At 64.4% G+C, this 57,671-nt stretch carries 45 protein-coding genes and 2 pseudogenes (2 of these 47 cut by a window edge); 25 read left to right on the top strand and 22 right to left on the bottom strand.

Annotated features, from left to right (window positions below; translation table 11 throughout):
* From EBN1_RS17900 to EBN1_RS17910, 3 genes are all read left to right on the top strand, one after another.
* A protein-coding gene (locus EBN1_RS17900) for a hypothetical protein (protein ID WP_157866651.1) crosses the window boundary here: on the top strand, positions 1-34 show its final stretch. Its footprint begins 335 nt before the window's first position; only the last 34 of its 369 coding nucleotides appear in the window; its start codon lies beyond the left edge, outside the window; the stop codon is at positions 32-34.
* A 116-nt stretch (positions 35-150) separates the two neighbouring features.
* Entirely contained in the window at positions 151-603 is a 453-nt protein-coding gene (locus tag EBN1_RS17905) for a YaiI/YqxD family protein (RefSeq protein WP_011239391.1), read from the top strand.
* Between the two features lie 228 nt (positions 604-831).
* Positions 832-2,643, top strand: a complete 1,812-nt coding sequence (locus EBN1_RS17910; RefSeq protein ID WP_011239392.1) for a M61 family metallopeptidase — start codon at positions 832-834, stop codon at positions 2,641-2,643.
* 4 nt (positions 2,644-2,647) lie between these two features.
* Here EBN1_RS17910 and EBN1_RS17915 read toward each other — a convergent pair whose 3' ends face one another.
* Positions 2,648-4,039: an MATE family efflux transporter gene (locus tag EBN1_RS17915; RefSeq protein ID WP_011239393.1), complete on the bottom strand. Its 1,392-nt coding sequence runs from the start codon at positions 4,037-4,039 to the stop codon at positions 2,648-2,650.
* Positions 4,040-4,179: 140 nt separating this feature from the next.
* Positions 4,180-5,271: a DNA-binding protein gene (locus EBN1_RS17920; RefSeq protein WP_011239394.1), complete on the bottom strand. Its 1,092-nt coding sequence runs from the start codon at positions 5,269-5,271 to the stop codon at positions 4,180-4,182.
* Between the two features lie 132 nt (positions 5,272-5,403).
* Between EBN1_RS17920 and EBN1_RS17925 the strand changes: the two genes are divergently transcribed.
* A complete protein-coding gene (locus tag EBN1_RS17925) occupies positions 5,404-6,486 on the top strand; it encodes a site-specific integrase (protein ID WP_197531827.1) in 1,083 nt (360 codons plus the stop codon).
* A gap of 191 nt (positions 6,487-6,677) precedes the next feature.
* Here EBN1_RS17925 and EBN1_RS17930 read toward each other — a convergent pair whose 3' ends face one another.
* Both EBN1_RS17930 and EBN1_RS17935 read right to left on the bottom strand, forming a co-directional pair.
* Entirely contained in the window at positions 6,678-9,401 is a 2,724-nt protein-coding gene (locus EBN1_RS17930) for a PhnD/SsuA/transferrin family substrate-binding protein (RefSeq protein ID WP_068881133.1), read from the bottom strand.
* Between the two features lie 4 nt (positions 9,402-9,405).
* Positions 9,406-10,431 carry an ABC transporter substrate-binding protein gene (locus EBN1_RS17935; protein WP_011239397.1) on the bottom strand — a complete coding sequence of 342 codons (1,026 nt, stop codon included), beginning with the start codon at positions 10,429-10,431 and terminating at the stop codon, positions 9,406-9,408.
* Between the two features lie 456 nt (positions 10,432-10,887).
* Between EBN1_RS17935 and EBN1_RS17940 the strand changes: the two genes are divergently transcribed.
* The 3 genes from EBN1_RS17940 to EBN1_RS17950 all read left to right on the top strand — a co-directional run bounded on the left by EBN1_RS17940 (position 10,888) and on the right by EBN1_RS17950 (position 15,851).
* Entirely contained in the window at positions 10,888-14,628 is a 3,741-nt protein-coding gene (locus tag EBN1_RS17940) for an EAL domain-containing protein (protein WP_011239398.1), read from the top strand.
* 390 nt (positions 14,629-15,018) lie between these two features.
* Positions 15,019-15,546: a cytochrome c oxidase subunit 3 gene (locus tag EBN1_RS17945; RefSeq protein WP_041647624.1), complete on the top strand. Its 528-nt coding sequence runs from the start codon at positions 15,019-15,021 to the stop codon at positions 15,544-15,546.
* A gap of 14 nt (positions 15,547-15,560) precedes the next feature.
* The gene (locus EBN1_RS17950; protein WP_011239400.1) at positions 15,561-15,851 is read left to right on the top strand and encodes a cytochrome C oxidase subunit IV family protein; all 291 of its coding nucleotides are present in this window, start codon (positions 15,561-15,563) and stop codon (positions 15,849-15,851) included.
* Between the two features lie 54 nt (positions 15,852-15,905).
* Here the strand turns inward: EBN1_RS17950 and EBN1_RS17955 are convergent, their stop codons facing one another.
* Positions 15,906-16,115 carry a hypothetical protein gene (locus EBN1_RS17955; RefSeq protein WP_041646568.1) on the bottom strand — a complete coding sequence of 70 codons (210 nt, stop codon included), beginning with the start codon at positions 16,113-16,115 and terminating at the stop codon, positions 15,906-15,908.
* Positions 16,116-16,385: 270 nt separating this feature from the next.
* On the opposite strand from EBN1_RS17955, the gene EBN1_RS17960 reads away from it, so the two are divergent.
* Entirely contained in the window at positions 16,386-17,924 is a 1,539-nt protein-coding gene (locus tag EBN1_RS17960) for an IS1096 element passenger TnpR family protein (protein WP_157866652.1), read from the top strand.
* 150 nt (positions 17,925-18,074) lie between these two features.
* Here EBN1_RS17960 and EBN1_RS17965 read toward each other — a convergent pair whose 3' ends face one another.
* From EBN1_RS17965 to EBN1_RS17975, 3 genes are all read right to left on the bottom strand, one after another.
* Complete coding sequence (locus EBN1_RS17965; protein WP_049780312.1) at positions 18,075-18,536, bottom strand: putative toxin-antitoxin system toxin component, PIN family; 462 nt, start codon at positions 18,534-18,536, stop codon at positions 18,075-18,077.
* 2 nt (positions 18,537-18,538) lie between these two features.
* Positions 18,539-18,772, bottom strand: coding sequence for an AbrB/MazE/SpoVT family DNA-binding domain-containing protein (locus tag EBN1_RS17970; RefSeq protein ID WP_241762763.1), 234 nt, complete (start codon positions 18,770-18,772; stop codon positions 18,539-18,541).
* A gap of 187 nt (positions 18,773-18,959) precedes the next feature.
* On the bottom strand, positions 18,960-19,433 hold the full coding sequence (locus EBN1_RS17975) for a very short patch repair endonuclease (RefSeq protein ID WP_011239404.1): 474 nt from the start codon (positions 19,431-19,433) through the stop codon (positions 18,960-18,962).
* Positions 19,434-19,451: 18 nt separating this feature from the next.
* Between EBN1_RS17975 and EBN1_RS17980 the strand changes: the two genes are divergently transcribed.
* The 6 genes and pseudogenes from EBN1_RS17980 to istB (EBN1_RS18005) all read left to right on the top strand — a co-directional run bounded on the left by EBN1_RS17980 (position 19,452) and on the right by istB (EBN1_RS18005) (position 25,835).
* A complete protein-coding gene (locus EBN1_RS17980) occupies positions 19,452-21,068 on the top strand; it encodes a DNA cytosine methyltransferase (protein WP_011239405.1) in 1,617 nt (538 codons plus the stop codon).
* A 341-nt stretch (positions 21,069-21,409) separates the two neighbouring features.
* Positions 21,410-22,621, top strand: a pseudogene (gene istA, locus EBN1_RS17985) (IS21-like element ISAzo4 family transposase); the annotation flags it as partial.
* Positions 22,622-22,708: 87 nt separating this feature from the next.
* A complete protein-coding gene (istA, locus tag EBN1_RS17990; protein WP_011236249.1) occupies positions 22,709-23,797 on the top strand; it encodes an IS21-like element ISAzo17 family transposase in 1,089 nt (362 codons plus the stop codon).
* Positions 23,794-24,573 (top strand): IS21-like element ISAzo17 family helper ATPase IstB, encoded by a 780-nt coding sequence (istB, locus tag EBN1_RS17995; protein WP_011236051.1) that lies wholly within the window; start codon positions 23,794-23,796, stop codon positions 24,571-24,573. The genes istA (EBN1_RS17990) and istB (EBN1_RS17995) overlap by 4 nt, the downstream gene beginning before the upstream one ends.
* Before the next feature lie 142 nt (positions 24,574-24,715).
* A pseudogene (locus EBN1_RS18000) lies at positions 24,716-25,078 on the top strand (IS21 family transposase); the annotation flags it as partial.
* 22 nt (positions 25,079-25,100) lie between these two features.
* Positions 25,101-25,835, top strand: coding sequence for an IS21-like element ISAzo4 family helper ATPase IstB (gene istB / locus EBN1_RS18005; protein ID WP_011235973.1), 735 nt, complete (start codon positions 25,101-25,103; stop codon positions 25,833-25,835).
* A gap of 185 nt (positions 25,836-26,020) precedes the next feature.
* Here the strand turns inward: istB (EBN1_RS18005) and EBN1_RS18010 are convergent, their stop codons facing one another.
* The 3 genes from EBN1_RS18010 to EBN1_RS18020 are packed head-to-tail and all read right to left on the bottom strand — an operon-like array spanning position 26,021 to position 31,660.
* Positions 26,021-28,120, bottom strand: coding sequence for an AIPR family protein (locus tag EBN1_RS18010; protein ID WP_011239408.1), 2,100 nt, complete (start codon positions 28,118-28,120; stop codon positions 26,021-26,023).
* On the bottom strand, positions 28,117-29,091 hold the full coding sequence (locus EBN1_RS18015; protein WP_041646571.1) for a PD-(D/E)XK motif protein: 975 nt from the start codon (positions 29,089-29,091) through the stop codon (positions 28,117-28,119). Before EBN1_RS18015 ends, EBN1_RS18010 begins: the two co-directional genes overlap by 4 nt.
* Positions 29,078-31,660, bottom strand: coding sequence for a Z1 domain-containing protein (locus EBN1_RS18020; protein WP_011239410.1), 2,583 nt, complete (start codon positions 31,658-31,660; stop codon positions 29,078-29,080). Before EBN1_RS18020 ends, EBN1_RS18015 begins: the two co-directional genes overlap by 14 nt.
* A 156-nt stretch (positions 31,661-31,816) precedes the next feature.
* Between EBN1_RS18020 and EBN1_RS18025 the strand changes: the two genes are divergently transcribed.
* The gene (locus EBN1_RS18025; protein WP_083782911.1) at positions 31,817-33,160 is read left to right on the top strand and encodes an IS4-like element ISAzo5 family transposase; all 1,344 of its coding nucleotides are present in this window, start codon (positions 31,817-31,819) and stop codon (positions 33,158-33,160) included.
* Between the two features lie 148 nt (positions 33,161-33,308).
* On the opposite strand, the gene EBN1_RS18030 is transcribed toward EBN1_RS18025, so the two are convergent.
* Positions 33,309-34,823: an ATP-binding protein gene (locus EBN1_RS18030; protein WP_197531828.1), complete on the bottom strand. Its 1,515-nt coding sequence runs from the start codon at positions 34,821-34,823 to the stop codon at positions 33,309-33,311.
* Between the two features lie 226 nt (positions 34,824-35,049).
* Positions 35,050-36,045 (bottom strand): restriction endonuclease, encoded by a 996-nt coding sequence (locus EBN1_RS18035; RefSeq protein WP_011239412.1) that lies wholly within the window; start codon positions 36,043-36,045, stop codon positions 35,050-35,052.
* Between the two features lie 249 nt (positions 36,046-36,294).
* Between EBN1_RS18035 and EBN1_RS18040 the strand changes: the two genes are divergently transcribed.
* Positions 36,295-36,507 (top strand): DUF3079 domain-containing protein, encoded by a 213-nt coding sequence (locus EBN1_RS18040; RefSeq protein WP_041646572.1) that lies wholly within the window; start codon positions 36,295-36,297, stop codon positions 36,505-36,507.
* A gap of 137 nt (positions 36,508-36,644) precedes the next feature.
* Here the strand turns inward: EBN1_RS18040 and EBN1_RS18045 are convergent, their stop codons facing one another.
* The 3 genes from EBN1_RS18045 to EBN1_RS18055 all read right to left on the bottom strand — a co-directional run bounded on the left by EBN1_RS18045 (position 36,645) and on the right by EBN1_RS18055 (position 39,332).
* Positions 36,645-37,772 (bottom strand): aminotransferase class V-fold PLP-dependent enzyme, encoded by a 1,128-nt coding sequence (locus EBN1_RS18045; protein WP_041646573.1) that lies wholly within the window; start codon positions 37,770-37,772, stop codon positions 36,645-36,647.
* A gap of 140 nt (positions 37,773-37,912) precedes the next feature.
* Positions 37,913-38,053: an iron-sulfur cluster assembly scaffold protein gene (locus tag EBN1_RS18050; protein ID WP_011239416.1), complete on the bottom strand. Its 141-nt coding sequence runs from the start codon at positions 38,051-38,053 to the stop codon at positions 37,913-37,915.
* Positions 38,046-39,332 carry a cysteine desulfurase gene (locus EBN1_RS18055; RefSeq protein ID WP_011239417.1) on the bottom strand — a complete coding sequence of 429 codons (1,287 nt, stop codon included), beginning with the start codon at positions 39,330-39,332 and terminating at the stop codon, positions 38,046-38,048. Before EBN1_RS18055 ends, EBN1_RS18050 begins: the two co-directional genes overlap by 8 nt.
* Before the next feature lie 374 nt (positions 39,333-39,706).
* Between EBN1_RS18055 and EBN1_RS18060 the strand changes: the two genes are divergently transcribed.
* Together EBN1_RS18060 and EBN1_RS18065 are read left to right on the top strand one after the other, a co-directional pair.
* Positions 39,707-40,180, top strand: a complete 474-nt coding sequence (locus EBN1_RS18060; protein ID WP_011239419.1) for a YbhB/YbcL family Raf kinase inhibitor-like protein — start codon at positions 39,707-39,709, stop codon at positions 40,178-40,180.
* Between the two features lie 211 nt (positions 40,181-40,391).
* A complete protein-coding gene (locus EBN1_RS18065; RefSeq protein WP_011239420.1) occupies positions 40,392-40,808 on the top strand; it encodes a peptidase associated/transthyretin-like domain-containing protein in 417 nt (138 codons plus the stop codon).
* A 42-nt stretch (positions 40,809-40,850) separates the two neighbouring features.
* Here EBN1_RS18065 and EBN1_RS18070 read toward each other — a convergent pair whose 3' ends face one another.
* Entirely contained in the window at positions 40,851-41,588 is a 738-nt protein-coding gene (locus tag EBN1_RS18070) for an S-methyl-5'-thioinosine phosphorylase (RefSeq protein ID WP_011239421.1), read from the bottom strand.
* A 151-nt stretch (positions 41,589-41,739) separates the two neighbouring features.
* Between EBN1_RS18070 and typA the strand changes: the two genes are divergently transcribed.
* Positions 41,740-43,557 carry a translational GTPase TypA gene (typA, locus tag EBN1_RS18075; RefSeq protein ID WP_011239422.1) on the top strand — a complete coding sequence of 606 codons (1,818 nt, stop codon included), beginning with the start codon at positions 41,740-41,742 and terminating at the stop codon, positions 43,555-43,557.
* A gap of 120 nt (positions 43,558-43,677) precedes the next feature.
* Here typA and galU read toward each other — a convergent pair whose 3' ends face one another.
* The 4 genes from galU to smc all read right to left on the bottom strand — a co-directional run bounded on the left by galU (position 43,678) and on the right by smc (position 51,459).
* Positions 43,678-44,550, bottom strand: coding sequence for a UTP--glucose-1-phosphate uridylyltransferase GalU (gene galU, locus EBN1_RS18080; RefSeq protein WP_011239423.1), 873 nt, complete (start codon positions 44,548-44,550; stop codon positions 43,678-43,680).
* Positions 44,551-44,596: 46 nt separating this feature from the next.
* A complete protein-coding gene (ligA, locus tag EBN1_RS18085) occupies positions 44,597-46,642 on the bottom strand; it encodes an NAD-dependent DNA ligase LigA (protein ID WP_011239424.1) in 2,046 nt (681 codons plus the stop codon).
* Entirely contained in the window at positions 46,642-47,751 is a 1,110-nt protein-coding gene (locus EBN1_RS18090) for a cell division protein ZipA (protein WP_011239425.1), read from the bottom strand. Before EBN1_RS18090 ends, ligA begins: the two co-directional genes overlap by 1 nt.
* 120 nt (positions 47,752-47,871) lie before the next feature.
* A complete protein-coding gene (gene smc, locus EBN1_RS18095; protein ID WP_041646574.1) occupies positions 47,872-51,459 on the bottom strand; it encodes a chromosome segregation protein SMC in 3,588 nt (1,195 codons plus the stop codon).
* A gap of 54 nt (positions 51,460-51,513) precedes the next feature.
* On the opposite strand from smc, the gene dapC reads away from it, so the two are divergent.
* From dapC to EBN1_RS18125, 6 genes are all read left to right on the top strand, one after another.
* Complete coding sequence (gene dapC, locus EBN1_RS18100) at positions 51,514-52,710, top strand: succinyldiaminopimelate transaminase (protein WP_011239427.1); 1,197 nt, start codon at positions 51,514-51,516, stop codon at positions 52,708-52,710.
* A gap of 13 nt (positions 52,711-52,723) precedes the next feature.
* Positions 52,724-53,545 (top strand): 2,3,4,5-tetrahydropyridine-2,6-dicarboxylate N-succinyltransferase, encoded by an 822-nt coding sequence (dapD, locus tag EBN1_RS18105; RefSeq protein WP_011239428.1) that lies wholly within the window; start codon positions 52,724-52,726, stop codon positions 53,543-53,545.
* A 96-nt stretch (positions 53,546-53,641) separates the two neighbouring features.
* A complete protein-coding gene (locus EBN1_RS18110) occupies positions 53,642-54,826 on the top strand; it encodes a PilT/PilU family type 4a pilus ATPase (protein ID WP_011239429.1) in 1,185 nt (394 codons plus the stop codon).
* 25 nt (positions 54,827-54,851) lie between these two features.
* Positions 54,852-56,006 (top strand): succinyl-diaminopimelate desuccinylase, encoded by a 1,155-nt coding sequence (gene dapE, locus EBN1_RS18115; protein ID WP_011239430.1) that lies wholly within the window; start codon positions 54,852-54,854, stop codon positions 56,004-56,006.
* A gap of 2 nt (positions 56,007-56,008) precedes the next feature.
* Positions 56,009-56,944: a 50S ribosomal protein L3 N(5)-glutamine methyltransferase gene (gene prmB, locus EBN1_RS18120; RefSeq protein WP_011239431.1), complete on the top strand. Its 936-nt coding sequence runs from the start codon at positions 56,009-56,011 to the stop codon at positions 56,942-56,944.
* Positions 56,945-56,947: 3 nt separating this feature from the next.
* The gene (locus tag EBN1_RS18125; protein ID WP_011239432.1) at positions 56,948-57,406 is read left to right on the top strand and encodes a response regulator; all 459 of its coding nucleotides are present in this window, start codon (positions 56,948-56,950) and stop codon (positions 57,404-57,406) included.
* A gap of 97 nt (positions 57,407-57,503) precedes the next feature.
* Here the strand turns inward: EBN1_RS18125 and EBN1_RS18130 are convergent, their stop codons facing one another.
* On the bottom strand, positions 57,504-57,671 hold the 3' portion of the coding sequence (locus tag EBN1_RS18130) for a glutathione peroxidase (RefSeq protein WP_011239433.1). Its footprint extends 321 nt past the window's final position; the window shows 168 of its 489 coding nt (coding positions 322-489); its start codon lies off the right edge, out of view; its stop codon occupies positions 57,504-57,506.

A 57,671-nucleotide genomic window follows, 5' to 3' on the forward strand; every position in this document is an offset into this window, starting at 1 on the left:
CTTCCCCGACACGTGGATCAGCTCCGGATTCTGATTCCTCCCGGAAACAGGGAGATGGCGGGGTCAAGCTCTGACGCAGCGGGTCTGCGCACGCTCGCTGCCCAATGCAATGTATCGTGACGCCCTGGCAGTCCTGACGGGAGTACGCACATGCAGATCTGGGTCGACGCCGATGCTTGTCCGAAAGTGATCAAGGAAATCCTCTACCGTGCGGCGGAACGGACCGGCGTGCTGTTGACGCTGGTCGCCAACCAGCCGCTGTTTCCGCCACGCTCGCTGTGGATCAAGACCCTGCAGGTGCCACCCGGCTTCGACGTCGCGGACAATGAAATCGTCAGGCGGCTCGCCACGGGCGACCTCGTGGTCACTGCGGACATTCCGCTGGCGGCCGAAGTCATCGCGTGCGGCGGCCATGCGCTGAACCCGCGGGGCGAGTTCTATTCGACGGAGAACATCCGCGAGCTGCTGAACCTGCGCGATTTCATGGATACCTTGCGTTCGTCGGGCGTACAGACCGGCGGCCCGGCAGCGCTGACGCAGGCTGACCGGCAGGTGTTCGCGAACCGTCTCGACCAGTTTCTCGCCCGGATCGTGTCGGACTGAGCGAGGGGGCTGCGGGCCGCTTTCCCGGCCGTCCCTTATCCCCATGCGCCGTGGGCAGGTATGTGGACAACTTGTGGGGATGCCGGGCAGGCCGTTGAACACAAAGGAAATGTTGCGTCTGCACAAAAATGAGGCATTCGCGCCACAATTCACTCGGGAGAGCGAGGCAGGCGGTCCGGGCGCATTCCCGCGCTAGAATCCCGGGCCACCTTTTTCGCGGAATTGCACATGACCGGTCTGCCGCCCATCCGTTACACCATCGCGCCGATCCGGCCTGCCTCGCATCTGTTCGAAGTCACGTGCACGGTCAGCGATCCGGCCCCCGGCGGGCAGGTGTTCCGCCTGCCGGCGTGGATTCCGGGCAGCTACATGATCCGGGAATTTGCCCGCAACATTGTCACGTTGCGGGCCGAATGCGAGGGCAGGGCGGTTGCGGTCGACAAGCTCGACAAACACACCTGGCGCGCAGCGCACGTTGCGCCCGGTCGTGCGCTGACGCTGGTGTACGACGTCTATGCGTGGGATCTGTCGGTGCGGGCCGCGCACCTCGACCCGACCCACGGATTCTTCAATGGCACGAGCGTGTTCCTCGCCGTCGAAGGGCATGCTGACCGGCGCTGCCTCGTCGAGATCCTTCCGCCGCCCGCCACAACTTTCCGAGGCTGGAAAGTGGCGACGACGCTGCCGCGGGCGGTCGGCGAGATCGGTGTCGCGATGCCGATGGGGTTCGGATGCTACCGTGCCGACAGCTACGACGAACTCGTCGATCATCCGGTCGAGATGGGAACCTTCACCCACGAGGTGTTCGAGGCGGCAGGGGTGCCGCACGAGATCGCGCTCACCGGCCGCCACGACTGCGACACCCGACGTCTGTGCGCGGACCTCGCGCGCATCTGCGCCTGGCAGATCGAGCTCTTCGGCCTGCCGGCGCCGGTCGATCGCTACCTGTTCCTGACGATGCTCGTCGGCGACGGCTACGGCGGTCTCGAACACCGCGCCTCGACCGCGTTGCTGGCGAGCCGCAACGACCTGCCATACGTCGGCATGAGCGGTCTGCCCGACGGCTACAAGGCTTTTCTCGGGCTATGCAGCCACGAGTATTTCCACACCTGGAACGTGAAGCGGATCAGGCCTGCCGCCTTCACGCCGTATGACCTGCAGAGCGAGAACTACACGCGCCTGCTGTGGGCTTTCGAAGGCTTCACGTCGTATTACGACGACCTCGCGCTCGTCCGTTCGGGCGTGATCCCGATCGAGGACTATCTCGGCCTGCTGGGCAAGACAGTCTCGAACGTGCTGCGCGGCAGTGGCCGGCTCAAGCAGAGCGTCGCCGAGTCGTCGTTCGATGCGTGGATCAAGTACTACCGGCAGGACGAGAACGCCCCGAACGCGATCGTCAGCTATTACGCCAAAGGCGCTTTGATCGCGCTGGCGCTGGACCTGCAGCTGCGAGCCGCGAGCGCCGGCAGCGCGAGCCTCGACGACGTGATGCGCCTGCTGTGGCAGCGACACGGACGGACAGGCGTCGGGGTCGAGGAGGACGGGCTGTTCGCGCTCGTCGAGGAAGTCGGCGAACGCGGCGGGAAAGGTGCAGGGCGGCGACTCGCACGCTGGCTCGCGAAAGTCGTCCACGGCACTGACGACCTGCCGCTCGCCCGCCTGCTGAAGCCTTTCGGTGTCGCGTGCCAGGTCGAAGCGGCATCGAAAGGCCCGACGCTTGGCGCGAAGCTCGCCCCGAATTCGGGCGAGGCGAAGCTCGCCAGCGTCTACGACGACGGGCCGGCGCAGGCGGCAGGACTGTCGGCCGGCGACGTGCTCGTCGCGATGGATGGTTTGAAAGTGACGGGAAGCTCACTCGAAGCGCAGCTGGCGCGACGCAAGGCGGGCGACCGTGTCGAGATCCACGCGTTTCGCCGCGACGAGCTGATGAGCTTCGATGTCGAACTGACTGCGCCGCCGGCGGACACGATAAAGCTCACGCTCGCTGCCAGACCCGTGGCGGTGGTGCTCGCGCTGCGCAAAGGCTGGCTGGGCGGCTGACCGTTCAGGTCTGCACGTTTTGCGGGCGTCGCATCACGACGCGCAGCAGCCAGCCGAACAGCACCGACGCGAGGATCGTCGCGACGACGCTCGCTTCCCAGAAGCCGGCCACGGTCGGCGACTGCTCGCGCCCGGGCGCGTGGAACGCGAGCCAGTAGCCTCCGGCCAGCGCGATCCCCCAGAAACACAACGCGTGCAGCAGCATCGGCATGAACGTCACCTTGTAGCCCCGCAGCGCGTGGGCCGCGACCGTCTGCACGGCGTCGAAGATCTGGTAGATGCAGATATAGAACACCAGCCCGAGCGCCACTGCGCGCACCGCCGGGTCTGCGGAAAACAGCGCGACGACCGGCTCGCGTCCGACCCATAGCAGCACACCGATCAGTGCGACGAGGCCGACCGTCAGGCCCATCCCCACGCGGACCGTCGCTCGCGCGCGCGCGGGCTCACGCGCGCCTGCAGCCTGCCCGACGAGCACCAGGATCGCGATCGATATCGCCAGCGGAAGCATGTAGATCAGCGCGGCGAGGTTTGCGACGACGCGGTGTCCCGCCACCGCCTCGGCACCGAGCCGGGCGGCGAACAGCGCGATCAGCGTGAACGACGACACTTCGATGAACGTCGACAGCCCCATCGGGATGCCCAGTTTCAGCAGGGCAAGGAGGTCGCGCCGGCGGGGCGGCTGCCAGTTGGCAAACAGCCGGTAGGGACGGTAATCGCGGTTGTGGGCGAGGTAGCCCGCGCCGCACGCGAACGCGATCCAGTTCACGATTGCAGTCGAGATGCCGCAGCCGATCGCGCCCAGGGGGGGCAGGCCGAAGGCGCCGTGCACCAGTGCCCAGGCGAGCGGAATATGGGTCGAGGTGACGATGAAGCTGATCATCATCAGGGCGCGGGGGCGGCCCAGCGCGTTGTTGAAGGCGTAGAAAGTGCGGTACAGCAGGACCGCGGGCAGGCCGAACGCGGTCGCGAGCAGATAATCTCGGGTCTTCCCGGCCACGTCGGCAGGCACGCTGCTGAGTTCGAGCAGGAAACCGGGGAACGCGAGCAGCGCGATGCCGGGTAGCGCGAGCATCAGCGCCAGCCAGAATCCCTGCTGCAGCGCCGGGCCGATGGCGTCGACCCGGCGCGCGCCGAAATGATGGGCGACAGTCGGAGCGACCGCCTGCAGCACGCCGACGAGCAGCATCACGATCGAAATGTAGACGCCGCTGCCGACCGCAACTGCGGCCAGGTCGAGCGTGCCGTAGCGTCCGGTGATGACGGTGTCGGCAATCAGCATGCTCATCGACAACAGCTGGGCGACGAGCACCGGCCAGGCGTGATGAAACAGGCGACCGGCGATGGTGAACGATGACTCGGGAGCGCTCAATGGAAAAAGGATCGGGGCGGACATCGAGCGGGAGTTCCCGACTGGTTGCGGAAGAACGCGGAGTTTAGCCAAAAAAACCAGGAACATACCAACTGCTCCGGCGGTTCCGGTTCCGGGTGCAGCGCGCGGGCCTCGGCGGGGCGCCGGGCCGGGAGACTCTGCGCTTACCGCATCGGGATTCCCCGCTTTCTTTTGGTGGTGCGGCCACGAGGGTCAAGTCCTGCCGGGGAGCCTTTTTTCGATTGCTCCAAGGAACGCAGAGCCTGAACGATTTCACCTTGGCTGTTGGCAAGGAGGAGGGCGAGCTCACTAGCGCGTGAGCGCTCGGCATCGAGCGCAGCCTGCAGGGTCGCCTGAACCTCCTCGGCTTGCCTGAGTTCGGTCTCGAGGATTTGCACCTTGCTTTTGACTTCCAGAGCCTCAGCCTTTTCGGCTGCAACAGCGTTCTCCAGCGAGACATTTGCCTGAATGGCGGTTTTCCGGCCGGCCTCGGCCGCTGCGAGCTGCTTCGTCAGGGAAGCGAGGGCGGCGTCCTGCGCAGACGCATGCTGGCGAAGTTCCGCCAGCGCGTTCTGTGCAACTCGGGCTTCGCTACGCGCCTGATCGAAGCGAAGGAGCGCCTCCTTGATGTCGCGGTCGCAACCCGACTTGACGGCGCTGAGCTCGTTTTGCATGGCGACCAGCTTTTCGTCGGCTGCCCCGAGCCTGTCTTCAAGCGTTGCCCGCTCGGCATGGAGTTGCGCAATCTGGCGTTCATGGCTTGCCATCAGCGCCACGCGTTCGGTAGCGGCAGCGCTGAGGCTTGCTCTGGCATCCTCCACTTGCGTCTTCAGCGTGTCGATAAGCGTCTGCTGTGTTTGGGCTGCATCGGCCAGGCGAATCCGTTGGCCAGCCAAATCGGCGCGTTCCTTCTCGATGCCGGCGGCTTCCTGCGCAAGGGCTTCGCGATCCTGAGTCAGCTCATCCGTGCATGCCTCGCGTGCCGCGGTCAACGCTGCCTCCCAGAACGTCCGGGCGGCCTGGCTGACCGCGTCGGGCGCCTCCGACGAGGCACAAAACGCCGAAGGATCCTGGATTCGGCTGCCGAGCGCCTTGAACCAGGAATCCAGATGCGGCCCGACGGTGTTCGGGGAACCTCGTCCGATCTGGGCACGGATGCGTTCGACAGTCGGCCGGAATCCCTTCAGCAACAGCGTATCCGCTGCCTCCCAAACGTCCCGTTCGCCGACACCGCCGCGCTTCCCGATCTCGAGCATTTCGCTTGACCTCCCCTCTTTCTTCCATTAGTTATTACATTCGATAATCGAAAGTTATCGGATGTAATAACTAGGTTAGTGTAAAATACACTACACAATACAGCATACAAATACGACATGAACCTTGACGATATGCTGCCGGCCTTGGCAAGCAACGTTGCAGTAATGGATCCGGATGCTTTGGACCCGCTGACGCAACAGGCGGTCGATGAAATCCTCGCCGAAGGAACATCGGCCAACACCGACGTCAGCTACCGGACCGCACTGCGCTATTGGGCGGCGTGGTTTGCGTTGCGCTATCGAAAGCCGCTCAAGTTTCCGGTGCCGGTACCTGCGGTGATCCAGTTCATCGTGGATCATGCGCAGCGATCGACGCCCGGCGGGCTGCGCTGCGATCTGCCCGATTCGCTCGACGAGGTCCTGGTGGAAAAGGGATACAAGGCAAAACTCGGCCCGATGGCGCTATCCACGCTCAATCACCGCGTGTCGGTCCTGTCATCGCTGCACAAGCGCAGTCCCGAACTCGAGAATCCGTGCCGAAGCCCTGCGGTGCGCGATCTCATCGCCCGCACCCGGCGTTCCTACGCAAAACGGGGTGAACGTCCCAAAGGCAAGGCTGCCCTGACCCGGGAGTTGCTCGAGCAGCTGGTCGGGACGTGCGACGACTCGCTCAAGGGCTTGCGGGATCGGGCGATCCTGCTGCTGGGATGGGCTTCCGGCGGGCGCCGCCGCTCCGAAATCGTGAGCCTTCGGGTGGAAGACTTGAAAAGGGTCGGCCCTGATGAATTCATCTTTGAACTCGGCGCATCGAAAACGAACCAGTCGGGAACCGTCAAGGCAGACGACCTCAAGCCTGTCGTCGGCGCCGCCGGCAGCGCCTTGGCGGACTGGCTTGCGGCGACGGGCCTGGCCTCCGGGCCGTTGTTCCGCCAGATCGACAAGAGTGGGAGCTTGCGCGGGGCTCTGTCCGCTTCGGCAGTGCGCACGATCGTCCGCGAGCGGTGCCTGCTTGCCGGCCTCGACGGGGATTTCAGCGCTCACTCCCTGCGCTCCGGGTTCGTGACAGAGGCTGCGAAACAGCTGATTCCCCTGGGAGAAACCATGGCGCTGACCGGACACCGCAGCATCCCGTCGGTGATGCGCTATTTCCGCGCGGGGTCCGTCACCACAAGCAAGGCGGCCAAGCTTTTCGACGAAGGCGACAAGACGGAGTAGCTGCGAGGCACTTCACGAGGACGTCTTCGCTGCGAACGTTGCAAAGCGCATTGCCGATGGCGCGCAGGTGACATCTAGGTGGCGCGGCTTCGCTTGATTCCCGTTCATCCGCCCAGCAGCGACGCCGTGGCGCACTGGCTGATGCCCGACATGGCGAACGAGATCGAGCGCCGGACCCCAGCGCTGGATGTTCAGTCGCGAAGTGCAGTGGAGGAACTTGTCGTGTTGCTGCGCGCCGCTCGAGAGGAGTCCGGAGGGGACGGCCGGTCGAAGAACCGGTAAGTGTTCTTGCCCGCCCTCTTCGCCCGGTACATCGCCGTGTCGGCGTGGCGTACAAGCTCGTCCGCATCGACCTTGTCGTGCGGGAAAAGCGTCACCCCGACGCTGGCGGAAACGCCCAGCATGAGCGTGCCGACTGGAACCGGCGCAGCCGCTGCGTGGATCAGACGCTCGAGCACCGGCTCGCAGTCCGCAGGATTGTTGAGGTCGACGAGCACTGCGGCGAATTCGTCCCCGCCGAGGCGCGCCAGCGTGTCGCCTTCGCGCAGCACTTCCCGCAGGCGCAGCGCGATGCTGACCAGCAGCTGATCGCCGACGTGATGGCCGTGGTTGTCGTTCACCGCCTTGAAGCCATCGAGGTCGATATACGCTATTGCCACGTGCTGGCCGCGCCGGCTGCACTGGGACATCGCCTGTTGCAGGCGATCGGCGTACAGCGCGCGGTTGGGAAGGTTCGTCAGCGGGTCATGGTAGGCGATGCGCTCCAGCTGCTTCTGGTGGTCTTTCAGCGGCGTGATGTCGGTAAATAGCGCGACGTAGTTCTGGGTTCGCCCGCGGGAATCGCGGACTGCGCTGATGTCCAGCATTTCCGCATACACCTCGCCATTCTTGCGCCGGTTCCACATCTCGCCGTGCCAGTGGCCGCTGTCGAGGAGCGCACGCCATATCGCTTTGTAATACTCGTCCGGATGGAGTCCGGACTGGAGGACCTGCAGCGACTGGCCTGACACCTCGTCGCGTCGATAGCCCGTGACGGCGGTGAAGGCGTCGTTGACTTCGATGATCCTGGCCTGGGCGTCGGTGATGACGATCCCCTCCCGGGCATGCGTGAACACGCTTGCGGCGAGGCGCAGGCGGGCTTCGGTATTGCGCTTGTCGGTGACGTCGATGTGCGCGACGACCACTCCGTAAAGCGGGTGTTCCAGCGGCGTTGCGCTGACGCGCAGCCAGGTGCTGCTGCCGGGCGTGCGCACTTCCATGCTGCTGTAATGAATCGGGCGCTGCTCGGCGAGCGCGCGCGCACCGGCATACTCGGCCGGCGCCATCGGGTTGCCGTCCGCGCCGAAAACGTCCCATTCGGCGTCGCCGACAGACTGCGTGAGCAATTGCGACTTGCCGATTCCGAGCATTCGTTCGGAGGCGGAGTTGCACTCGACGATCCGCCCCTCGCGATCGGTCAGCAGGATGCCGACGGGCATGATCTCGAAGATCGTGTGCAGCCGCTCCTTGTCGTCGGCGACGAGCGCTGCGGCCTTTTTCTGCGCGGTGATGTCCTGGCGCGTTCCCGACATCCGGCGCGGCTGGCCGTCGTGCGTCCACTCCACTACGCGGCCTCGATCGAGTACCCAGACCCAGCTGCCGTTCTTGTGGCGGGTGCGGATTTCGCACTCGTAGGTTTTGCTTTCACGCCTGAAGCAGCGCTCCAGCAGAGCTTTCGAGCGTTCGAGATCGTCGGGATGCGAAAGACTCCTGCCGCTGTTGATGTCGGTCGGAGAGATTTCGCCGAGCGTGTACCCGCTGATTTCTGCCCAGCGCTCGTTGAACGTAGCGAGGCCCGTCTGGACCTCCCATTCCCAGGTGCCGATATTGGTGCCCCAGATCACTTCAGCGAGACGCTGGCTCTGTTCGCGCAACCTGCGCTCGCCACGGGCCATGCGGATCGTCATGGCCGTCAGCAGCAGCAGGAGCGCCGACAGCGCGAGGATCCAGCCCCGGTAGTTTTGCCACAGGTCGATGACCGTGATCTCCGGGGCGGTGTCGAAAGGAGGCAAATGCAGCGCCTTGGCGAGCTTCTCGACCGGCAGGTAATCGGCAGCGATCGTGAAACCAGCGATGCCGGCGGCACGTGCAGCGGGATGGTCGTGCTCCAGGGCGAGCAGCGCCCCGGCGATGCGCCGACTTGCGTGGGCGTCTACATGAGGCAGCGCGAGCAGCGGCCATTCCGGATACAGGCGGGTCGATACTTGATACGGAAAACCGGGCAGATGCTGGCGGTTGATGACCTTGAAATCGGCAGGACCGATTCTGCCTGCTGCAACGAGCGATTCGAGAATGCCGGAGCGGATGAAACCCACTTCGGCCGTGCCCGACAGTACCGCGTCGACGACCGCGTCGTGATTGCCGACTTCGAGGATTTTGGCGTCGTCCGGCAGGCGGATGTCGCGCTGCAGGAGCTCGTAAGCCTGCGCCTGGTAGCCTGCGAGGTATTCCTGGCTGGGAATGGCGATCTTGCGGCCCTTAAGATCGTCGAGCCCCTGGATGTCTTTCCGCCCGGAGGCGGTGATGATCACGCCTCCGAGGGAATCCGTCGCTTCGCCCTCCCTACGGCTGACCAGGGTGGCCAATGCACCGGCGAGGGCGTTCTGCGCGCGCAGGGCGAGATAGTGGCTCGGCGTCGTGAAAGCCAGGTCGAGACGATTGCTGGCCATCGCCGCTTTCATCTCGTGTTCGTCGAGCACGGCGAGGACAACCCGGGTGTCCCGCAGCTCGGTGCTCAGATATTCGGCCAGCGGCTGGTAGCTTGCTTCGACGAGGGGCTTGGGCCGATAGGCCAATACTCCCAGTGTCAGGGTTTCGCCTGCTGCGGCAGGCAGTACCGAAATCACCAGCAGGAGGGCGGCAAGGAGATATTTCATCCGCTTAAACAGATCCTGGCAGACAGCAGTCCGAGAAAAGATTCCGGCCGGAATCCGCATGCGCGAGGAGTCCCTGTTCGGTCATGAGTGCGGAGAGCACACCGGCCGCGCGCGACAGGCGTGAGCCCGACGACGCAAGAAAGGCGCGATTGGCGGAAAGCGAAGGGAGGACGACTCCTGCGAGTGCCCGGTTCGCCTCCTCCGGGCTCACGTTGTGACGCGCAGCAATGCGATAAAGCGCGTCCTGGCGGTTGCTGCGGATGTGCTCGAGCGCCTCGAAATGACTCGTCACGATCCGACGCAGCGCGTTTTCGTGCCGGTCGAGCCGGTCGCTGCGCACGGCCAGTACGTCGAAGATCGTTTCCGGAATCTGCCGGCTGTCGAACAGGCGCCGCCCCCCTGCCCTGATCAGGCGCGTGGCCGTCGGCTCGTAAGTGACGACAGCATCGATTTCACCCGCTTCCCAGACAGCATGCTGAAGATTCACGGGGACGTGAATCACCGTCAGGGCGGAAGCGTCCAGCCCCGCCTCTTCCAGCATCTTGCCCAGCATCAGCGCGCCGACTGCACCTTTTTCAACGCCGATCCGCTTCCCCGACAGATCGGCGAGGTTCTCGATTCCGGGGCGGGCGAGCACGACATCGGCGCCGGCAGAAACGTTGAACACCAGCACGACAGTCAGCGCAATGCCCGCAGCCCGCGCATGCAGGACTTCATCGAGGGTCAGGCAGGCAGCGTCGGCATGCCCGGTCATGATGGCCTGCAGCGAGTCAACCGCGGTGAGCCCTTCACGGAGCGCGACAGCGGGAGGAAGGAGGTTGAAATCGCGCGCGAGATAGAGAGTCTCGTAGCCGATCCAGTGGTGGATCGCGATGACCGGCGAACGCTGAGGCGCCGCGCACGCTCCGAGGGCGGAGAGTGTCGCCAGCGCGGGCAATGAAGCCAGGCGGAAAATGAATCCGCGCCGTCGCGGGTCGAGAACAAAAGGTCGGGCAGCGTCCGGCCCGAAGCTGGGGTTCTGAAAGGACATCGTTGAAAAATCCGCTGTCGGTGATAACGGCTTTGACCAACTGTGGGTCGGTGAAGGAATGGAGTGAGGTTTTCAATGGTGGGGCGCACATGCTACGTCTCTCTCCCAAAATAATCAAAATACATAATTTCGGGTGTGTTTGCGGATGTCGAACCGCGGGTACCAGCGACCGGGGGGACGGCTCTTCGCGGAGCCTTCGAGACTGACCGACGCCGACCATCGTAGCCGAGTCGAAATTCATGCAGCGGGGAATTGTCGGGCGCGACGTGCAGGACTTCACGATTACCATCAAGGCAATACGGTTATATTGGCGTCCTCGCAGACTGGGACAGGCGAGGACGAACCTGCGCCCTGCGCAAGGCATGCTTGCTGCAGCTCCTGTCCTGTCGCCCGAACCGGTACCCTTGAAAATGGAGCTGCTATCCTGAACCGGAATGCAAAGGACGTGGAAAGAACATGATCGGCAAATGGCTTTCCAGAATGCACGTCCGCCTGCTGCTGCTGATATTGATCACGGCACTCCCTGCCCTGGCGATCATCGTCAATACGGGTCTCGAGCAACGCAGGGAGGCGAGTGCTGCTGCCGAGAAAATGGCGCTGTTCACGGCGCGGCAGATCGCCACTCGCCAGCGGGACATGGTGAGCCACCTCCAGCGGCTGCTCGAAGGGCTCGCCCGGTCTCCGGAAATTCGGCAGCTCAATAATTCCACCGAAAAATGCAACGTATGGCTCGCGAAACTGGCCAGGCTCCACGAGCTGTATGCGGAAGTCTTCGTCGCCGGACTCGACGGCAAGATCACCTGCCGCTCGCAGTCCTTCAGCCATACGGTCGATATCTCCGATCGCAGCTATTTCCGCCGCGTTCTGGAGCGGCAGGATTTCGCCATGGGCGATTACCAGAACAGCCTTTTCGACGGCCAACCGATCGTCGTCTCGGCGCATCCGGTGTTCGGTGACGACGACGAGATCACAGCGGTAGTCGGGGTCGGCGTAACCCCGAGCGCGTTCGCCGCGCTGCTGCGTGAAACCACCCTGCCCGATGGCTCGGTGGTGACGATCGTCGACAAGCAGGGCGTCATCCTCGCTCGCCTCCCCGATCCGACGGGTCTGGCCGGGAGCACGATTCCCGAACTGAGCCAGTTCAAGGCTGCGCTCACGGGCGCCGGCGACCTGCTGATGAAATCGGTATGGCTCGACGGGGTGCCGCGGATCATGGCGATTGCACCCGTGCTGACCAGGTTCGGCGACCTCTACGTGCGTGTCGGCATTCCCTCGGCGATCATCGAGAACGCAGGGGCCGTCGTCGCCCAGCGCAATCTCCTGCTCCTCGCCGGCGCCGCCGTGCCGCTGCTGCTGCTCGGCTGGTTCGTCGCGCAGCGGCTCGTGTTGCGACCGCTGCAGGATCTCACCGAAACCGCAAGACGTCTGGGCGAGGGAGATCTGCAGGCTCGCACCCGCATGCCTTCCGGCAGCGGCGAACTCGGAGACCTCGCCCGGACGCTGGACCAGATGGCGGACGGCATCGGACAGTCAGTGGCGCGCATCGAGACCGCAGAGCGGGAGCTGCGCCGCAGCAACCGCGCGTTGCGGGTGCTCAATGAAGTCACTCGGGCGGTGGCGCAGGCCGACGACGAAGTACAGCTGATGGAATTGATCTGCAGCGCGGCCGTCGATGCGGGCGGTTATCGCATGACCTGGGTTGGTGTGGCCATGCAGGATGCGGAAAAATTCGTGCGACCGGTAGCTTGGGCCGGGCATGAAGCGGGCTTCCTCGACGTGGTGAAGGAGACTCTGAACGACAGCGAAAGCGCACTGAGTCCGTCGTCGATCGCCCTTGGCAACCGCCAGACCTGCATCGTCAGGGACATCGCGAACGACAGTCGCTTCCCCGCCTGGCGCGATGAGGCGCTGCGGCGCGGGTATGTCTCCCTTATCAGCGTTCCGCTGGTGGCCGACCAAGCGTTCGGCGTGCTCACGGTGCTGACCGGCGAAGCGGGGGCTTTCGACGCCGAGGAAACGCGCCTGCTGGAAAATGCTGCGCGCGAACTCGCGTTCGGCCTCGTCGCGCTGCGCAGGAGAACCGCACAGGAGAAGGCCGAAGCCGAGGTGCAATTGCGCAACCGCGCGATCGAGGCGAGCCACAACGGCCTGGTCATCTACCGCTATGCCCCGCCGGCCGGCATCGTCAGCGCCAACCCGGCGCTCCTTCGGCTGCTGGGGATGGACGAAGAGCAACTCATCGCCATGGACCTGCCGACGCTCGCACGACAGGGTTTCGACGAAAACGGCTGGGAGCAGCTCGACGGGCTGGTCACTGCCCGGCAAGCCGGTGAAGTGCCGCTGAGCCTCGTCCGTGCATCGGGTGACGTGTGCTGGCTCGATACCAGCGTGACGCTGGTCGGGGACGACGTTGCCGGCATCGACCACGCGGTCATCGAATTCCGCGATGTTACGGAAAGACACCGCTACCAGGAACAGCTGGCCTACCAGGCCAACCATGATTCGCTGACCGGATTGCCGAACCGCAACCTGCTCGGCGATCGCCTGCAGCAGTCCCTCGCGCTCGCCGCATGCAACTCGAGCCTGCGTTTCGTGCTGTGGGTCGATATCGACCGCTTCCAGGTCGTTCATGACAGCTTTGGCAACGAAATCGCCAATGCCACGCTGGTCGTCCTCAGTCAGCGCCTGGCGGGCGCTGCAACCGGTTGCAGCATCGTTGCGCGGGTCGCCAGCGACGAATTCGTCCTGATCACCGAGGAGCTGCCGAGCCAGCAGGCCGTGGTGTCGCTCGCCACCCGGCTTCTCGACGCCTTGCGGGCGCCGATTTCGGCAGGCGGCGAGGAACTGTGGCTCACCGGCAGCATCGGCGTTGCGGCGATGGGCGGGGCCGACCTGGACGTCGATACGCTGCTGCGCAATGCCAACGTGGCCCTGTTCCGCGCCAAGGAAATGGGGCGCGATACCTTCTGCTTCTACGAGACGGGCCTGAACGTGCGGACCGCCCCGCGGCTGCGCCTCGAGCTCGCGCTGCGGCGCGCCATCGAGCAGGACGAGCTGTTTCTCGCCTACCAGCCGAAAGTCGATCTGCTGACCGGCGAAGTGGTGGGCAGCGAGGCGCTGTGCCGCTGGCGGCATCCTGAACTGGGACTGGTGTCGCCGGGTGAATTCATTCCGATCGCCGAGGAAAGCGGGCTCATCCTGCCGATCGGCCGCTGGGTGCTGGAAACCGCCTGCGCCCAGGCTCGCCGATGGATTGACGACGGCATCGACTACCGCCGCGTCGCGGTAAACGTCTCGCCGCTGCAGTTCTTCCGCGACGATCTCGTGGCCGACGTCGCTGCATTGCTGTCCCGCTATCGCCTCGAGCCCGCGTCGCTGATGCTCGAAATCACCGAAAGCGCAATCATGGGCAACCCTGCGCGGGCCATCGTGATGATGCAGCAGCTGAAGGCGATCGGCGTGAAGCTGGCGATCGACGATTTCGGCACCGGCTATTCGTCGCTCAGCGCACTCAAGCGCTTCCCCATCGATTATCTGAAAATCGACCGCGCCTTCGTCACCGACATCACGACCAATGCCAGCGATGCGGCGATCGCCGTATCGATCATCTCCCTCGCCCACAGCCTCAACTTGCGCGTGATCGCAGAAGGGGTCGAAACGGAAGGGCAAGTGCTCTACCTGCGCGGTCGCGGGTGTGACGAGATGCAGGGTTACCATTTTTCCCCCCCGGTCGCCCCGGAGGCGTTGGCCACGCTGATCCGCGACCGCCAGCAACTGGTTTTCCCGATGCAGATCGACCGGCCCGACCGCACGTTGCTGCTGGTCGATGACGAGCCGTCGATACAGTCGGCGCTACGCCGCGTCCTGCGCAGCGAAGGCTACATCCTGCTGTTCGCTGGCAACGCCGCCGAAGCGCTCGATCTGCTTGCAAAGCACGCGGTCGGAGTCGTGATGTCGGACTTCCGCATACCCGGTATGGATGGCATTCAGCTGCTCGACAGGGTGAAAACCCTGTATCCGGACACCGTGCGCCTGGTCCTCTCCGGCTATTCCGATATCGGCACCCTTACCGACGCGATCGACCGCGGCTCGATTTTTCGCTTCCTGCACAAACCGTGGGACGACCGTGAGCTGCTGCAGTCGGTGCGCGACGCGTTCGAGCGTTTTGACCGTCGAAGGAATACATGCGCCGCTTGAGCGCACAGTGCTTTGGAAAGGTGCCGGCAGCGATCGCCTGCAGACCGGCGTAAAGTTCGTCATCAACAGTCACCGCATCGCCCGGAACGCTTGCGAGGCTGGGCTGGGGCGCGATTATACCCCGCCGTCAAGCGCCCGAAGCCGCGGCGCTGTCGCGCCGTTGCCGGTAGCACACGGCGAGGCTTTGCGGCTGTTCCGGTCGAACAAGTTGTCGTCTGTAGCTGTATGCGAAGCGCAGATCGCGGGACAATCTACGGGTTATCCGGCGCAGGAGGTTCGAAAAAAACGCCTTCGCCTGTCCCGTTCGTCACCGAGGTCCGGATCGTGAATTCCGCCGCAACGTTTCCGCTGCATGCGCCAGTGCTGGGCCGAATCCCCGGCAACAAGGCCATCTGGGTAGGCATCTACTGCGAAGTCACCGAGTTCGTCCTGATGTTCCTGGTGTATTTCATCGCCCGCGCGCACCACCCCGGCAGCTTCAGTGGCGGCCCCGCGCAGTTGTCGCTGCTGGCCGGCACCGCCTATACCGTCGCCCTGCTGACCAGCGGCTACTGCGTGGCGCGCGGCCTCGTGGCAATGCGCAGGGCGCGCCGGCAGGCCTGCCTGCGCTGGCTGGCAGCGGCTTTCGTCATCGGCGCGATCTATCCGCTCGTCAAGTTTTTCGAGGTGCGCTGGAACCTCGCGAACGGGCTCGACGGCGATGCGGGCGTGTTCTTCGTCACCTACTATTACCTGACTTTCAACCACCTCGTTCACGTGTTCTGGGGGCTGCTCGGCCTGCTGTGGGTCATGGTGCGTACGGGCACTGGCAGCTATACCGCCGAGGAACACGACGGGTTGGAGGCCTTCGCGTGCTACTGGCACACGACCGACATCATCTGGCTGATGATTTTCCCGCTGTTCTACATGCTGCGCTGACCGAGGAGCGAACGATGAGCGAAACGCGGAAACTCGATCTCGCCTGGATCACGCTGGTCCTGCTCAGCATCGGCAGCGCCGGCGTCGGCGGGACGGCAGACCCCGATCTCGGCGTGACGGCGATCATCGCGCTGGTGATGAGCATCAAGGTGCGCATCGTCTGCACGTATTTCATGGAACTGGACACGGCGTCGCGCCGGATCCGCCGCTCGATGTATGCGTTCTGCTACGGCATGCCCACAGTCGTCGTGCTGACGAGCGTGTTTGGCGACGTCATCGCGAGACTCACCGCTGTGCTCGTGTAGCGCCTCGTCCGGCCTGGCGTTCTTCACCATACCGGACGACGGTCTGCGGACCGGTCAGCCCGCGCGGTTCAGCGCCTCGTCGAGGTAGCGGACGGTGCGCTCGACGTCGTGCAGCTTGTCCAGGCCGAAGAGGCCGATGCGGAACGTGCGGAAGTCCGCCGGTTCGTCGCACGGCAGCGGCACGCCCGCGGCGATCTGCAGGCCCTGTGCAGACAAGGCCCGGCCGGACTGGATTTCCGGGTCGTCGGTGTAGCTGACGACCACTCCGGGCGCCTGGACCCTTCGGCGGCGAATCTCGCCGCACGGCCGGCTCGCGCTGATCCTCCTTATCGACCAGTTCCCGCGGAATATCCCTCGTGCACGTCGCAAGCTTTCGCCTTCGACCCGCTCGCCTGCGGTAAACTTCCCGTCCGTGCCGAGCAGCCATACCGCGCGCAGACGCTTGTGCGGAACGGACTCGGTTCGGCGCCAGCCGTTCGAGCGAACCTCTCCTCGGCCGCCCCCCCCCCCCCGACTCGATACGAACCGATCTCCATGCATCAAGACGACACCAACGCCCTGGACGCGCTCCATGAACTCTTCGACCACATCATCGACGAAGGCATCGGGGTCATCCTCGACACACACTCCTTCGACGCCCTGCACGCCCGCCTGCGCGAGTTGATGCGGCCGTTGGCCCAGGCCATCGTCAGCGAGGCGGGCGAGGACGCCGACGACAGCCAGGTGGATCAGGCCGCCCGCGCCATCGCCACGCGCGCCGCGCTCGACCTGTGGAACCACACGCCGATTCCCGACAACCACTTCCGGCCGTACAAGATGGACAAGCCGGAGCGCAACGCCCCGTGCCCATGCGGCTCGCAGCGCAAGTACAAGCAGTGTTGCGGCGCTGTCGAGTCGCCGAGCCTCACGCTGCCCCCGGACGAGATGGCCGGGCGGGTGCTCAAGCGCCTGCCGAAGGAGCGTATCGGCGAGATCGGCGCCCTCGGCGTGCCGGTGCACGCGCTCGGCATGGTGGCGCAGGCCTGGTTCGAGCAGGAACGATTCGACGACGTCGTCGCCTTGCTCGAACCCGTGTTCAACGATGTGCGCGGGCTCGACGAGCGCGCCGAGCTGGCCGCCGACGTGCTGGGCAACGCCTGGCTCGCCCTCGGCGACGAAGCCCGGCGGCTTGAGCTCATCGCCACGTTGAAGCGTGCGCCGGACAAGACGCTGAAGAGCGCTGCATTTCAACGCGAGGCCACGCTGAACTGCGACCGCGGCGACTTCCCGGCCGCGTGGGCCGCCTTCGGGCAGGCTCAACGCCTGACACCGAACAACCCGACGCTGGCGCACCTCGAAGTCCTGCTGCTGCTCGCCGAGGGGCGGGAGGCCGAAGCGCGGGCGCGAGTCGATTTCTGGGCCGCAAAACTTGCCCGCGACCCCGAGTTCGACCATTCGGAGCTCATCGGCCTGCTCCACCAGATGCTCGACGTCGGCCGGGTGGACGAGCGCCTCGCAGCGTTGCCCGAAGACTACCCGGAACGGCGCTTGCTGCTGCACATCGAACTCGAGGGCATCGAGCCGCCGATCTGGCGCCGCCTGGAAGTCGAAAACAGCCTGACATTCGCCGAGCTGCACGACATCCTGCAGGCGGCAATGGGGTGGGAGGACGAGCATCTTCACGAGTTCATCGTCGGCGACCACCATATCGGGCCTACGACCGACGTCGAGCTGGCTTGGGACGATCCGGCCTTGCCGAGCGAAGAGGTCGAGCTCGGCCAGGTGATTGGGCGCAAAAAGTCCTTCCGCTACCTGTACGACTTCGGCGACGGCTGGAGCCACCGCATCACCATCGAACAGCGCCTGCCATCGACGCCGACCGAGCGGCCCGCCGTCCTCCTCGCCGGCAAGCGCGCCTGCCCGCCGGAAGACTGCGGCGGCGTGTCGGGCTATTACCGGCTCCTCGATGCCCTCGCCCGGCCGGACAGCGAAGAAAACCGCGAAACGCTCGAGTGGCTGGGCGACTACAAGCCGGACGCGTTCAGCCTCGCGAGTGTTCGCAAGGCAGTGGCGTCGCTGTTTACGCGCATCTGAGTTTCGAGCGCGCGAAGATGCGCGGCCTCAGGCGCTCGAAATCCTGTCCGAATGCTCGCCGCGCCAGAAGCGAAGCACATCGGGCGCAATGCGCATCGCCTATTGCGCCCGATGCGTCCTGATCCTCGATGACGCGCCATGTCGCCGCCGTTACGCGTCGGGTCGTCTCAGATGCTCGAGGAAGAACGCCGCATTGACGATCGGACAAATGAAACCCGCCGCCACGGCATGCAGGTCGGCATCGCCCGTCACGAGCCAAGCCGCGTCGCCGGCAATCGCCAGCTCGAGAAAGGGCAGGTCATGCGCGTCACGACAGGCCGGCGTGCGCGGCGGCGGATCAGGGATGGTGGCCGTCTCGCAGAACGGCAGGTAATCGGCGAGCAGTTCTTCCTGCTCGGCGGCGCCCAGTCTGAACTTGGGGTAAGTCAGCACCCGCACGAGCTCGGCCGCGGTGACGCGCGAGACCAGCGGCAGGAAGTCCCCACGCTGCCACGCCCTTCGCAGCGCACCGGGAACCCCGCCGCCGAAAACCAGCGCGGACAGCACCACGTTGGTGTCGAGCACCGCGCGCGGCACGGCGGCCGCCGCGTCCCGCCCCTCGATCTGCCCCATCGTCACTGCTTGCCGCGCGGCGAATCTACGCTCGCGCGCGCCCACGCGACGGCATCGGCCACATCCTGCTCCGTAAGGTCGAGCTCGGCGAGCTTGGCGCGCACCGCGTCGGCACGCTGAATGCGTACAGGCGTGAGGATGATCTGGCCATTGCGGGCTTCAACCTCGAAGTAAGGGCCGGCACCGACCGCCTCGGTCACGCTCTTCGGAAGGGTGAGCTGGTTCTTGGAAGTCATTTTGGCAAGCATCTCGGCAATCCCGTAAGTAAGGTTTCCTTACTCTATCGCTGTGCGTGAACCATTGCAATGCGCTTGACGGTGCCGATACGGCCCTGAGGTTGACCACGTGGGGTCGCGTCGATCGCCGTGTGCCCCATTCTGTGCGCGGCACCATTCTGGTAGCATCATGCAAATCCGTGGCAACTCAAACTGCTCCATGTGCCTCATTCGGCGATGTCGGCCATTCCCGATACGTGCTCACGCCGGTTTTCAGCTCGGCGGCAACCGCAACAAGAAGGTCACTCAAGTCGTTCGCCCTGAGCGCGCATTCCCAGATCACGAATACCCGCCAACCCGCTTGCTGCAGCAGAGCGATCTGCCTCCTGTCGCGCTCGACGTTGGCTTTGAATTTTTCGACCCATTTGTGGCCGTTGTCAGATGGGGTATAAGCCAGCCTGCAGGAGTCGTGCCGGTGCCAGAAGCAGCCGTGGACGAACAAGGCTGCTCGATACTTCGGAAAGACAAGATCGGGGCTGCCGGGCAGATCCCGACGATGCAGCCTGAAACGCACGCCCAGCTGATGCAAGCCCCGGCGAACCTGAAGCTCAGGCTTGGTATTCTTGCCTCGTATGGAGGCCATGATCTTCGAGCGCGTAGCGGGATCGACGATATCAGCCATTCCTGGTAACCTGGCTTGATGAAACAGAAAATCTCAGGGCAGGCCAAGCCAGCCAAAGCAATCATCAAAATCGTAGACCTTTTTGCAGGCCCCGGGGGCCTCGGCGAGGGCTTCTCTTCTCATTCTTCATTTCAGATTGCCGTCTCGGCCGAGATGGAGTCTTCAGCTCACGCTACGCTGCGCCTTCGCGCCTTCTACCGAAATCTGAAACGGATGGGACAAGGCGCCGCAGCGCCTTACTTCGAGCTGTGCAACGGCGAGTATCCCTTGCCAACGAACAGGAAAGCTCTCCAGCACTGGAACGACCAAACGAGAAAGGCATGGGAAAACGCCTGTGAGGAGGCCCTCCGGCTAACTCTGGGAGAGGAAGAGAGTAATGCCGAGCTGGACAAAGCCATCAAGGCTAACAAAATTGGCCCTGACCAACCTTGGGTATTGATTGGTGGGCCGCCATGCCAAGCCTACTCACTGGTAGGCCGTGCGCGTAACAAAGGCAAGGCTGACTACAAAGCAGAGGATGACCATCGCCACTTCCTCTACAAGGAGTATCTGCGAATAATCGCGGAGAACAGGCCGCACGTTTTTGTCATGGAAAACGTCAAGGGGATTCTGTCTTCCAAGGTGGGAGGACAACAAATATTCCACAGCATCCTGAGGGATCTCGCCGGTTGCGGATACCGGATTCATTCACTGGTGACTGACACCTGCTTTCATCAGGGAGACAATCCTGCTGACGTAGACGCCCGTGACTTCATCGTGCGCGCCGAGCGGCACGGAGTTCCACAGGCGAGACACCGCGTGATCCTTCTGGGAATTCGTGAGGATGTCTGCAATGCAAAGGGGGCAGGCTGGAAGCTTCCGGTTCTTCAGGAAGACCCTCCGGTGTCAGTCTTTGAGGCCATTGGCGACTTGCCGCCGCTTCGCAGCCGGATCTCGAGAGGTAAAGATGACGAGAAGCTATGGGCGTTACTCCTTGCCAGGCACTGTCGTGAGATGGCGGAACAAGCCGGATTGAAGAAACATGGCTTGTACGGCGTCGCTGAAGTACTGGGCTCGGTTTCAGCCAGAACCAGTTTTCTAGCCAATGCAGGTGCAGCATCAAGGCGCTATCAACCTCCCAAGCTTTGCCCTGAGGCACTTTCTGCCTGGTATACGGCCCAAGGAGTGGCAAGGCAACTGCGTTACTTCATGAACCATGAAGCACGTGGGCACATGGAGAGTGATCTGAGGCGCTACGTCTACGCTGCTGCCTTTGCCGAGGCTACCGGTGTATCGCCCAAGGGGCACGAGGAGTTTGCCTTAAAGGGCCTTGCACCAGACCACGAGAACTGGGAAAGCGGGAAGTTTGCAGATCGCTTCCGCGTTCAACTTAAAAATCGGCCTTCGACCACAATAACCAGCCACATTGCCAAGGACGGGCACTACTTCATTCACTATGATCCGGCGCAATGTCGCAGCCTGACTGTTCGTGAGGCTGCCCGTCTTCAGACCTTTCCGGATGATTACTTTTTTCAGGGGAACAGGACGCAGCAGTATCACCAGGTCGGGAACGCTGTTCCACCGTTTCTCGCTGGAAAAATTGCAGTGATTGTGATTGGAATCCTTGATGAACAGGCCTGCGCCCGGGCCGCGTAAATACTTCGCTTGATTCGTTCGCGCTGCGCGAAAAACTCGTTTCTGCCGAAATCAGACACCTCGCCCGTTCAACCTGCGCTGGGTGCATGGATGCCGATCTGGTCAGTTGCGGATTCCGACCCAACGTGACCGCTGATTCCGAAATAGTGTGACCGGTGAATCCGCGGTCGTGACCGCGGATTCCGATTTGATCGTGACCGATTTCGGCGAGTTGTCGGAATGGGCGGTCACGATGTCGGAATCAATGGTCACGATCAAATCGGAACGGGTTTGTGAGGCCAAGCGTGGCAACGTCGTTTGTCAGGCCGGCTACCCTCGCGCGCTTTGCGCGGAGACCGAGGATGCCGGCGGAGCGGATTGCCATGCACAAGATCAGGGAGCTGTTACGGCTCAAATACGACTGCGCGCTGTCGCATGAGCGCATTGCCCGCGCGCTGTCGATTTCCAAAGGAGTGGTCGCCAAGTATGTGAAGGCGGCCGAGGAGTGCGGCCGGCCGTGGGCCGAGTTGTCGGCGGCCGACGAGGCCGAGTTGCGCCGGGTGCTGGGGGTCGCCCGGCGTGGACGTGGCGCGAGCGTCGCGAATGTGCCGCCGGATCTGGCGGCGGTGCATCAGGGGCTCAAGCGAAAGAACGTCACGCTGGCGCTGCTGTGGGAAGAGTACGTGCAGACGGCCGACGGGCCGAGCTATCAGTACTCGCGCTTTTGCGACCTGTACCGCGCGTTCGCCCGCACGCTCAAGCGCTCGATGCGCCAGGTGCACCGCGCCGGCGAGAAACTCTTCATCGATTACGCGGGCGACACGGTGCCGATCGTCGACGCCGACACGGGCGAGATTTCGCGCGCGCAGATCTTCGTCGCGGTGCTCGGCGCCTCGAGCTATACGTTCGCCTGCGCCACGGCGACGCAGTCGCAGGCCGACTGGCTGGGCTCGCTCGCCCGGGCGCTGGCCTTCATCGGCGGCGTGCCCGAGCTCGTGGTGCCCGACAATACGCGCTCGCTCGTCGGGCAGGCCGACCGCTACGAGCCGCAACTGCAGCGCACCACCGCCGAGTTCGCCGCGCACTACGGCGTGGCGATCCTGCCCGCGCGCCCCTACAAGCCGCAGGACAAGGCCAAGGTCGAAGTCGGCGTACAGATCGTGCAGCGCTGGATTCTGGCGCGGCTGCGGCATCGACGTTTCTTCTCGCTGGGAGAGTTGAACGAGGCGATCGCCGCGTTACTCGAGCCGCTGAACACGCGTGCCTTCCGGCGCCTGCCAGGCTCGCGCCACGAAGCGTTCGAGACGCTCGATCGGCCGGCGCTGCGCCCGTTGCCCGCCACCGCGTTCCAGTTCGCCCAGTGGAAACGGGCCAAGCCCAATATCGATTACCACGTCGAGTTCGACGGGCATTACTACAGCGTGCCGTATGCGCTCGCCGGCCAAGCGGTGGAGTTGCGCATCACCGCGAGCAGCATCGAATGCTTTGCCGCGGGCCGTCGCGTCGCGGTGCATGCGAGAAGCCACCGGCCCGGCGTCTACTCCACGCTCACCGAACACATGCCCGCATCCCATCATGTCACTGCCGGATGTAAGTTGATACGGGCTGCCGATTGAAAGTTGATACACCGAGTTGAGAAGATCGGGCCATTTGGAGCCCGGGTGATCACAGACGAGGTGTATGTGGAAATCGAACTGTTGAGGCGTCACGGGTTGAGCCTTCGGCGGATCGCCGCCGAGGTGGGGTGTGCGGTGAACACGGTGCGTGCGCACCTGGCGTCGCCGGGGCTGCCGCGCTACGCGCGCAAGGTCCAGCGGGTGACGAAGCTGGCGCCCTTCGAGGCGTACTTGCGCGAACGCCAGGCGGCGGCGCATCCGCACTGGATTCCGGCCTCGGTCCTGATGCGTGAGATCGTGGCGCAGGGCTATCAGGGTGGCGCCAGCCAGCTGCGCGCGTTCATGCACATGCTCAAGCCGGCGCAGCCATCGGAGCCGGTGGTGCGCTTCGAGACGGCGCCGGGCCACCAGATGCAGGTCGACTGGGTGGAGTTTCGCAAGGGCGCGCAGCCGCTGTACGCGTTCTGCGCCACGCTCGGCTACAGCCGCATGAGCTACGTCGAGTTTGTCACCGACATGAAGGTGACGACGCTGATCGGCTGCCACGAGCGCAGCTTCGCGGCGTTCGGGGGCGTGGTGCGCCAGGTGCTGTACGACAACATGAAGACCGTGGTGCTCGAGCGCGATGTCGACGGCGAAGGCGCGCACCGCTACCACGCCGGCTTTCTGGACTACGCCCGTCACGCCGGGTTCGTGATCAAGCTGTGCCGCCCCTATCGGGCACGGACCAAGGGCAAGGTGGAGCGCTTCAACGGCTATCTGCGGCGCTCGTTCTACGTGCCGCTGGTGGCGCAGTTCAAGCAGGCCGGTCTGGTGCTCGACGCCGCCACGGCCACGGTGCAGGTGCGCCGCTGGCTCGACGAAGTCGCCAACGTGCGCGTGCATGGCACCACCGGCGAGCAACCGGTAGCGCGGCTGGCGGCCGAACGGGCTGCGCTGCAGGCGCTGGCACCGCCGTGGCGGGGCGACATCGAGGGCGCCCGGCCGCAGGCTGAGGCGGCACACGACGAGGGCCCCGTGCGCCCGCCCGCCGTGCGTGCGCACCTCGAAACGGCGCAACCCGCCCAGCATCCGCTGGCCGTCTACGACGCGTTGCTGCAGACGCTGCAACAGGCGCAGGAGATCGGCGCATGAACCTGCAATACGAACGGATCCAGGCGCTGTGCCAGACGCTGAGCCTGCCGCTCACCGCCCAAGGCTATGCCGCAGCGGCCCAGCAGGCGGCCACCGATCAACTGGCCTACAGCGACTTCCTCGAACAGTTGCTGCGGGCCGAGGCGGCCGGTCGTCAGAGCCGCAAGCAAAGCATGCTCACGCGCCTGGCGGGCTTCCCCGCGATCAAGACGCTGGAGGATTTCGACTATGGCTTTGCCAGCGGGCTCAAGCGCAGCCAGATCGAGGAGTTGGCCAGCCTCGCCTTCGTCGAGCGTGCCGAGAACGTTGTGCTGGTGGGCCCCAGCGGGGTGGGCAAGACCCATCTGGCCATCGCGCTGGGCTACCGCGCCACGCAGGCCGGCATCAAGACGCGCTTCACCACCGCCGCCGACCTGCTGCTGACGCTGGTCCTGGCGCATGAGCGCAACCAGCTCAAGAACGTGATGCAGCGGGCGATCAACGCCTACCGGCTGTTGATCGTCGACGAGATCGGCTACCTGCCGATGACGCGCGAGCAGGCCAACCTGTTCTTCCAGGTGATCGCGGCGCGCTACGAGCGGGGCAGCCTGATCGTGACCAGCAATCTGTCGTTCGGGCAGTGGGACAGCACCTTCGCCCAGGATGCGACGCTCACGGCGGCGCTACTGGATCGGCTGCTGCATCACGCGCACATCGTGCCGATCAGCGGCGAGAGCTACCGGCTGAAACACCAGCGCAAGGCCGGGATGGTGCAAGCGCTGGCGGTCGCCGGCTGAGGGCCGCGCGACGGAGCGCCCCTGCGGTCGGGCCTTCGGCCCTCCCTTCGGGGCGCTCCGTCGCACATGTCAATGGGATAGAGGTGTATCAGTTTTAAATCGGCAACCGCCGGGAAAGCGTGTCAGTTTTAAATCGGCATTGACACATCAGGCGCATCGCCAGTGGTCGCCCGGCAAACTCATCGCCTGGGGCGCCACCGTCGGCCCGCACACCGAGCAGGTGGTCAGCCACCAACTCGAACGCATGCCGCACCCCGAGCAGGGCTACCGGGCGTGCCTCGGGCTGATGCGCCTCGGTCGCCAATACGGCAACGAACGGCTCGAAGCCGCGGCGACCCGCGCCGTCACCCTCGGGGCGATGCGTTACCGCAACGTCGCCTCGATCCTCAAGAGCGGGCTCGACCGCGCACCGCTCCCCACTCCCACTCCCACTGCCGCTAGCCAAACCGAACTGGCGCTTCCCACCGTGCACGAGAACCTGCGCGGTGCGCGCTACTACCACTGATTCCACCCACCGGAGAACATCGATGCTGATGCAACACAGCCTGCAACAACTGCATGCCCTGCGCCTGGAAGGCATGGCGCGCGCCTTCGAGGAGCAGCTCACCCAGCCCGCCATCACCGCGCTCAGCTTCGAGGAGCGCTTCGCCCAGCTCATCGATCGCGAGATCCTGCTGCGCGACGGCAAACGCATCGACCGGCTGCTCAAGGCAGCCCGCATCAAAGCCGCTGCAGCCTGCCTGGAGGACGTCGACTACCGCGCCGGGCGCGGGCTCGAGCGCAGCCAGATCGCCGCGCTCGGCACCGGGCAATGGATCCGCCATCACCAGAACTGCCTCATCACCGGGCCCACCGGCAGCGGCAAGACCTGGCTCGCCTGCGCGCTCGCCAATGCCGCGTGCCGGCAGGGCCTCGCGGCCTATTACGTGCGTCTGCCGCGGCTCTTCGAAGAGCTGCGCATCGCGCATGCCGACGGCAGCTTCAGCCGACGCCTCATGCAGCTCGCGCGCATGGATCTCATCGTCATCGACGATTGGGGCCTGGCCGCGCCGTCGGCGCAGGAGCGAAGCGACCTGCTGGAGCTGCTCGACGACCGCGTCGGCACGCGTTCGACCGTGATCACCAGCCAGCTGCCGATCGAGCACTGGCACACCTACCTGGGCGACCCGACCTTCGCCGATGCGATCCTCGATCGCGTCGTGCACGCCGCGCACAAGCTCGCCCTCAAGGGCGAGTCGATGAGAAGAAAGGAAAAGGCATGAGGCCGTGCGCGCGAGACGCCTTACCCACAGGCGCCCGCCCGCCAGCGTATGAGGCGCGCTGGCGGCCGCCTGTGGATAAGCCTGCGCCGTGCCTCGAATTGACCGTGATCGTGACCGACGCGGTTAGAATCTGAACACCACGCTTCGCGCGCAGACCCCCCGGTCACGTTCGTCGGTGCAGGCGGTCACGTTCGTCGGAATGCGCAGTCAGTCAGGTCGATTGATAGAACTCCCTGCTCTTTCAGCCGTTCGAGAACGGTGATCGCGTGCTTGGACTGCTTTTCGGTCGGAATTTGACGCGGCAGGGAAGCGCAGACCTTCAGGATCTGCGCTTCCTTCATCGTCAGCTCGCGCGCTGCGTTCCCTTGCTCCCACACCCTGTGCCAGAAATCCGCCCCGAGCCTCACCGCCAGCGATTGAGCCTCGATTCCAGCCATCTCGCGCTGCATCTCCTTGGCGTCGTGCTCGTTCTTCTTTGCATTTTCTTTCGACATCAGACAGTGCTCAAAGTCACCGTCATAATCGATTTTGCGAGCCTCAAGCACGCTCCAGCAAGCCTGTTGCTTGGCCCATTCTGACAGGTTGCGCATGCCCGCAGCGGGCTGCGTAATGACTTTATGAGCTTCTTCTGCCGCCAGCAGCAGGGCTCGAACCAAGGCGTCGGAGAGCATCTGCCGTTTCGAGATCGTGTCGAGGTCGAGTACTTCATTGGCCCGGTTCGCATCGTGGAAGACCTTTGCCATGGCGTAGGTTACGATGTTGGCGCGGTAGCCCCCCTCGTACCAGGGTTGTTTTGGAATCTCGGCTTCGAGCTTCCGGAAGATGATGGCCTTCGCGACTAACCTGCGATACCAGAGCTCGTCATACTTCGCCTCGTTCTTTGACCACGTCTCACCTATTTCCTTGGCGAACAGCGCGAAGTTCTTCTGCGCACCGCGCGAGACAATGTGGGGCTGCCCGGCCGCCGAGTTTTCGAACTTGGCCAGATCGGTCTTGCTGAACAGTTGCTCCTTCGGGAACTCAAGATCGAATTTCCTCTGGTCGCTGCCCGTACGTCGGCCACGTTCGTTGATGTACTGCCCGCGGGCGCGCTCGTAGAACCATTTGCTGTCGTGCCGTTCTCCCTCGCGCGCGGCAAAAATCACGTTGCGCGAAAACTGCTCGATCCGGATGTGGAAGGGGTGGTTCGAGAAGAAGTCAGCGGCGTTGACCTTGTTCTGGGTGTTCGCATATTCCGAGATCTTCGGCACGATTTCCTCCGAGCGATCGGGCGGTACGACCGTCAGCTTCATCTGCACAAAGACGTTTGCCAACTGTTCCCGAGCGGTTCTCAGCGCGGCATGGATCGAGCCTGTTGTCTGTGCGCCGTTAACGATCTGGAGGTTGCCGATCGACGAGATTGCCAAGCCGGAATCTGTCAGGACGCAATCCACATGCTCGGCCGTTGCCGACAGACCGTTGTTGTAGGGAAAGAAGAGTTCCGGTTCTTCCTTGATGGTTCTCTGGATACCCTTGTTGGTCTTGGCCCTGGCCTGAAGGAAGGTACGGACATTGGCCTCAAGAAGGCGGGCGCCCCAGAGATCATAGATTGCGGCCACCAGCTGACCGGGCATGATCAGCAGATAGCTTTCGAGAGCCGCACCAGTCTGCGAAGCTTTGAGCGCTGGAAGCGGAGCGCCGAAGTCACCCAAGAAATCAATGACCATGTCTTCGCGGGCTTGGCCGGAGCGGTCGAATCGCTCAAACCGGGCCAGATCCCAGACGGACCAGGTTACCGGAACGTCATCCAGATCCTGCAGTTTTACGGAGTCGTCGCGGCTGATGTACCGGCGGTTTGATACAAGAATCAGCTTGACCTTGGTGACCTGCGACCACGTCGCGATGATCAGGTCGGAAATCTGAAATGCAGGGTTCACCTCGTTCAGAGCGTCGCGAAACTCCTCGGTCCGGGCCTTCTTCAGGAAGCGGATAAGCGGATTGAGGATGGGCGGGACATCGGTCTTGCCAAATGTCAGGAGCTCGTCACTGTCGGCGAAGTCGCAGACGATAAGGCCAAGAACCCCTTCGCTGTCTCGCGGGTCGCCCGCGTATCCGTCGATCCTGATCCTCTGGGTGCCCCCACCGTTCTCGTAGAAAGCACGGTCGGCCGTTTCGAGTTCGCCCGCCTCTGTCAGCCGAGCTGTCATCTGGTCGAAGAATGCCTCGACCATCAGCACGCCGCTTGCGTCCGCCTCACGGCGGATGTCCGCCATAAGATTCTGGTGATACTCCTGAATCTCGCTCATGGCTGGTCCTCCTCGACGAGATTCGATCGCACGGCGTTCCAGTCTGTCCTGAAGGGAGTGCAGGCCGACAGCGCGAGTGCATAGGTCACCCCCGAAACCCCAAGCGGGACGGGAGCGGTAATCCGGGGAAATCCTTCTGCGACGGAATGAAACTCTGGAGGCGAGACGATCCAGCGCCAAGGCGAGTAGTCGTGCAGTACATCGTAGCCCGCATCGGCAAGATGCAGGTCCCAGTCCATTATCGCTGATGGCTCCGTTCGTTCGAGAAGCTCTGTCACCTCGTCCACATACTCCGTCAGTGTCCGGCCATGGGGTGGCTGGACCTTGTCCACAGCGAGTACTCCCAGCCAGAGACGGCGATCCGACACGTCGGCAAGCTGGTGCTCATTGGCGATCTTCACAAACGGCTTCGAGGCGCCGCGTCTTGCCTTGACCTCGATGCAGCCTGCCTTGAGCTCGAAGTCCTTCGGGGCACCGGAGGGCCCCGTCCATGCTGCAAGGGCCGGCTTTGCGCCCAGACTGGCTATCAGGAGCTTCAGAACCTCAATTTCACCGATCAGGCCTTTCTGTGCCTCTTCCGCCAACGCTTCAAGCTTCCCGCCGCGCAGCAGGTAGTGCCAACGGAAGGCGCGCCCGATGGCTCGTTCAAGCGCCTCGGCCTCGGTGCCAGCAAACTCGCCCGCGGCCATGACGTCGCGGCAGAGAGTATCGAACAGTTCGAGTTGTGCACTGTCCTTGAGGCGTATGTAGAGGATCGGGCCGCCCGGCAGCGTTTGAAAGCGGATTTCCAAATTCCTGAGCTTGGGCAGATCCGGCACCGGATTCGGAAGGTCCGAAAGCTGAAGGACCAAGGCCACGTCGGTGCGCGGCATGACGGCCCAGAACCAATTCCAGCGTGCTGTTGCATCTACGCGTCGCGTATCGGTTTTTCCGGCCTCGAGGCCCGACCATGGATTGTCATTCGGAATCACCAAGCGCCTCCTCTTCGATTTCCTCCTCGCCGAACATCTCGCGCATTCGGATGGTGTTGACGACGTATTCGACGGTGCCTCCGCCAATCTGGCTCGACGGGAAGGACAGGCCCCATGCGAGTACGCCTTCTACATCTTCGCCAGCCGACCTTGTAGCGTCGAGTTTTGGTTTGACGAGACGCAGGATCAGCAGCGGATGCCTGCCGGAAACCTGCCTGTAGATCCTCGGATTGACGGTCTTGGGCAACTTCTTGTCATCTCGCGACAGGCGAAATTTTTCCTTCGCATCAGTTATCTGCTGTTCTTCCAGTCCCTCACTCTCGTCCTCGGCTGAACCAATCCTGCGGCTTGCACCGCTGAATGCTAGGACGCCACTCTTGGCGAGGTCTGCATCGACCGACAGTTCGTAAGGAACGATATCCAGCCCCGCAAATGGCAGCGGCTTCATATCCTTGCGCGTGGAACTGGCGATGAAGATGTCCCACTCTGCAAGTTCACTTGCTGCACGTGCTTCGATGTAATCGTTGATCAACTTCGGGTCCGTCAAGGGATTGACCGGCCGGACGCCAAGCTCGGTACGGTACTCCCGAAGGAAATCCATGATCGAATTCACCCTAACACCTTTAAGCAGGTATCCCCTCGGACGCGATACGACTAAAACGCCCGCTTTGACGGCGGCAGCCAGCAGCCCCTCGCCCGCGCGGATGTTGGCCTCCAGCTGCGGGCTATCCAGAACGATCCGGGTTGTCTCGATCAGGTTTTCGGCGAGCCCCACCTTGACCGGCAGCTCTTTCCCGCTCCCCATCTTGTTCCGTGCGGTCACGATCAGGGACTCCGGATGGCTGCGAACGGTCAGCCCGAACTGTTCCGGCGTGGCCTTCGCCAGCTCCATGCGCTTCAGCTGGGCCTGCAGGTCGTCCATCGCCTCATGGATGTGGGCGTACCAGCCCACGCCATCCGCGGGGATCCACACGCGGCACAGATCTTCATAGCCCGGCCGATAGCCGAACCAGCGCCCCATCTGCATGAGCGTGTCGTACATCATGGAGTTCCGCAGGAAGTAGCTGATCGTCAGCCCTTCCAGTGTCAACCCTCGAGACAGGGAGAAGCCGCCAACGGCGATGACAGTCACGCCATGTTCGCCACCCTGCTCATAGTCGAGCGGCTGAGACCGCTTCGAGGCATTGACCTCGACGACCCTTGCGGCAACCAGAACCTCGTGCAGTCGAGCCTGCACCTCAGACCAGCCGGCGCCCTCAGCGTCTGCGTATTCTGCCTCCCAGACCGCATGGAGGGCCGCGATCTCCGGGTTCTGCAGGAGGGCGGCACGGCCCTTGCCGCCGTCGACCGCAACCGCGTCCCTGATGTGGCTGACGACATCGGCCACCTTGGATCGTAGCCGCCCCTGAACATCCGTGAAGCGCGAGGCATTGACCAGCATTGATGCATGCGACGCCTGCTGGCCCCGTGCATTGCGGATTGCCCGGGCGACGATGAAGGCGCGCACGGCTCGCACGAGGCTGTCTGGCAGCACATCGACCGGATGGTCGATCTTGTGCTTCATCGGCAGGATGTCCTCGTTGTCGTCGATCAGGCGAACGTGCCGGTCGCGGGCGTCGAGGAAGACCTTTTGCGCGCCGAAATAATTCGACGGCGCGTCCAGGCCGATAATGAAATGGCGTGGGAAGAGGTCCTGTTTCAGCGCCTCGTCGTCGGTATCCGGATCGATGAAGATGTTGGCAAAGGGCGTGGCCGTGTAGCCGACATAGCAGCTGCGGTGGAACAGCGAGAGCAGTTCGCGGATCTGGCCGTTGATACGGGTGACCTCGTCGCGGGAATAGGCGGTGTTGATCGAGGCGTTGTCGGCTTCGTCGTCGATCAGCAGCATCGGCTGGCTCACCATCTGGGTACCTTGATGGACTGAATGCTCCTTGAGCCATTCCAGCAGATTCTTCAGTGTGCTGGAATTCTTCTTGATCACCAGCACGACGGGAACATTGTATTGCCCGATCTGGCTTGTGTTCGTGGTGGCGGTCGCCTTGTTGAAATCTCGCAGAGTGTTGGTCAGCGAGACCGGAAACTCCCGCTGATCGAACGTGCCGACCCCAATGATTTTCTGCCGTTGCGCCTTGTTGGCATGAGCCAGCCGTCCGGTGTCGCGGCCTATGAACCCTTCGTCAATCCGCGCTTGGGTTTGATTGCGCAGATTGTTGTGGATGCCGGCGATCACTACGATCAGGCGATAGCCAGCGTCGGCAGCCTTGCATATCAAGCCGGTGTAGTTCGCCGTCTTGCCGCTCTGGACGTGCCCGACGACCATGCCGCGGCGGCTCCACGGAGTCATGTTCTTCGGATCACCGAGGCGGTCCAGCACACGATCAGTCACCTCGTCGGTCGCGTCGATCACCGATTTCGGCAGTCCCTTGAGGTTCAGGAGCCTGCGGTACCGGCTCCAGTAGAAATCCCCGATCTCGCCGTTGATCCGCGCATCATGCAGCCACGGACGGAAGTCCTCGGCATCAACGACGGCGCCGAGGCCCATGCTAATGCCGTACTTCTCTTCGATCATACGCGCAAGTTCCTCGGCATCATCGTCCTCGACCTTTCCTCATCTCGTTATACACAACTCCGCACCGCCGGCACGCCGATCTGAATAATCGTTGACCTTCAATGACTTACACGAAGTGCTTGTAAACCCATATAAAAACGCGTCTACTTTTGCAATTTGGGTGACCTGTTGGCGACGAAGAGCTGGGTGGTGGAGGAGTTTGCGGGGATGGCGCTGGGCGACGAGAGACTGAACAAGCGGGCGAAGGTGCTGATGGAGCGGTTGTCGGCGAAGCCGACGGCGGGCATTCCGATGGCGTGCCGGGGCTGGGGCGAGACGGTTGGCGCGTACCGCTTCCTGGGCAACGACGAGGTCGACTGGCAGGCGATCCTGGCGCCGCATTGGGAGCGCACCCGCAGCCGCATGCGTGCCCATCCGGTGGTGTTGTGCCTGCAGGACACGACCGAGCTGGACTTCAACGGGCAGGGCATCGCGGGTCTGGGGCGGCTGAACTACGAGGCGCGCCGCGGCATGTACCTGCACCCGACCTATGCGGTGACGCCCGAGCGCGAACCGCTGGGCGTGCTCGATGCGTGGATGTGGGCGCGCGAGGATGTCGATGAACCAGGCGAGCGCACCAGCATCAAGGAGAGCGCGCGCTGGCCCGAAGGCTACGAGCGGGTCGCGGAGTTGGCCACGGGGATGGCGACCACCCGCCTGGTGTATGTAGCCGACCGCGAAGCGGATCTGATGGAAATGATGCTGCGCGCCCAGACGCTGGGCACGCCGGCCGACTGGCTGGTGCGGGCCAAGCACAACCGTTGCTTGCCAGAGGGCGCGAAGCTGTGGTCGCACACCTGCGCAGGCGAGCCGCTGGGCGAGATCGTGTTCACGATGGGCTCGCGCCACGGCCAGAAGGCGCGCGAGGTGCGCCAGCAACTGTGGGCCCGACGGGTCAGCCTGCCTGCGGGCAAGGCGGGCACGGTATCGGCCACCTGCATCGTGGCGCGCGAGATCGGCGCGCCGGCCGGCACCAAGCCCGTGGAGTGGCGCCTGCTCACCAACCGGGAAGCTGCGACGGCTGCCGACGTGGTCGAGCTGATCGACTGGTATCGGGCGCGCTGGGAGATCGAGACTTTCTTTCACGTGCTCAAGAACGGCTGTCGGATCGAAGCGCTGCAACTGTCCGCCATCGAGCGCCTGGAGCGCGCGCTGGCGTTGTTCATGGTCGTCGCCTGGCGCATCGCGCATCTGATGCGCACCGGCCGAACCTGCCCCGAGCTGGATGCCACGCTCTTCTTCGACCCCGACGAGATCCGCGGCGCGTATCTGCTCACGAAGAAGAAACCGCCCGCCACCCCGCCCACCATCAACGAAGTGCTGCGCCTGATCGCCACCCTCGGCGGCTTCCTGGCGCGCAAGGGCGACGGCGAGCCGGGTGTGAAGACCATCTGGCTGGGCTTGCAGCGCGTCATGGATGCCGCCGCCACCATACAGGCGCTACGCGATGAGGCGGCCTGAGTTGTGTATAACGACATGACCTTTCCTGCGAACATCGGCGTGTTGCGCAATTGCCCGATGATGTCCCGGATCGACTGGGCCGTGTGAGGTCCTTGTTGCGACGCCATATACATCGCTGTCATGCCCTCGAGGCTGCTCAGGAGGGGAGTCACTTGTCTTCCTTCGTCTCTATCGTTGCTGCGATGATGCGCTGAGTGTCCTCCCAAGCCGAACGGAAGGGATCGACGTCCTTCATCAGCGAGATGATTTCCTTGATGTCTTTCCGAGCCCCCAGGAGGACGGACAGCGTCGCCTGCACGGCCTGGGCCAGCGTGTCCTCATCGATGCGGTCGGGAACAATCTGCTCGGCTGTGCCGGCCATGTCGGCATGCAGGGCTTCGATGGGTAGCGAAGCACCTACGAGGGCGATACAGTTGAAAAAACCGCGCCGTAGGTCGGGTGGCAGCCTCTCGGCAAAATCCGAGAATGCGGGATGCCCGATGTTCGGCCGATACCGGATCTGTCCGTCAGCCTGAACGCGATTCCACATAGGCAGCCGCTCGTGGTCGACAAGCTTCTGCCCGCGCTTGAGATAGGTCCGCTTCGAGCCGTCCTGAATGCGTTCGATCACTTTCCTGAGGCGGTCACGGACGACAGGAGGCAGCTGGGCGGAGGACTTCTTGACGTCGATCTTCCAGTCGGCGTCCATGCTGTTCGGAATATCGATCCTGACCCGGGAAAGCTTGGTTAGCTCGGACTGTCGGCAGAGCCCAAACCACGTTCCGTAAAGGATAAGGCGCCTACCTCGGTACAGATAGAACCCCTGCGATTTCAGATGGCCCTCAGGGCCGGCAATATCATCCCAGTCGGCCTTGCTCATCTGCTTGTGGTGAGGAAGCGTGAAACTCTGGATTTCCACTTCACCGCGGATCAGAGTCAGCTTTTCTTCAGGGTCGGAAATGGTCGCAGGATTTTTTCGGGCAAAGGGATCGAGTGGCCGAAGCGGACGACCGTTCAATAGGATACGGAGCAACTTCGTATCCTCTGTGAAGCGGTGAAAAACCAGACGTAGATGTCGTTCGGTTTCGGCAATTCTCCTGTTGATGATTTCTGCACGCTTGGCAGTGCTGTGCGAAACGCCCCCAGTCAATCGATCGAGCTTTTGCCACAGAACCAACGTACCCGTAGCGCCAAGCTGGTCCACCCCCGGAATTCCCGTAACGTCATCAGGCAGCTGCACCGCCCATTCGTTCCGCTCCGCAACGTCATCGAGATCCCAGACCGCGGCGGAAGTCTTGCCGTCTTTCCGAGACACGACTGTCAGTCGTCGGCATTGCGAGAAACTCGCACTCTTCAAACCAAGTCCGAACCTTCCGAGGTCGGGCTCATCACGTGTTGCAAGAGGATTCCGGCTCCCCGGGCGCATGGCGGCAATGAGCTCGTCTTCGGCCATCCCTTCGCCGTCATCCACGATCGCGATCAGGGGTTCGTCGATGCATGCTTCGGTGATGATACGAATCTGCCTTGCACCCGCTGTGACGGAGTTATCGATGATGTCGGATATGGCGGTCTCTAGCGAGTATCCAATATCCCTCAGTCCCTCGATCAGAGAAGCTGCATGGGGAGTGGCATCGGCCCGTCTTGAGGTGGTTTTTTGATGCACGTGCTCACTAAAGCATGTCAATTTTATGTTCGCCGGCTACGGTGTATTTTCTAGTTGATCTGAGTTTTGCCCTACATGAAATTGGGCTAGGGCGTTTGGCATTATGCTTCACAAAACAGATCGCATCGCGTAACTGATGTAGTGGAGTGCCTTCACCGGGGTCGAGCTGGCGGCGGCGATGAGCGCCACGACTGCGGCAAGGCCGAATGAGGTGCGGAGGGCCAATCTCGTCTTGCGTTCATGCCCATCATCGCCTTGCGGATGCACGCATCGGCAGCTTGCCTTTACACTTTGGGTAAGCAGGACACGCCCAGAACGTCCCCCGCTTGTTATCCCGCGTCATCATTTTCACCCCGCAACTCGGACACGTCGGCGTCGTCCAGTCCCCTTCGGTCACAAACTCCAGCAGCCGCCTGCTCGCGTCCTCCGGCAGGCGCTGCAGCATGGCGAGGAAGAGCTTGCCGTCGAGCAGGGTGATGTGGTTTTCGGTGGCGAAGGCGCGGGCGTCGTCGGTGTAGCCGTTGGGGGCCATGAAGAAGGCCTTGTCGACCTTCTCGTGGGCCATCACGCCGCGCAGTTCGCGCACTTCCTTGACGCCGACCGGCTTGTTCCAGGCCTTGCACTGGACGATGGCGGTGGCGCGGGTGGGGTCGGTGTCGTCCTGGAAAAGGTGGATGTCGATGCCGCCGTCGGCGCCGAGGCGGGTGGTTTCGGCGCGGATGCCTTTTTCGCGGTAGAAGGCGCAGCAGAGGTCTTCGAAGCGCTTCCATTCGACGCGGTCGAGCACGTCGAGCGACCAGGCGTCGGGGCGCGGCGGACGAAGTGGCGCGCCGGAGGCGATCGACGGGATCCAGGCGCCGTCCTGCGGGGAAGGTGTCGCTGCCGTTGGGTCGGGCTCGGCGGGCTCGGGGGGTTCGCGCCGCCTGGCGTATGGGCGCTCTGCGCCGGCACTGCGCGGCCTGCTTGCCGATCGCTGTAACGGGCTGGCGGCACCCAGCGCCGGCGCCTGCTTGACGAAGCGGATGACCGCGATGAAGGCGAAGATGAAGGCGACCAGCCAGGCGAGCTGGGTGAACACCGTGCCGATGGGGAGAAGGGCCGGGCTGCCGGCGAGGAACGCCGGAACAAGCATGGCGCCCCCGAAAACGCTCGCCGCGGCGAGCCCTGCGGAGATCTTCCAGTCCGACCGTACCGCGATGTCGAGGAGACCCTCGGTCTTTCTTCTGTAGCGACGTCGACCCATTCCTGCACGCACCTCCGGCACGCCATCAGGATGAATCACTCACCCGTCCGACATCATTTTTTGTGGAAACGGGATGAATGATACATAGCCGGGACCGAGTTTGAACGGCACAAAGTCACTGCGGGGCGCACTGCCCGGGCTACCGGAGGGCCGCCAGTGCCGCCTTTCTTGACGTCACTCAAGTACTTGTCCGCTTGGCCGAGTATCTTGCTCGCCATATCCCGCCCTGCCCGTCCATCTGCCCCGACCATGGCAAAGAAATTCCCCCTGCATCCCAAACATCCCGAGCGCATCTGCTGGGGTTGCGACAAGTATTGCCCGACGGATTCGCTTGCGTGCGGGAACGGCTCCGGGCGGACGATGCACCCGTCGGAGATGCTCGGCGACGACTGGTACACCTACGGCGACTGGGACCTGGAGCCCGCCGAGGAAGCGAAGAAGCCGGAGGACGGCTCGTCCTGATAGCCAGGCAGCCGCCAGAAGGGTCTCCGGCACGATGCCCCGATCGAACGTCGCCGGGGGGCGCTTCGGATTGAAGGGTTCGTCGTCGCTGCCGGTCCACGACGGCATGACCAGCGTGCCGTCGGGGCCGAGGCCGGTCAGCCTGCGCGGTTCAGCGCCGCGTCGAGGTACCGGACGGTGCGCTCGACGTCGTGCAGCTTGTCCAGGCCAAAGAGACCGATGCGGAACGTGCGGAAGTCCGCCGGTTCGTCGCACTGCAGCGGCACTCCGGCGGCGATCTGCAGGCCCTGTACGGACAATGCCCGGCCGGACTGGATTTCCGGGTTGCTGGTGTAGCTGACGACCACGCCGGGCGCCTGGAACCCTTCGGCGGCGACGCTCTTGAAACCTTTGCGGGTCAGCAGCGCACGTACACTGTCGCCCAGTTCCTGCTGTTCGCCGCGCACCTTGTCGAAGCCGTAGTCGCGGGTCTCCTTCATCACGTCGCGCAGCGTCGTCAGCGCGTCGGTCGGCATCGTGGCGTGATACATGTGGCCGCCGTTCTCGTAGGCCTCCATGATCTGCAGCCACTTGCGCAGGTCGCACGCAAAGCTGGTGCTCGTGGTGGTCTCGATTTTCGCGCGGGCGCCTTCGCCCAGCATCACGAGCGCGCAGCACGGCGAACCGCTCCAGCCTTTCTGCGGGGCGCTGATCAGGACGTCGATGCCAAGAGCCTGCATGTCCACCCAGATCGTGCCGGACGCGATGCAGTCGAGCACGAACAGGCCGCCGACCGAATGAACCGCGTCGGCGACCGCCCGCAGGTAGGCGTCGGGCAGCATCATGCCGCTGGAGGTCTCGACGTGCGGGGCGAAGACCACGTCGGGCTTCTGCTCCCGTATCGTCCGGACGACTTCCTCGACGGGAGCCGGTGCAAACGCGGCCTGCGGTCCGTCCTCGACGGGGCGCGCCTTCAGGACGATCGATTCGGCGGGGATGTTCCCCATGTCGAAGATCTGCGTCCAGCGATAGCTGAACCAGCCGTTGCGGATGACGAGGCACTTGCGGCCGGTGGCGAACTGGCGGGCGACCGCTTCCATGCCGAACGTGCCGCTGCCGGGGACGACGATCGCGGATTTCGCGTTGTAGACTTCCTTGAGCATGCGCGAGATGTCGTTCATGACACCCTGGAAGGCCCGCGACATGTGATTGAGCGAGCGGTCGGTATAGACCACCGAATATTCGAGCAACCCGTCCGGGTCGGGATGGCGCAACAAGCCTGGCACTGTGAGCTCCTGCAAGAGAAACGGAAGGACGGGGCGAGGATACCCGGACTAACTGCCGCGGGCCATCCCCTGCCGGGGGGCGACGAAGTGCACGGGTCCGGGCGATGCGCGGCGGGAAGTTCCGCGGCGAGCGCGTGTTTTCAGTTGCAGCCTGATGCGGTTGCGGGACAGGGGTTGAAGCTTTCGCCGTGCCGGTCCGCGTCCGGCAGCCGACCGAAATTGTGCGGACGCCGCCCGCTATCGAGGATCACTTCCCGGTACAGGTCGCGCAGCTCACCCATCGAACACCTCCCGCACGCGGCGCAATGCGGCAAACAGCGCGTCGACCTCGTCGTGCGTGTTGTACATCGCGAACGACGCGCGCACCGTCGACGGCAAGCCGAAGCGTTCCATCAGCGGCATCGCGCAGTGGTGCCCGGCGCGGACTGCCACCCCTTCATGATCGAGGATCGTGCCGACATCGTGCGCATGGATGTCGTCGAACACGAACGACAGGATCGCCGCCTTGTTGCGCGCGGTGCCGACGAGGCGCAGGCCCGGGGTCGCGTGCGCCTGCCGGGTCGCGTGCTCGAGCAGCGCGTCCTCGTGCGCGGCGATCGCGGCGATTCCGGTTTCCTCGACGTAGCGGATCGCCGCGCCGAGCGCGACCGCGCCGGCGATGTCCGGCGTGCCCGCTTCGAACTTGTACGGCAGCTCGTTGTATGTGGTGCCCGCAAAGCTCACCTGCCGGATCATGTCGCCGCCGCCCTGCCACGGCGGCATCGCGTCGAGCAGCGCAGCCTTGCCGTACAGCACGCCGATGCCGGTCGGCCCATAGAGCTTGTGCGCCGAGAACGCGTAGAAGTCGCAGTCGAGCGCCTGCACGTCGACCGCACCGTGCGGCACCGCCTGCGCGCCGTCGAGCAGCACCGGCACGCCGCGCGCGTGCGCCATGTCGATGAACTCGCGCACCGGGTTGATCGTGCCGAGCGCGTTCGACACATGCGCCAGTGCGACGATCCGCGTGCGGTTCCCGAGCAGATGCTCGAACTCCGCGACGAGCAGTTCACCCTCGTCATTGACGGGCGCGACTTTCAGCACCGCGCCGCTCCGTTCGCACGCGAGTTGCCACGGCACGATGTTCGAGTGGTGCTCCATGGCGGTGACGAGGATCTCGTCGCCCGGGCGGAAACGTCCGCCGAAACTGTTCGCGACGAGGTTGATCGCTTCGGTTGTGCCGCGCACGAAGACGATCTCCTCGCGGTGCGTGGCGTTCACGAAGCGCTGCACCGTGTCGCGCACGGCCTCGAAAGCGTCGGTCGCCTCCTGGCTCAGGCGATGCACGCCGCGGTGCACGTTCGCGTTGAGTGCGGCGTAGTAATGCGCTTGCGCGTCGATCACGCAACGCGGTTTCTGGCTCGTCGCCGCGTTGTCGAGATAGACGAGCGGCCTGCCATTGACCTCGCGGGTGAGGATCGGGAAGTCGGCGCGCAGCCGGGCGACATCGAGCGGCGGGACGCTTCCGCCCGCAGCGCCGGTCGCGACACGCAGCGCGTTCAACTCGTCGGCAGAAGTTCCCATTCCAGTTCCCCCAGGTCCTCGAGTAGTGGTCCGCACAGGCGCGGAGACAGCCGCGCCTGCAGGCCGGCGTGAGTAATATCACGAATCCGGAGCGCTCGCCGGCTTCCCCGAAGTTCAGCGGGACGCAGTTCTGTGCGAAAAATTCGATCGTGGCAACCGGTCACGCAACGGCAATGCCCGCTCGCACGGGCAGGACTCGGACGACGGTCTACAGTAAGAGCGTCGATGAACCGGAAGCTCGCTCCTGCAAGGTAGCGCCCCGGGTGCGCTGTGCGTACCTGGGATCGGCATCACCAATCTCCCGACGCAGCAGACCACCTTTGGCAGGCGAGGCGCAAGCCAGGTCCCCGTAACTGACAACCGGAGCAACGAACATGAGCCTGACTCTGAGTTCCACGGCATTTGCCCATGGCGGAGCGGTTCCCGCGACCTACACGTGCGACGGGCGCGACGTGTCCCCTCCCCTGGGCTGGTCCGGCATCCCGGAAAACACTCGCAGCCTCGCGCTGATCGTCGATGACCCTGACGCGCCGGACCCGGCCGCCCCGCAGCGGACGTGGGTGCATTGGGTGCTGTACAACATCCCGCCGACGACGGCCGCTCTGCCCGAAGCCGTCGCCATGGCCGACCTGCCGCTCGGCACGCGAGAAGGGACGAACGACTGGAAGCGCACGGGCTATGGCGGCCCTTGCCCGCCGATCGGCCGACACCGTTACTTCCACAAGCTCTACGCCCTCGACGTCGTCCTCGCCCCTCTTGGTGCACCGACGAAGGCCGAATTGGAACACGCGATGCAGGGCCACATTCTTGCCGAGGCGGAACTTGTCGGAACGTACCAGCGGCCGTGAGCCTGGAAGGCCGCGGGCAACGTCGTGCATGCGAATTCGAGATCGGGGCGACCGGAACTCGCCTTCGATCGGCCAGTCGCATGAAGGCGCGGGCGGTTGCCCTGCCGGCGGGGTGCTGAACTGCACCCGGTTTCCGTCGCGGCCGGCGTGCTCGGTCGTCCCGGGCGGCGAACCGCGTCGTTCGGGCGATTTCCACACAGGAGGTATCCCGATGAACAAACACAACATCGCCGCCGGTCTGCTGGTTCTCGCCGCCGGGTTGTGGGGCGGCGCCGCAATGGCGCAGGAAGCGGGTCCGGTACTCGATGTGCGGGAATTCGAGGGTGTGCGCTACATCACCGGCGGCGTCGGCGAGGAAGAGCGCAACCAACTCCTCGCATCCGCGCAGGACTTCAACCTCAAACTCGTTTTCGCCGAAAAGTCAGGTGATTATCTTGCCGACGTCAACATCGCGATTGCCGATTCGACGGGCCGCAAGGTTCTCGAGGCGAGAGCCGACGGTCCGCTCATGCTGGCCAAACTGCCCCCCGGCAACTACCGTGTCACGGCGATGGCCAACGGCCGCGAGCAAACCCGACGCGCCAGCGTTGCGCGCACCGGCCAGCGATCGCTGACCTTCTATTGGTAAGCTCGGACGATGCCGGCGCGCCCACAGAGGCACGAACCCTCGTCAGGACTTGCAGACTTCCTCGAGGACGCGTCGCACGCGCACCATCGCATCCTGCAGCACTACTTCGATGCTGTCGAAGAGAATGCCTTTTTCGCTCGCGCCGCGCCCGGCGGCGTAGTTCGCGATGACATTGATCGCGGCATAGGGCAGACCGATTTCGCGGGCGAGTGCGGCTTCGGGCATCCCGGTCATGCCGACGAGTTCCGCGCCATCGCGCTCGAGCCGGTCGACCTCCGCGGCCGTCTCGAGGCGCGGCCCCTGCGTCGCAGCGTACACAGCGCCATTGACGATGTGTTCCCCCGTCGCCATGCCCGCCGCGAGAATCCGCTGGCGCAACGGCTCGTCGTACGGATGGGTGAAATCGATGTGATGCACGCCCTCGTCGCCACCTTCGAAGAACGTACTCTTGCGCCCCCACGTGTAATCGATGATCTGGTGAGGCACGACCAGTGCGCCGGGGCCGAAATCGTCGCGGATGCCGCCGACCGAGGCCACCGAGATGAGGGCCGTGGCCTTGACATGCTTCAGCGCCCACAGGTTTGCGCGGTAATTGACCAGATGCGGCGGGATCGTATGTCCGTAGCCATGGCGTGCGAGAAAGACCACCGCCCGTTCGCGCAAGCGGCCGAACAACAGTGCTCCGGACGGTTCTCCGTAAGGGGTGCGTACCACTTCGCGGCGGGCGATCTCGAGCGTCGAAAGCTGCGTGAGTCCGCTACCGCCAATGATTGCGAGCATCGGGTCGGTCTCCAGAAAAACGGCGCCGATTCTAGCATGGGCCCCACGGTCCCCTCGCTCCCTGGTCGGCACGAAAAGAGTGAAGGGCGCGATGCTGCAATGCGGCGGCCGTGCTAAAATTAAAAACTTTTTCAAAGACTTCTGGACCCAAATGTCCCGCTCCATCCGCAACATCGCCATCATTGCCCACGTCGACCACGGCAAGACCACGCTCGTCGACCAGCTCCTGCGCCAATCCGGCACCTTTCGCGAGAACCAGCAGGTTTCCGAACGGGTGATGGACTCGAACGATCTGGAGAAGGAGCGCGGCATCACGATCCTGTCGAAAAACTGCGCGATCCAGTATGGCGATACTCACATCAACATCGTCGACACGCCGGGACACGCGGATTTCGGTGGCGAAGTCGAGCGCGTATTGTCGATGGTCGACGGCGTGCTGCTGCTCGTCGACGCGGTCGAAGGCCCGATGCCGCAGACGCGCTTCGTCACGCGCAAGGCGCTCGCGCTCGGCCTGAAGCCGATCGTCGTGATCAACAAGATCGACCGTCCGGGCGCCCGCCCCGACTGGGTCATCAACCACACGTTCGACCTTTTCGACAAGCTCGGCGCGACCGAAGAGCAGCTCGACTTCCCGGTCGTGTATGCGTCGGGCCTGAACGGCTTCGCGATGCTCGACCTCGCGAAGCCGAGCACCGACATGAAGCCGCTGTACGAAGCGATCCTGGAGCATGTGCCCCAGCCTGAAGTCGATTCCGACGGCCCACTGCAGCTGCAGGTCTGCTCGCTCGACTATTCGACCTACATCGGCCAGCTCGGTATCGGCCGCATCAAGCGCGGCCGCATCCGTCCGAACCAGGAAGTCGTCGTGATGTACGGTGACGAAAATCGCGGCAAGGCCAAGATCGGCCAGGTGCTGACCTTCGAGGGCCTCGAGCGCACGCAGACGGAATCGGCCGAAGCCGGCGACATCGTGCTGGTGTCGGGCGTCGATCAGGTCAATATCGGCGTCACGCTGTGCGATCCCGAGAAACTCGAAGGCATGGAGCCGATCGCGGTCGATGAACCGACGCTGACGATGAACTTCATGGTCAACTCGTCGCCCCTGGCCGGGCGTGAAGGGAAGTTCGTCACAAGCCGCCAGATCCGCGAGCGGCTCGAACGCGAGCTGCTGAAGAACGTCGCGCTGCGCGTCGAATACACCAACGACTCGGACGTGTTCCTGGTGTCGGGCCGCGGCGAACTGCATCTGACCATCCTGCTCGAGAACATGCGCCGCGAAGGCTTCGAACTCGCGGTCGGCCGTCCGCGCGTGGTGTTCCGCGAGGTCGATGGCGTCAAGTGCGAGCCGTACGAGATGCTGACCGTCGACGTCGAGGAAGAGCATCAAGGCGGCGTCATGGAAGAACTCGGCCGCCGCCGCGGTGAACTGCAGGACATGCAGTCCGACAGCAAGGGCCGTGTGCGTCTCGAATACCGCATCCCGGCGCGCGGTCTGATCGGCTTCCAGGGCGAGTTCCTGACGCTGACGCGCGGTATCGGCCTCGCGAGCCACGTCTTCGACGGCTACGGCCCGATGGCGGGGCCGATGGGCGAGCGGCGCAACGGCGTGCTGATCTCGCAGGACAACGGCCACGCGGTCGCCTATGCGCTGTGGAAGCTGCAGGATCGCGGCCGGATGTTCCTCACGCACAACGATCCCGTGTACGAAGGCATCATCATCGGCGTGCATTCGCGCGACAACGATCTCGTCGTCAATCCGATCAAGGGCAAGCAGCTTACCAACGTGCGCTCGTCGGGTACCGACGAAGCCGTGCGGCTGATCCCGCCGATCCAGTTAACGCTCGAGTCCGCGATCGAATTCATTGCCGACGACGAGCTCGTCGAGATCACGCCGAAGTCGATTCGGCTGCGCAAGCGTTACCTGACCGAGAACGAGCGCAAACGCGCGGCAAAAGCTGAAAACGCCTGACGCTCATCCCGCGCGGGATGCCGCCGGGCGACAAAAAAGCGCTGCTTCGACAGCGCTTTTTTTGTCTGCGAAATCCTGAAATCTGCCCGCAGCGGCGCTACCGGGCCGGCACAGCGGAAATCAGCTTCGTTCGGCCAGATACGCCGCAAACTCTTCGCCGATTTCGGGATGGCGCAGGCCGAGTTCGATGGTCGCTTTCAGGTAGCCCAGCTTTGAGCCGCAGTCGTAGCGCACGCCCTTGAACTGGTACGACAACACCGCCTCGTCCTTCAGCAACGCGGCGATCGCGTCAGTCAGCTGATATTCGCCACCCGCGCCCGGCTGCAGCGCGCGGATGTGGTCGAAGATGCGCGGCGTCAGGATGTAGCGACCGACGACCGCTTGCGTCGTCGGAGCATCTTCGGGCTTGGGTTTCTCGATGATCCCGGTCACCCGCTGCACGTCACCCTGCTGCGCTTCGGTGCTGACGATGCCGTACTGGCGCGTCTCTTCACGCGGCACGTTCATCGTACCGAGCACCGAACAGCGGTTGTAGTTATAGACGCCGACCATCTGCTCCATGATCGAGGCAGAGTCCGGGTTGTCGAGCAGGTCGTCGGCGAGGATCACCGCGAACGCTTCGTCGCCGATGACCGGCGCGGCGCACAGCACTGCGTGGCCGAGCCCGAGCGCTTCCGACTGGCGGATGTAGATGCAGTTCACGCCTTTCGGCACGGTGCGCTGCACCAGCGCGAGCATTTCCTTCTTGCCGCGGGCTTCGAGCTCGGTTTCGAGCTCGTAGGCCTTGTCGAAGTGATCCTCGATCGAGCGCTTGGTGCGCCCGGTGATGAAGATCATGTCGGTAATCCCGGCCGCGACGGCTTCCTCGACCGCGTACTGGATCAGCGGCTTGTCGACGATCGGCAGCATCTCCTTCGGGCTCGCCTTGGTCGCCGGCAAAAAGCGCGTGCCCATGCCGGCTACCGGAAATACTGCTTTCGTGACTTTCTTCATGCTGTGACTCTCCATTTTGAATGATTCGGTGCAGGCATCGGGTAGGTCAGGCGGGCTGTTCGAGCAGGCGGCGCAGGCCGTCTTCGTCGAGGATTGCCACGCCGAGTTCCTGCGCTTTCGCGAGCTTCGAGCCGGCTTCGGCGCCGGCGACCACGTAATCGGTCTTCTTCGACACCGAGCCGCTGACTTTTCCGCCATGCGACTCGATCAGCGCCTTCGCGTCGTCGCGGCTCATCGTCGGCAACGCGCCGGTGAGCACGAAAGTCTTGCCGCTCGCGGGGCCGTCAGCGGCGACTGCGGGCACACCTTCGTCCCAGTGCACGCCGGCCGCGCGCAACTGCTCGATGACTTCGCGGTTGTGCATTTCGGCGAAGAATCCGGCGATGCTGTGCGCGACGATCGGCCCGACATCCGCGACCTGCTGCAGGCGCTCGATATCGGCATCCATCAGCGCGTCGAGCGAACCGAAGTGCCGCGCGAGCTCTCTCGCCGTCGCCTCGCCGACGTTGCGGATGCCGAGCGCGAAGATGAAGCGTGCCAGCGTTGCATGGCGGCTCTTCTCGATCGCCGCGAGGAGGTTCGCCGCCGATTTGTCCGCCATCCGCGGCAGGTTCGCAAGCTTCACCAGCCCGAGCCGGTACAGATCCGCCGGTGTGCTGACGATGCCGCCGTCGACGAGCTGGTCGACGAGCTTGTCGCCGAGCCCCTCGATGTCCATCGCGCGGCGGCCGGCGAAATGCAGCAGCGCCTGCTTGCGCTGCGCTGGGCAGAAAAGCCCCCCCGAGCAGCGCGTCACTGCCTCGTCGGGTTGCTTCTCGGCGTGCGAGCCGCACACCGGGCACGTCTGCGGCATCACGAACGGGCGTTCGCTGCCGTTGCGGCGCTCGACGACCGGCGCGACGATCTGCGGAATGACGTCCCCCGCGCGGCGCACGATGACCTGGTCGCCGATCAGCAGCCCCTTGCGCTGGATTTCCTCTTCGTTGTGCAGCGTCGCGTTCGTCACCGTCACGCCGCCGACAAAGACCGGCTTCAGCCGTGCGACCGGAGTCAGCGCGCCGGTGCGCCCGACCTGGATCTCGATATCGACGAGCTCGGTGATCTCTTCCTGCGCCGGGTACTTGTGCGCGACCGCCCAGCGCGGTTCGCGCGTGACGAAACCGAGGCGGCGCTGCAGGTCGAAGCGATTGACCTTGTAGACGACGCCGTCGATGTCGTAGGGCAGGCTGTCCCGCGCCGCGGCGATGCGGTCGTGGAACGCGATCAGCCCGTCCGGCCCGGACGCGACGACGCGGTGCTCGCATACCGGAATGCCGAGCGCATCGAGCGCGTCGAGCATCTCGCCCTGCGTCGCTGGCATGTTCCAGCCGCCGCTCTCGCCAATCTCGCCGAATCCGTACGCGAAGAACGACAGCGGTCGCCGCGCGGCGATGCGCGCGTCGAGCTGGCGCACGGCGCCGGCCGCCGCGTTGCGCGGGTTGACGAACACCTTGCCGCCGGTTTCGCTCTGCCGCGCATTGAGCCGTTCGAACGCATCGCGCCGCATGTAGATCTCGCCGCGCACCTCGATCAGCGCCGGTGGCCGGCCGGGGAGCCGCAACGGGATCTGCCGGATCGTGCGCACGCTGTGTGTGACGTCCTCGCCGGTGTAACCGTCGCCGCGCGTGGCCGCGCGCACCAGCATGCCGTTTTCGTAGCGCAGGCTGATCGCGAGGCCGTCGAACTTGAGCTCGCCGAGGTATTCGACCGGCGGCGCGTGCGGGCCGAGTTCGAGCGCGTTGCGCACGCGCGTGTCGAACGCGATCACGCCGCCGCTGGTGGTGTCGGTTTCGGTGCGGATCGACAGCATCGGCACCGCGTGGCGCACCGGCACGAGCCCGGGCACCGGTGCCCCGCCGACGCGCCGGGTCGGCGAATCGGGCACGAGCAGCTCGGGGTGCCGGCGTTCCAGCGCGTCGAGTTCGCGGAACAGGCGGTCGTATTCCGCATCGGGAACCGTTGGCGCGTCGAGGACGTAGTACGCGTGATCGTGCGCTTCGAGCTCCCGCCGCAGTTGTGCGGCGCGCTCGAAGTCTTCAGGCGAAGCGGACATCAGGCGGAGAACAGGCGCAATGCCAATGGGCTGCCAGCGGGGACTTCGGAATCGGCCATCTGCGCCTGGAACTGCTGGATTTGCGAACGGATCAGCAGCGCCGCGTCCGGGCCGAACGGTGCGCGATTGTCATCGACGACATTGCCCTGCAGCGCGTCGGCCATATGGTTCGCCTGCTGCATCATGTGGTCGAACACGACGACGCCGTTGGCGACGCGCGGCACGTCGATGACGAACGTCAGGCCGTTCGTCATCAGGTTGCGCATCTCATCAGCGGCAAAGAGCGCGGGCTCCATGTTGCACAACGTGAACAGCGTATGGCCGCTTTCGTCGCGGGCGTGGAACGCGCCGTCGTCACCGATCGTCATGCCGCTCGCTTCGGCCAGCGCGCGGATCTTCGTGCCGGCGAAAGGCTGGTTGTGGCTGATGATGTTGACGCCGATCTGGACGTCGACGCCGGCGCAGAACTGATCGAGGTCAGCGGCATTGCGCAGCGCTTCGGCGCGCGTCGGCAGATCGGTCGGCACTGCGAGGAATTGCTCCGCGACGCGCTGCACGCCGCCGGAAAAATGCATGAAGTCGTTTTCGCCGATCGCCCCGTGCCGGTCGACGAGCTGCATCGCGGCGCAGAACCAGTGGAACGAGCCGGCAGAATGGGCGGTCAGCGGGCGCCACAGGTTTTCGGCGTCGTCGAAGGCGAACCAGCGCACCGGCTTCGAGATCCCCTGCAACTGTTCGCTTTGCGCCGTCCACAGGCGCGGAGCATGGAGCAGTTCGATCGATTCGATGCGGATCACGCAGTCGATGCGCGGATCGATCGCGGGCGGCAATCCGGGCGTCACCCTCCCTACCGGGCCATGGGCGGCCGGATGGGGAATCGACGCCGGAGCGGGATTCGCGTCCGGGGAGGGAAACTCGGTCGTCCAGGGTTCGACGCGTTCGCCCTGCGGGGCCTCTTGCGGTTCGAGCAGCACGTCGCGGTGCTCGGACTTGAAGGCCTGCTCCGCCTGCCGCCGATGCTTGCGTTCCTGCCACTTGTTGTACGCGATGATGCCCACGACTGCCGTGATGCCGAGCGCGGCCAATCCGATCTGCAATTCGCTGTCCATCTTCATTCCCGTTGTGAACGCTTCACCGCCGCCGGCGAGAATCGTCACCAGTTGTCCTGTAAACAAAAAGAATCGGTCGCCGCCGGTGGTGCGGGCAGGCCGGCAGCGCCCGTTCGTGTGTCAGGCTGCGGCCGGCTCGGCCAGGCGCAGCGCCTCTTCGATATCCACTTCCACGACCCGTGAAACGCCCTGTTCCTGCATCGTCACGCCGACCAGCTGCTGCGCGATTTCCATCGTGATCTTGCTGTGGCTGATGAAAATGAACTGCGTTTGCGATGACATGCGTTTTACCATCCCGCAGTAACGTTCGGTATTGGTATCGTCCAGCGGCGCGTCGACCTCGTCAAGCATGCAGAAGGGCGCAGGGTTGAGCTGAAACATCGAGAATACCAACGCAATCGCCGTCAGCGCTTTCTCGCCGCCCGAAAGCAGGTGTATCGAGGTGTTTTTCTTGCCCGGCGGCTGGGCGACGATCTGGATGCCGGCGTCGAGAATCTCGTCGCCGGTGAGCACCAGCCGGGCCTGGCCGCCCCCGAAGAGCTGCGGGAACAGCGTGGCGAAATGCTGCGTGACGGTATTGTAGGTGTCCTGCAGCTGCTCGCGCGTTTCGCGGTCGATGCGGCGGATCGCGTCCTCGAGAGTGACGATCGCCTGGCTCAGGTCCTCGTTCTGCGCGTCGAGATAACCTTTGCGTTCCTGTGCGCTGCGCAGCTCGTCGAGGGCCGCAAGGTTGACCTGTCCGAGTTCGGCGATCTCGCGCGCGAGCCGTGCCACTTCACGCACCAGCCCGTTCTCGCGCACATCGCCGGTAAGCAGCGGCTGCAGCGCCGCTTCGTCCGCCTGCGCTTCAGCGAGGCGCTCGTCGAACTGCGCGGCGGCAAGCTCCGCCGCCTGGACGCCCAGCCGCAACTCGGCAATGCGGGCGCGCGCCGGGGTCGCCTCCTGCTCGGTTCGCAGGCGCAGCTCCTCGGTCTGCTTGAGCAGGGACGCGGTCTGTTCGAGCGCGTCGCGCCGCGCCGAAAGCGCCGTCTCGCGGCTCTGACGCAGCGTCAGCGCTTCCTGCAGCGCCTCGCGGCTGTGGCTGCAGTCGGTCGCGTCGAGTTCACGTCGGCGGGCGTCGAGCTCGGCGGCGATGCGGTCGAGCTGTTCGCTCGCAAGTTCCGCGTTGCGGGCGATGTCATCGAGCTTGCCGGCGCACTCGCGCTCGGAGAAGCGCGCTTCCTGCAGCTCCCGCGCCGTCGCCTGCTCGAGCGCGCGCGTCTCGCGCAGCAGGCTGTCGCGCTCGGCAAGCACTTCCATTGCGGCGTCGAGCCGCTCGCGCTGCAGTTCGGCCAGCTCGGCTGAACGCGCCTGTTCGGTTTCGGCACGCGCGAGCTGATTGCGCTCGCCGGCTTCGAGGTGCACAAGGTCGTCGAGATCGCGCGTGAGCTGGGCGCGGCGCTCGTCGGCGCGCTGGCGCGCCTGGGTCAGCTTCAGCAGCGCGACCTGTTCGGTGTGGATCTGCTGCTGCATCGATTGCAGCTCGCGCCGCAGCGCGTTGTCGCGCTCCTGCAGGTTTGCCGCGATCGCTTCGGCTTCGAGCAGCGCGTCGTGCGCCTGCTGCGCCTCGGCTTCCAGCTCGCGCTGGCGATCCGCGAGGGTGTCGATTTCGCGCTGGCGTTCCATGACGCCGTGGGTGCGGCTGTCCGGAGCGTAATGGACGAGCGCGTGGCGCGTCAGGATCTGCCCGCGCGGACCGACGAGGCAGGTGCCGGGAGCGAGTTCGGCACGCCGGCCGAGCCACGGTTCGAGTGCATCGACGGCAAAACAGCCGTGCAGCCAGTCTGCGAGCGCGGGACGCAGCGCCGCTTCCGGCAGGTGCACCCGGTCGATCAGCGCAGTCGCGCCGGAGGGAGGTTCGACCGGCGGGAGCTTCACGTCGTCCCCGTCCGGGAACGCGACTGCGAACGCGGCCGGCGGTGTCTCGTCGAACATCGCCCGGGTAGCGTCATCGATGGCACCGGTGAGCGCCGCAAGCCGTTCGCGCAGCATCGCCTCCACAGCGGTTTCCCAGCCTGCATCGACGCGCAGCGCGCGCCACAGCGGCGCCAGCTCGGCGAGGCGGTGGCGCTTCAGCCAGTCGCCGAGCTGCCCCTGCGACTGCACTTTCGCCTGCAGTTGCACCAGCGCGTCGCGCCGCGCGCGCAGTTCGGTCAGCCGGCGCTGCACCTGGCGTTCGTCGTCCAGTGCGGCCTTCAGCCCCGCCTGTGCCTGAGGCAGGCGTGCTTGCGTCTGCGCGAGTTCCTGCTGGCGGGCGTCGTGCTCCTCGCGCACGGTGTCCAGCCGGGCTTCCTGCTGCGCGAGCGCCGCCTCGTCCGGCCCCTCGATCGCGCCGCTGTCGCCCAGGAGGCGCGTCCGGCGCAGCGCGAGCGCGTCGAGCGCACGCATCGTGTTTGCCCGGTTCGCCTCCCCGACGCGCAGCTGCTGCTCGGTCTGGCCGAGTTCACGGCGTGCGGCCGCGACGGTCGCGTCTGCCGCCTGGCGTGCCGATTCGGTTTCCGGCAAGCGCTCGGCGACTTCGGCATGGCGCGCTTCGGCCTGCTCGGCACGCAGCACGGCGTTGTCCAGCAATGCGCTCCAGCGCTCGCGATCGCTGCCGAGCGCTTCACTGCGCGCGCACCAGTGTGCTTCGTCGGTCGCAAGCTGGACGAGACGGGCATCGATACGCTTGCGTGCGTCCTCGAGGTGCCGAAGCTCGGCTTCGAGGCGGCTGACTTCGGCGGAAATCGCGACGAGGTCGCTCTGTGCCGCGTGCATCGCCTCGGATGCCGAAAAATGCGCAGCGCGGCCCGATTCGACCGCGTTTTCGAGTTCCTGCAGGCGCGCACTGTCGGATTCCATCTTCGCCGACAGCTGGTTGAACTTGCTCTGCAATCGCGCCTGCTCGCCGCGCGCATCGTTGCGCTTGAGCAGCCACAACAGCTGCTGGCGCTCGGCATGCGCCGCGCTCAGCGCGCGGAAACGGGCCGCGATCGCGGCCTGCGCGTCGAGGTGGCCGATGCGCTCGCCAAGCTCCATGCGGATGTCGTCGAGCCGGGCGAGGTTGTCGCGCGCGTCGGACAGCCGGCCTTCGGTCTCGCGACGCCGCTCACGATATTTCGTGACGCCTGCCGCTTCTTCGAGAAAGCCGCGCACCTCCTCGGGCCGTGCCTCGATGATGCGCGAGATCATGCCCTGCTCGATGATCGCGTAGGCGCGCGGCCCGAGCCCGGTGCCGAGGAACAGGTCGATGACATCCTTGCGGCGCACATGGACGTTGTTGAGGTAATACGTCGATTCGCCGCTGCGGTCGAGCACGCGCTTGACCGAGATTTCGGCATAGCGCGACCACTGGCCCGCTGCGCGCCCTTCGGCGTTGTCGAACACCAGCTCGACGCTCGCCCGTGACACCGGCTTTCTCGTCGTCGAGCCGTTGAAGATCACGTCCTGCATCGACTCGCCGCGCAGCGCGCTCGCGCGCGTTTCGCCGAGCACCCAGCGCACCGCGTCGATGATGTTCGACTTGCCGCAGCCGTTCGGCCCGACGACCCCCACGAGGTTGCCGGGAGTAAGGACGGTGGTCGGGTCGACGAAGGTCTTGAAACCGGCGAGTTTGAGCTTGGAAAGACGCACGTCGGAACGGGGGTGAACGGTCGGTTCAGGGCTGTCGAAAGCGCGCCATGATAACATCCCCGATCCACGGCCCCCGCGGCCGACGTCCCGAAATATGCCGACACAATTGACGTGAATCCGAACCTCGACCGACTGCAGTCCTACCCTTTCGAAAAATTGCGCAAGCTGTTCGAAGGGCTCACCCCGCCTGCCGGCCTGGACACGATCCGGCTGTCGATCGGCGAGCCCCGGCACGCGACGCCGGCCTTCATCACGCAGGCGCTGGTCGACAATCTCGACGGTCTCTCGGCCTATCCTGCGACTCAGGGCAGCGACGCGCTGCGAGGCGCGATCGCCGGCTGGCTCGAGCGGCGCTACGGGCTGCCCGCGGTCGACGTCGCGACCCAGGTGCTGCCGGTCAATGGATCGCGCGAAGCGCTGTTCGCGTTCGCGCAGTGCGTCGTCGACAGCCGCGGCGGCGCAGCGAAAGTGCTGTGCCCGAACCCGTTCTACCAGATCTATGAAGGCGCGGCGCTCCTGGCCGGCGCCGAACCGGTGTTCCTCAACAATCTGCCTGAAAACCGTTTTGGCTCGGACTTCGATTCGCTGCCGGAATCGGTGTGGCGCGACGTCCAGCTGGCGTTCGTCTGCTCGCCGGGCAATCCGACCGGACGCGTGCTGTCGCTGCAGGAGTGGGCGCGCCTGTTCGAACTTTCCGACCGCCACGGCTTCGTGATCGCCGCAGACGAGTGCTATTCGGAGATCTATTTCGACGAGAACGCGCCACCGGTCGGCGCGCTGCAGGCCGCACACCAGCTCGGCCGCGGCGACTTCCGCAATCTCGTGACGTTCTCGAGCCTGTCGAAACGCTCGAATGTGCCGGGCATGCGTTCCGGGTTCGTCGCCGGCGACGCCGCCGTGCTGAAGGCTTTCCTGCGCTATCGCACTTACCACGGCTGCGCGATGAATCCGGCCGTGCAGGCCGCTTCGGTCGCGGCCTGGAACGATGAAGCGCACGTCGTCGACAACCGCCGGCTGTACCGCGAGAAGTTCGATCGCGTCACGGCGCTCGTCGCGCGTCACCTGAAAGTCGAACGGCCCGACGCCGGTTTCTACCTGTGGGCGCAGACGCCGATCCCGGACACCGAGTTCGCCCGGCGCCTGCAGGGTGAATATAATGTCACGGTACTGCCGGGCAGCTTCCTCGCACGCGAGGCGAACGGCGTCAATCCGGGCGCCGGCTTCGTGCGCATCGCCCTCGTCGCCCCGACTGCCGAATGCGTCGAGGCGGCCGAGCGCATCGCCGCTTTCTGCCAATCTCTCCCCTAACGGAAAACTCCCCATGCAAGACCTGCAAAAGATCATCGACGATGCGTTCGAGAACCGTGCGAACCTCTCCCCTTCCGCGGCGCCGGCAGCCGTGCGCGACGCGGTCGCATCGGTCATCGCCGGACTCGACGCCGGGCGCCTGCGCGTCGCCGAGAAGATCGACGGCAACTGGACCGTCAACCAGTGGATCAAGAAGGCCGTGCTGATCTCGTTCCGCCTTGCCGACAACGAAGTCATGGCGGGCGGCACGAACCAGTATTTCGACAAGGTGCCGACAAAGTTCGGCGACTACACGCCGGAGCAGTTCCGCGAAGGGGGCTTTCGCGTCGTGCCGCCGGCGGTCGCGCGTCGGGGCAGCTTCATCGGCCGGAACGTCGTGCTGATGCCGTCGTACGTGAATATCGGCGCCTACGTCGATGAAGGCACGATGGTCGACACCTGGGCGACGGTCGGCTCGTGTGCACAGATCGGCAAGAACGTGCATCTGTCGGGCGGCGTGGGCATCGGCGGCGTGCTCGAACCGGTGCAGGCAGGACCGGTGATCATCGAGGACAACGTGTTCGTCGGGGCACGCTCCGAAGTCGTCGAAGGCGTGATCATCGAAGAGAACGCGGTGCTGTCGATGGGCGTGTATATCGGCCAGAGCACCAAGATCTACGACCGGGCCACCGGCGAGGTCACCTATGGTCGCGTCCCGTCCGGTGCCGTCGTCGTGCCGGGCAGCCTGCCGTCGGCCGACGGCAAGTACAGCCTGTACTGCGCGGTGATCGTCAAGCGCGTCGATGCGCAAACGCGCGCCAAGACCGGCATCAACGAACTGCTGCGCGGCGCCTGATCTCCGCACATCAGGCTGTCGCTGAGCCGGGCGGACAGGCAGTCCGGCTGGTTCAGCTGTCCGCCCTCCCCTTTTCCGTTCCGGAGACCCGCCGCGATGATTTTCGACAAACTGTTCCAGTTGATGGCGGAAAAACTCGCATCCGATATTTTCATTTCGGCCGGCGCCCCGATCCATATCAAGATCCAGGGCGTCACGATGCCGATCAACCAGCAGGTCATGGAGCCGCCCATGATCAAGCGGATGATCTACGAGATGATGACGCCGGAGCAGATCGACACGTTCGAACGCGTGAGGGAGCTCAATCTCTCGTTCGGTCGCCGCGAACTGGGCAACTTCCGCGTCAACCTGTTCTGGCAGCGGCACAGCATCGGCATTGTCGTGCGCTACATCCAGGGCGACATCCCGATGCTCGATTCGCTCGGCCTGCCCCCGGTGCTCGCCGAAGTCGTCACCGAGAAGCGCGGGCTGGTGCTCGTCGTCGGTGCGACCGGCTCGGGCAAGTCGACGACGCTCGCGTCGATGATCGATCACCGCAACCTGAACCGTTCCGGCCACATCCTCACCGTCGAGGACCCGATCGAGTACCTCTTCAAGCACCGCAAGTCGATCGTCAACCAGCGCGAAGTCGGCATCGACACCCACAGCTGGCACGACGCGCTGCGCAACGCGATGCGTCAGGCGCCCGACTGCATCCTGATCGGCGAAATCCGCGACCGCGAGACGATGCAGGCGGCGCTGGCCTATTCCCAGACCGGCCATCTGTGCCTCGCGACGCTGCATGCGAACAACGCCTACCATGCGCTCAACCGCATCGTGAACTTCTTCCCGCTCGAAAACCGCTCGCTGCTGTTCCTCGACCTGGCGGTGGCGCTCAAATGCATCGTCTCGCAGCGGTTGGTGCGCAAGCCCGATGGCGTACGCGTTCCGGCGGTCGAAATCCTGATGAACACGCGACACGTCGCCGAACTCATCGAGCGCGGCGAACTCAACGAGGTCAAGGAAGCGATGCAGCAGAGCCTGGCGCCGGGGTCGCAGACCTTCGAGCAGGATCTGTACCGGCTCTACCACGAAGGCACGGTGACGTTCGAGGAAGCGACCGCAAACGCGGACTCCCCGACGAACCTCTCGTGGCTGATCAACAATGCGCAGTTCGGCAACGTGCCGGATGCGCAGGACGGCAGCGACGATTCGCCAACACTCGATTTCGCGCCAAAAGAGCCGGAAAAACGGCCTTTCAGTGACTTCGCGCTGCACCTCGACGACAGCGCGAAGCCTTGAACGACACCACGAATTACCGAAAACAATGACTCATGCTTCATCCGGCGCCACTTTCACGCTCGCCTGCGAACTCATCTCGCGTTCTTCCGTCACTCCGGACGATTGCGGCTGCCTCGACCTGATCGCGGCCCGGCTGGCGCCGCTGGGCTTCCGCTTCGAGCGTGTCGACAGCAGTGGAGTCTGCAACCTGTGGGCGCGGCGCGGCGGCACTGCACCGGTGCTGTGCTTTGCGGGGCATACCGACGTCGTGCCGGCTGGCCCGCTCGACGGCTGGGATTCGCCGCCGTTCGAGCCGACGGTCCGCGGTGGTCAGCTGTTCGGTCGCGGCGCCGCGGACATGAAGACTTCGATCGCCGCTTTCGTCACGGCGATCGAACGCTTCGTCGCGACACATCCGGATCATGTCGGGTCGATCGCGTTGCTCCTGACGTCCGACGAGGAAGGCATCGCGACGCACGGCACGGTGAAGGTCGTCGAAGCGCTCGCGGGGCGCGGAGAACGTCTCGACTATTGCGTCGTCGGCGAGCCGACTTCAGTCAATACGCTCGGTGACACGATCAAGAACGGGCGACGCGGCTCGCTGTCGGGCACGCTGCGGGTCAAGGGCGTGCAAGGGCACGTCGCCTATCCGCAGCTCGCGCGCAATCCGATCCACGAGTTCGCTCCGGCGCTCGCCGAACTGGCGAGCATCCGCTGGGACGAAGGCAACGAGTTCTTTCCGCCGACGACCTGGCAAGTGTCGAACATTCACGCCGGCACCGGCGCGAACAACGTCATCCCCGGCACGTGCGAAGTGCTGTTCAATTTCCGCTTCGCCTCGGTCAGCAGCGCCGACGAGCTCAGGCAGCGCACCCATGTCGTGCTCGACCGCCATGGACTCGACTATGAACTGGACTGGCACCTGTCGGGAAAACCATTCCTGACCGGCCGCGGCAAGCTCGTCGAGGCGCTGTCCGACGCGATCCGCGACACGGTCGGGGTCGAAACCGAACTGTCGACGAGCGGCGGCACGTCCGACGGGCGATTCATTGCCGACATCTGCAACGAGGTCGTCGAGTTCGGCCCGGTCAATGCAACCATCCACAAGGTCAATGAAAGCGTCGCCCTCGACGCGATCGAACCCCTTTCCGCCATCTACGAGCGCACGCTGAACGCGTTGCTGCTGCCCAACGGAGACTGAAGATGTCCGACCTCCACGACGATTCCGAACACGAGCATGAGCACGAACATGGCCCCCTCGGCGAACTGGTCACGCTGCGCGACTGGCTGCGCTACGCGGTCACTCGCTTCAATGGCGCCGGCCTGTTCTTCGGCCATGGCTGCGGGGACGCCTACGACGAAGCCGTGTGGCTGCTGCTGCACACGCTGTCGCTGCCGCTCGACCGGCTCGAGCCGTTCCTCGACGCCTGCATCACGACCGGCGAGCGGGAATCGCTGTTCGCAGTCATCGAGCGCCGCGCCGCGGAGCGCGTGCCGGCTGCATACATCACAGGGGAAGCCTGGCTGGGCGACTTCCGTTTCCAGGTCGACGAGCGCGTAATCGTTCCCCGCTCGTTTTTCGCCGAACTGCTCGAGGACGGTTTCGCGCCGTGGATCGACGATGCCGAAAGAGTCACTTCGGCGCTGGACTTGTGCACGGGCTCGGGCTGCCTCGCGATCCTGATGGCGCATGCGTTCCCGAATGCGCAGATCGTCGGCGCCGATCTTTCCGACGAGGCACTGCAGGTCGCGCGCGCGAACGTGTCGGATTACGATCTCGACGACCGCGTCGAACTGCTGAAAAGCGACGTGTTCGCCGGGCTTGCCGGGCGGAGGTTCGATCTCATCATCAGCAATCCGCCGTACGTCACGGCAGACGCGATGGCGACGCTGCCGCCCGAATACCTGCACGAGCCGCGCATGGCCCTTGCGGCCGGCGAGGACGGGCTGGACATCGTCCGCCGCCTGCTTGCAGGCGCGAAAGCGCACCTCAATCCAGGGGGCATGCTGGCGGTCGAAGTCGGCCACAACCGGTATCTCGTCGAAGAAGCGTTCCCCGACCTTTCGCCGGTCTGGCTTTCGGCCCAGGGAGGCGACGACATGGTTTTCGTGCTGCGCGCCGACGAATTACCGGAGTGAAAAATGCCCGCCGAACGTCCGATCCTGCTCGTTGAAGACAACCCGGATGATGAAGCCCTGATGTTGCGGGCCTTCAGCAAGAACAGCATCCGGAATCCCGTTGTCGTCGCGCACGACGGGGTCGAAGCGATCGACTATCTGTTCGGTACCGGCAGCTACCAGGGCCGCGACCTTTCGCTGATGCCGGTCGTGGTGCTGCTCGACCTGAAACTGCCCCGCATGGACGGCCTCGAAGTGCTGCGCCGGATGCGGGCGGACGAACACACGGGCTTGTTGCCGGTGGTCATCCTCACTACCTCGCGTGAAAGGCAGGACATCCACGAAGCCTACCGGCTCGGTGCGAACAGCTACATCCGCAAGCCCGTCGATTTCGAGCGTTTCATCCACGCGGTCGGGCAGATCGTCACGTACTGGCTGGCGCTGAACGAAACCGCAGATCCTTCCGGCAACGGCCTTTACTGACTGCTGACTCGCGTCGTTAGCTCCCTGTCAACCCGGCTGGTTTCGGGAGGCAGCGGGGCAGCAGCTCAGGGCGCGGGAACGGAGCCCCACGCGCAAACTACAGCAGCGCTTCGATATCGCGTGCGATGCTTTCCGGTTTCGTCGCCGGGGCGAAACGCGCGACGACCTGACCATCGCGATCGACCAGGAACTTGGTGAAGTTCCACTTGATCGCTTCGGTGCCGAGAATGCCGGGCGCGACCGACGTGAGATGCCGGTACAGTGG

This window comes from Aromatoleum aromaticum EbN1 (assembly GCF_000025965.1).
Taxonomy (GTDB): Bacteria; Pseudomonadota; Gammaproteobacteria; order Burkholderiales; family Rhodocyclaceae; genus Aromatoleum; species Aromatoleum aromaticum.

Coding starts and splice junctions, on each gene's coding strand:
- EBN1_RS17905 (WP_011239391.1), top strand. CDS start 151: ATGCAGATCTGGGTCGACGCCGATGCTTGTCCGAAAGTGATCAAGGAA.
- EBN1_RS17910 (WP_011239392.1), top strand. CDS start 832: ATGACCGGTCTGCCGCCCATCCGTTACACCATCGCGCCGATCCGGCCT.
- EBN1_RS17915 (WP_011239393.1), bottom strand. CDS start 4,039: ATGTCCGCCCCGATCCTTTTTCCATTGAGCGCTCCCGAGTCATCGTTC.
- EBN1_RS17920 (WP_011239394.1), bottom strand. CDS start 5,271: ATGCTCGAGATCGGGAAGCGCGGCGGTGTCGGCGAACGGGACGTTTGG.
- EBN1_RS17925 (WP_197531827.1), top strand. CDS start 5,404: ATGCTGCCGGCCTTGGCAAGCAACGTTGCAGTAATGGATCCGGATGCT.
- EBN1_RS17930 (WP_068881133.1), bottom strand. CDS start 9,401: ATGAAATATCTCCTTGCCGCCCTCCTGCTGGTGATTTCGGTACTGCCT.
- EBN1_RS17935 (WP_011239397.1), bottom strand. CDS start 10,431: ATGTCCTTTCAGAACCCCAGCTTCGGGCCGGACGCTGCCCGACCTTTT.
- EBN1_RS17940 (WP_011239398.1), top strand. CDS start 10,888: ATGATCGGCAAATGGCTTTCCAGAATGCACGTCCGCCTGCTGCTGCTG.
- EBN1_RS17950 (WP_011239400.1), top strand. CDS start 15,561: ATGAGCGAAACGCGGAAACTCGATCTCGCCTGGATCACGCTGGTCCTG.
- EBN1_RS17960 (WP_157866652.1), top strand. CDS start 16,386: ATGCATCAAGACGACACCAACGCCCTGGACGCGCTCCATGAACTCTTC.
- EBN1_RS17965 (WP_049780312.1), bottom strand. CDS start 18,536: ATGGGGCAGATCGAGGGGCGGGACGCGGCGGCCGCCGTGCCGCGCGCG.
- EBN1_RS17970 (WP_241762763.1), bottom strand. CDS start 18,772: ATGACTTCCAAGAACCAGCTCACCCTTCCGAAGAGCGTGACCGAGGCG.
- EBN1_RS17975 (WP_011239404.1), bottom strand. CDS start 19,433: ATGGCTGATATCGTCGATCCCGCTACGCGCTCGAAGATCATGGCCTCC.
- EBN1_RS17980 (WP_011239405.1), top strand. CDS start 19,452: ATGAAACAGAAAATCTCAGGGCAGGCCAAGCCAGCCAAAGCAATCATC.
- istB (WP_011236051.1), top strand. CDS start 23,794: ATGAACCTGCAATACGAACGGATCCAGGCGCTGTGCCAGACGCTGAGC.
- istB (WP_011235973.1), top strand. CDS start 25,101: ATGCTGATGCAACACAGCCTGCAACAACTGCATGCCCTGCGCCTGGAA.
- EBN1_RS18010 (WP_011239408.1), bottom strand. CDS start 28,120: ATGAGCGAGATTCAGGAGTATCACCAGAATCTTATGGCGGACATCCGC.
- EBN1_RS18020 (WP_011239410.1), bottom strand. CDS start 31,660: ATGATCGAAGAGAAGTACGGCATTAGCATGGGCCTCGGCGCCGTCGTT.
- EBN1_RS18035 (WP_011239412.1), bottom strand. CDS start 36,045: ATGGGTCGACGTCGCTACAGAAGAAAGACCGAGGGTCTCCTCGACATC.
- EBN1_RS18040 (WP_041646572.1), top strand. CDS start 36,295: ATGGCAAAGAAATTCCCCCTGCATCCCAAACATCCCGAGCGCATCTGC.
- EBN1_RS18050 (WP_011239416.1), bottom strand. CDS start 38,053: ATGGGTGAGCTGCGCGACCTGTACCGGGAAGTGATCCTCGATAGCGGG.
- EBN1_RS18055 (WP_011239417.1), bottom strand. CDS start 39,332: ATGGGAACTTCTGCCGACGAGTTGAACGCGCTGCGTGTCGCGACCGGC.
- EBN1_RS18060 (WP_011239419.1), top strand. CDS start 39,707: ATGAGCCTGACTCTGAGTTCCACGGCATTTGCCCATGGCGGAGCGGTT.
- EBN1_RS18065 (WP_011239420.1), top strand. CDS start 40,392: ATGAACAAACACAACATCGCCGCCGGTCTGCTGGTTCTCGCCGCCGGG.
- EBN1_RS18070 (WP_011239421.1), bottom strand. CDS start 41,588: ATGCTCGCAATCATTGGCGGTAGCGGACTCACGCAGCTTTCGACGCTC.
- typA (WP_011239422.1), top strand. CDS start 41,740: ATGTCCCGCTCCATCCGCAACATCGCCATCATTGCCCACGTCGACCAC.
- galU (WP_011239423.1), bottom strand. CDS start 44,550: ATGAAGAAAGTCACGAAAGCAGTATTTCCGGTAGCCGGCATGGGCACG.
- ligA (WP_011239424.1), bottom strand. CDS start 46,642: ATGTCCGCTTCGCCTGAAGACTTCGAGCGCGCCGCACAACTGCGGCGG.
- EBN1_RS18090 (WP_011239425.1), bottom strand. CDS start 47,751: ATGGACAGCGAATTGCAGATCGGATTGGCCGCGCTCGGCATCACGGCA.
- smc (WP_041646574.1), bottom strand. CDS start 51,459: ATGTTATCATGGCGCGCTTTCGACAGCCCTGAACCGACCGTTCACCCC.
- dapD (WP_011239428.1), top strand. CDS start 52,724: ATGCAAGACCTGCAAAAGATCATCGACGATGCGTTCGAGAACCGTGCG.
- EBN1_RS18110 (WP_011239429.1), top strand. CDS start 53,642: ATGATTTTCGACAAACTGTTCCAGTTGATGGCGGAAAAACTCGCATCC.
- dapE (WP_011239430.1), top strand. CDS start 54,852: ATGACTCATGCTTCATCCGGCGCCACTTTCACGCTCGCCTGCGAACTC.
- prmB (WP_011239431.1), top strand. CDS start 56,009: ATGTCCGACCTCCACGACGATTCCGAACACGAGCATGAGCACGAACAT.
- EBN1_RS18125 (WP_011239432.1), top strand. CDS start 56,948: ATGCCCGCCGAACGTCCGATCCTGCTCGTTGAAGACAACCCGGATGAT.